We start from the raw sequence: 55,464 nt of genomic DNA on the forward strand, positions 1-55,464 counted from the left end.
AGCTTGCTCCCGCTCGGCCGGTCCGACGCCTCGGGCGCAGCAGTCGCAAAACCAGGCAATGCGGTTTACCTGAAACAGTGCAAGGGCCTGCTTGGCAGGCCAGCGGGAGCAAGCTCCCTCGCCACAGGGGCTTGCTCTAGGACGTCAGCCCGCCACCAATACCCGAATCGCCTCCAGGCGCAACGCCGCTTTTTCAAGCATCGCCAGGCCTTGCTCGCGCTGTTGGCGCAGGGCTGCCAGTTCGCTGTCGCGGACGGTCGGGTTGACGGCTTGCAGGGCGGTCAGGCGTGCCAGTTCTTCGTCGATGTCGGCGGCCAGGCGGCGTTGGGCGTCGGCGACGCGTTCGGCATGACGCGGGGCGACTTTGTCTTCCCCGGCGTTGATCCGTGGCGTGAGCTGGTCACGTTGCGCCTGGATGAACTTGTTGGCACTGGTGCGTGGCACGCTTTCGAGCTGGTCGTTCAGCGTTTCAAACGATACCCGGGCGGCCAGGTCGTTGCCGTTGGTGTCGAGCAGGCAGCGCAGGGCGGCCGGTGGCAGGTAGCGGCCCAGTTGCAGCGCGCGCGGGGCGACCACTTCGCTGACATAGAGCAGCTCCAGCAACACGGTGCCGGGCTTGAGCGCCTTGTTCTTGATCAGCGCCACGGCGGTGTTGCCCATCGAGCCAGACAACACCAGGTCCATGCCGCCTTGCACCATCGGGTGCTCCCAGGTGATGAACTGCATGTCTTCGCGAGACAGCGCCTGGTTGCGGTCGTACGTGATGGTCACGCCTTCGTCGTCGCCCAGCGGGAAGCTGGCGTCGAGCATTTTTTCGCTCGGCTTGAGGATCAGCGCGTTGTCCGAATGGTCTTCGCTGTCGATGCCAAAGGCGTCGAACAGGGTCTCCATGTAGATCGGCAGGGCGAACTGGTCGTCCTGCTCAAGGATCGCTTCCACCAACGCGTCGCCTTCACCGGCGCCTCCGGAGTTGAGCTCCAGCAGCCGGTCGCGACCGGTGTGCAGTTCGGCTTCCAGGCGTTCACGCTCGGCGCGGGCTTCGTCGATCAGCGCTTGCCACTGGCCATCGTCGGCTTCTTCCAGCAAGGGCAGCAGGCGTGGGCCGAACTGATGCTGCAAGGCGTTGCCGGTCGGGCAGGTGTTGAGGAAGGCGTTCAGGGCCTCGTGGTACCACTGGAACAGCCGCGCTTGCGGGCTGGTTTCCAGGTACGGCGCGTGCAATTCGATGGTGTGCTTCTGGCCGATCCGGTCCAGGCGACCGATCCGCTGTTCCAGCAGGTCCGGGTGGGACGGCAGGTCGAACAGCACCAGGTGATGGGCGAATTGGAAGTTGCGACCTTCACTGCCGATTTCCGAGCAGATCAGCACCTGGGCGCCGAACTCTTCGTCGGCGAAATAGGCCGCGGCGCGGTCACGCTCCAGAATGCTCATGCCTTCATGGAAGGTCGTGGCCGGGATGCCGGAGCGCACGCGCAAGGCGTCTTCCAGGTCCATGGCGGTTTCGGCGTGGGCGCAGATCACCAGCACTTTGGTGCGCTTGAGCATCTTGAGGGTGTCGATCAGCCATTCCACGCGCGGGTCGAAACGCCACCAGCGTTCTTCTTCGCTGGTATCGGCCTGGGCCTGGAAGCTGACTTCCGGGTACAGCTCGGCGTGATCGCCCAAGGGCAGTTCGAGGTATTCGTCCGGGCACGGCAGCGGGTAGGCGTGCAGCTTGCGCTCCGGGAAGCCCTGCACCGCAGCGCGGGTGTTGCGGAACAGCACGCGGCCGGTGCCGTGGCGGTCCAGCAGTTCGCGCACCAGACGGGCGCTGGCCTCGACGTCGCCATCATTGACGGCGGTCAGCAGCGCTTCGCCTTCGTTACCCAGGAAGCCACGGATGGTGTCGTGGGCCTTGGGCGAGAGACGTCCCTTGTCCAGCAGTTCCTGCACGGCTTCGGCCACCGGGCGATAGTTTTCGCTCTCGGCGCGGAAGGCCTTGAGGTCATGGAAGCGGTTCGGGTCCAGCAGGCGCAGGCGTGCGAAGTGGCTGTCCTGGCCCAGTTGTTCCGGGGTCGCGGTAAGCAGCAGCACGCCGGGGATCGTCTCGGCCAGTTGCTCGACCAGCGCGTATTGCGGGCTGACCTGGTCTTCGTGCCAGACCAGGTGGTGGGCTTCGTCGACGACCATCAGGTCCCAACCGGCGGCGAACAGCGCGTCCTGGGCCTTCTCGTCGTCCACCAGCCACTCCAATGCCACCAGTGCCAGTTGGGTGTCTTCGAACGGGTTGCTGGCATCGCTTTCGATGAAGCGCTCTTCATCGAACAGCGCGACCTGCAGGTTGAACCGTCGGCGCATTTCCACCAGCCACTGGTGCTGAAGGTTTTCCGGCACCAGGATCAGGATGCGGCTGGCGCGCCCGGAAAGCAGCTGCCGATGGATGATCAGGCCGGCCTCGATGGTTTTGCCCAGGCCCACTTCGTCCGCCAGCAATACTCGCGGGGCAATGCGGTCGGCCACTTCACGGGCAATGTGCAACTGGTGGGCGATCGGCTGGGCGCGTACGCCGCCCAGGCCCCAGAGCGGGGACTGCAACTGGCGGCTGGTGTGTTCCAGGGTGTGATAACGCAGGGAGAACCAGGCCAGCGGATCGATCTGGCCGGCGAACAGACGGTCGCTGGCCAGGCGGAACTGGATGAAGTTCGACAGTTGGGTTTCCGGCAGGGTGACGGCTTCGTTCTGCCCGTTGAGGCCGTGGTAGACCAGCAACCCGTCGATGTCATCGACTTCGCGCACGGTCATTTTCCAGCCTTCGAAATGAGTGATCACATCGCCCGGCGAAAACCGCACGCGGGTGAGGGGTGCATTCCGTAGCGCGTACTGGCGTGTGTCGCCAGTGGCCGGGTAGAGCACGGTCAACAAGCGACCGTCCTGTGCCAGAACGGTGCCTAAACCCAGCTCGGCTTCGCTGTCACTGATCCAGCGTTGCCCCGGTTGATACTGCTGCGCCATGCTGCCTGACTCCCGCCTTGAAAAAGCCGGTTATCTTAACGGAATGCGTCTTCAGACCAAAGGACTTACGTATGCTCGCGGTGCTCACCGCAGGGAACTTAAACGCGTCCGACGATCAAACAGGCTCCGCACTGCTTAAGTGTAGTAGTGCCAACCGGATCACAAGTTTCGGACCAGCGGTTCAAGCCTTCAAGGGTGCCGCCGACAACCTGAGGACAGGAGACCTTTATGTTGCCAACCATGCTCCCTTTGAGCGCCGTACCCATCACCGCTCAACAGGATCCAGTCCGCCAGCGACCGGATATACCGCCCGTGGTCCCGGTGCAACAAACCTCCAACGAGAGCACCATCGACCTGCAAAAACGCGATCCGCAAGAGTCCGCGCTGCTGTTGCGCGAGGAACAGCAACGCCAGCAGGAGCGCGACAGGCGCCGCCGCGAAGCCGACGAAGACCCTGAGGAGCATCTGGCGGTGCCTGGGACTGAGCTCAATGCCGACAACACCGTGCCCGTGGTGCCGCTGATTGAAGATGAAGCGCGCCGGGGATTGTGGGTCGATATCAAGATCTGATCCGCAGGCTGGCCGACGTACGCAGGCTGGTCAACGCTTGCAACAGCCCGCATCATGGACGCATTCGCATTCCACATCGGTGCCGACACGCCATGAGCCAAGACGACAAGCTGATCGACCTCAGCGCCGAACGCGCCAAGCGCGTTCATGACCTCAATGAAAAACGCCTCAACGAAGTCCGCCAGGCTTTCGAGCAAGCCATGCCATTGGGCAAGCCTGGGAAAAAGCCGAAAAACAAACCGAAGAAGAAGCGTTGATGGCGTCCCTGGTTTGACGTCCCTCGTGATTCGTTGACGGCTCTTAATTTTGTTGTCGGCACTATAATTCGACGGCGACACCCCCTCTATTTGTTGATGCAGATCAGTTTATTCCCCACCTTTACGCCCCGTTGCGGGCGTTATTGACCCCGGTCAATTTCCATCCAGGCCTGATTGGTTAACTTGAACCCATCGCAGCAAGGGCAAGACCAGGAGGCCAGTCATGTTTTTCGATAATGTGGTGTTTGCCGGGGTGTTGACCGTAGGCCTCATGTTTGTATTTTTCGCCGGCTTTGGATTATTCATCTGGAAAGACGCACACAAGCGCAGAAAACCGTAGGTCTTTCCAGCTACAACGAGCACGCAAGGCATTTTGGGCGACTTCGGTCGCCCTTTTTTTTTGCGCATTTTCTGAGGGTACGAAGAACCACTGTGGGAGCGGGCTTGCTCGCGAATGCGCTGGATCAGAAAAAGTAAGGTGACCGACCCTCCGCATTCGCGAGCAAGCCCGCTCCCACAAGTTGTTCAGTGTCTTGGCATAAAAAAAGGTGCGACCCGCAAGGGTCGCACCTTTTTTGTCAGCGGCTGGAATCAGCTGCCAATGGCCTTGGACGCCAGCCAGAACAGGCCGGCCGACAGGGCCACGGTCGCTGGCAGGGTCAGTACCCAGGCCAGCAGGATGTTGCGCACGGTGCCGCCTTGCAGGCCGCTCTTGTTCGCGACCATGGTGCCGGCTACGCCCGAGGACAGCACATGGGTGGTGGATACCGGCAGGCTGAAGATGTTGGCCAGGCCAATCATGCACGCGGTGGTGATCTGGGCCGACATGCCTTGGGCATAGGTCATGCCTTGCTTGCCGATTTTTTCACCGATGGTCAGCACCACACGTTTCCAGCCGATCATGGTGCCCAGGCCCAGCGCCAGGGCGACCGCCAGGATCACCCAGAACGGCGCGTACTCGGTGGTGCCGGTCAGGTCCTTGCGCAGCTTGTTCAGGTCGTCTTTTTCACGCGCAGCCAGCTCCGGCAACTTGCCGACCTTCTTCGCCGTATCGTCCAGGCAGAGCAGGTAGCGGCGCACTTCGATGCGGCTTTCCGACGGCAGCGAGTGATAGTCCGCCACGCCCTTGAGGGTATCGAGCAGGGCATTGATGGTGGGTTCGGTCTGCTGCGGGTTGCAGCGGAATTTCTCCGGCAGATCGCCTTCCACGCTTTTGCCCAGCGCCAGGAATTCACCCAGGGAATCGCTGTTGCGCTTGTAGAACTGGCTCAGGTGCAGGGTCGCGTCGCGGGTCCGCTCGATCTGGTAGGTGGTGCTGCCCAGGTCGAGTACGAACTGCGAAGGCACGATACCGATCAGCACCAGCATGATCAGGCCGATACCTTTCTGGCCGTCGTTGGAACCGTGGACGAAGCTCACGCCCATGGCCGAAATCACCAGCACCAGGCGGTTCCAGAACGGTGGGTGTTTCTTGTCGTCGACCTTGCGACGCTGTTCCGGCGTCTTGTGCATCTTGGAGATCGGACGCCACCACTTCAGGCCGATCAATACCAGGGCGGCGACAAGGAAACCGGCCATCGGCGAGAATACCAGGGAGGCGCCGATGTCGATCGCCTTCTGCCAGTTCACCCCGTCGGCCAACGGAATATCGTTGATCAGCGCGTTGGCCAGGCCCACGCCGAGGATCGAACCGATCAGGGTATGGGAGCTGGACGCCGGGATACCGAAGTACCAGGTGCCCAGGTTCCAGGTGATGGCCGCTGCGAGCAGCGAAAACACCATGGCCAGCCCGTGTCCGGTGTTCACGTTGATCAGCAGTTCCACGGGCAACAGATGGACGATGGCGTACGCCACGCCCACGCCGCCCAGCAGCACGCCGAGGAAGTTGAACACGCCGGAAAAGAACACCGCCAGGTGGGGCGGCATGGCTTTGGTGTAGATAACAGTGGCAACCGCGTTAGCGGTGTCATGAAAGCCGTTGATGAACTCGAAGGCGAGGACAAAAGCCAGGGCGAGGAAGAGGCTCACAAGCACCCAAGCATCCAGTCCGCTGAATAAATCGATCATGAAGGTTTTCTGACCCGGTCATAAGGGGGCGCGATTATGCCAGAAAACCGTGGGAATCGATGCATCGCCTGCTCGTCGGTAACATTCTTCAACGAAAAAAATTGTGGAAAGCCCGTCTGGCCGGGCTTGCCGACAGCTGGCGCAAGCCATTGATTTCGGGCTGGAAAGCCCGACGGACAAGGGGTGTCAGGAAAAATGAAAAGGGTCAGAGCGCTGTGTGAAATATCTGAAAAGAAAGTCAGCAGGAGCATTTCTCGACCGATTGGCGGGCGAGGGGGGCGGCCCGCTCATGGCGGGCATCCGGTACCGGCGTCCGGCCTGGGTGTCGGCCGGATACCGCAGTCACAAGAACTTCGGGGCTTGGGCGTCATTGCTCATCGGCACGGAGTTCTTTTTCCATCTTCTGAAGTTCCTGGGTGAAAGCCTGGTCCTGGACAGTGGCACGTTTGCGCCAAGGTTTGCGTTCAGGTTCAGGTTGGGCGGCATAAGTGGTGACTTCACCGCCGTAAACTTCCTTGTAACGTTGTTCCTGGCGCTCAAGTTCCGCGCGCAGTTCTTCTTTCGTCACAGTGTTACCTAATGAATTGAAATTGAATCTGGTGATACGCACTGCATGCGTGCATGCAGACGGCCACGGCACCAGAGCTGACAGCTGACGTAGCATCAGGGCTTCGTGTTGTTGCCAATACAGGGAAAGCAGCCATGAACGGCGCTTCGGGCACCTGTTGCCGGCACCGAGGTGTAAACCACCGTGCCTGCCGGACGGTGCGGTCGAATGGCCGCAGCGTCACTGGGTTGCATTATAGCGGTCCGGCCGGATAACACTATCGGGAAGTTAAAAGTCTCAGTTGTTGTGTGCATCAATATTTGTATGTGCAACTTGTGACCCTTGGGTCAGGTCGATTTTTCAAGTGTGTCGGTATCCTGACGTCATTCATTGTGACAAGTTCAATATGATGTACAGCGTGCTTGAAATGGTCGCCGGAGTTGCTCCTCGAACTTTATCGAGCGCTTGTCAGGGCTCAGCGGTGGCAAAGGGGGCTGTGGAATTGCGATTATCGCGCGGCGGTTCGATAATCGAACGCTCTTGGCAGGCCAACCCTTGTCTCTCGAAAGGACTGGCGCTTGTAATAGCCCTCACTTCCCGGAGAAGGACCCGACAATGAACGACCAGCTGCGCAACGCCTTCACTTCAGTGGCGCCACCGATTGTCGCGTCTCCGGCCAAGCGGATCCAGGCGCTGACCGGCGACCCGGACTTCATGACTTCCCTGGCGCGAGGCCTGGCTGTGGTCCAGGCGTTCCAGGAGCGCAAGCGGCACCTGACCATTGCCCAGATCAGTCATCGCACGGAAATCCCGCGCGCCGCCGTCAGGCGCTGCCTGCATACCTTGATCAAGCTGGGCTACGCCACCACGGACGGGCGCACCTATTCGCTGCTGCCCAAAGTGCTGACCCTCGGCCACGCCTATTTGTCGTCCACGCCCCTGGCCGTTTCTGCCCAGCCCTATCTGGACCGCATGAGCGAGCAACTGCACGAAGCCTGCAACATGGCAACGCTCGAAGGCGACGACATTCTTTATATCGCCCGCTCGGCCACGACCCAGCGCCTGATTTCCGTGGACTTGTCCGTCGGCGGGCGCTTGCCAGCCTATTGCACGTCCATGGGCCGGATTCTCCTGGCGGCCCTGGACGATGCATCGCTGCGCGACTACCTGGACCACGCCGACCTGCAGGCCAAGACCAGTCGGACCCTGCATACCCCCGAAGCGTTGCTGGAGTGCCTGCAAGAGGTGCGCAAGCAAGGTTGGTGCATCGTCGACCAGGAACTGGAGCAGGGCCTGCGCTCGATTGCCGTGCCGGTGTACGACGCGTCCGGCCAGGTGGTCGCGGCCCTGAACGTCAGCACCCACGCCGGACGGGTCAGTCGCAATGAGCTGGAGCAGCGCTTCCTGCCCGGTTTGCTAGGGGCCAGTCGGGACCTGAGTGCGCAGCTGTTCGCCTAAGCTGTTCGATCACCGCACAGAGTCGTCCCCAGCGAATTGACGGTATTTACCTCGCCTCATTAATGTCGCGGCAGCGTCATCCGGCGTGATCGAGCCTGGCTCGTGCGCTGGAGGGCGACTCGACACAATAATAATGAGAGACGCGATGAACCAGCCCCAGACCTCTGTAGGCCATTGCCTTGATGTGCAGTCCTTCATCAACGCCCAACCCATTTCGCGCTACCAATGGCGGGTGGTGATCCTGTGTTTTTTGATTGTGTTCCTCGATGGTCTCGACACGGCCGCCATGGGCTTCATTGCCCCGGCGCTGTCCCAGGATTGGGGGATCGATCGCGCCAGCCTTGGCCCGGTCATGAGTGCCGCGCTGATTGGCATGGTGTTCGGCGCACTGGGCTCAGGGCCGTTGGCTGACCGTTTCGGGCGAAAAGTCGTACTCGTGGGGGCGGTGGTGCTGTTTGGCGCTTTCAGTCTGGCGTCCGCCTACAGCACCAACGTCGATCAATTATTGATGTTGCGTTTCCTCACCGGGCTGGGCCTGGGTGCGGGGATGCCGAACGCTACCACTTTGCTGTCGGAGTACACCCCGGAACGCAAGAAATCCTTGCTGGTGACCAGCATGTTCTGCGGCTTCAACCTGGGCATGGCCGGCGGTGGGTTTATCTCCGCCAAGCTGATACCGACGTTCGGCTGGCACAGCCTGTTGTTGATCGGCGGGATCCTGCCGCTGATCCTGGCCGTCGTGTTGCTGTTCTGGTTGCCGGAGTCGGCCCGTTACCTGGTGGTGCGTAATCGCGACACCGACAAGGTGCGCAAGGCCCTGGCACCGATCGATCCGCAGCGCGTTGCCCAGGCGGCGAGCTTCAGTGTCCCGGAACAGCAGACCGTCAAGGCCCGCAATGTATTGGCGGTGATCTTCTCCGGTCGCTTCAGCGCCGGCACGCTGCTGTTGTGGCTGACCTATTTCATGGGGCTGGTGATCGTTTACCTGCTGACCAGCTGGTTGCCGACCTTGATGCGCGACAGTGGCGCGAGCATGGAGCAGGCGGCGTTTATTGGCGCGCTGTTCCAGTTCGGTGGCGTGTTGAGCGCGGTCGGCGTGGGATGGGCGATGGACCGGTTCAATCCCCACAAGGTCATTGGCCTTTTCTACTTGATGGCCGGGATCTTTGCCTACGCGGTCGGGCAAAGCCTGGGCAACATCGCTGTGCTCGCCACCCTGGTGCTGTTGGCCGGCATGTGTGTCAACGGTGCGCAATCGGCGATGCCGTCCCTGGCGGCGCGTTTCTACCCGACCCAAGGCCGGGCCACCGGTGTCTCGTGGATGCTGGGCATCGGTCGATTCGGCGCGATCCTCGGGGCCTGGATGGGCGCGACCCTGCTGGGCCTGGGGTGGAGCTTCGAGCAAGTCCTGACCGCGCTGGTGATCCCGGCTGCCCTGGCGACCACGGCGGTGGTGATCAAGGGCATGGTCAGTCATGCGGATGCGACTTAAATCACGATGACTCCTGTGGGAGCGGGCTTGGATAAATCGATAGCCAAACAACAATCCGTTCGATAACCGAACACTCAGTCGATTATCGGATTGTTTGGCCTTTTTCCTCGGCTTAACCTTCAGTCACTCCGGCGCCAATCTCACGCCATCTCTTCATGTCGGTCTACTGGAAAACGGGAGCCTGCCCCATGGCTGAAATCCTTTCGCTGCATGACGCGGTGAAGCAGTTCGTCAACGACGGCGATACCGTCGCGCTCGAAGGCTTCACTCACCTGATTCCTACGGCGGCGGGTCATGAAATCATTCGCCAGGGCAAGAAAGAGCTGACCCTGGTGCGGATGACACCTGACCTGATCTACGACCAACTGATCGGCGCCGGTTGTGCCCGCAAGTTGATCTTCTCCTGGGGTGGCAACCCTGGCGTGGGGTCGTTGCACCGGTTGCGCGATGCCGTGGAAAAGCAATGGCCGCACGCGATGGAAATCGAAGAGCACAGCCATGCCGACCTGGCCAACGCCTACGTCGCCGGGGCCTCCGGCCTACCGTTCGCGGTGCTGCGGGCCTACGCCGGTTCTGACCTGCCGAAGGTCAACCCGCTGATCAAGAGCGTGACCTGTCCCTTCACCGGCGAAGTGCTGGCCGCCGTGCCTTCGGTGCGCCCGGATGTCACGGTGATTCACGCACAGAAAGCCGACCGCAAGGGCAACGTGTTGCTGTGGGGCATTCTCGGTGTGCAGAAAGAAGCCGCCTTGGCCGCCCAGCGTTGCATCGTCACCGTGGAGGAAATCGTCGACGACCTCAACGCACCGATGAACGCCTGCGTACTGCCGACCTGGGCCTTGAGCGCCGTGTGCCGGGTACCGGGCGGTGCCCATCCGTCCTACGCCCATGGCTACACCGAGCGTGACAACCGTTTCTACCAGGCGTGGGACCCGATCGCCCGAGACCGTGGGACCTTTACCGCGTGGATCGACGAATACATCCACGGCACCCGGGACTTCAGTGAATTCCAGGCCAGACTGGCAGCCGCTTCGCAGGTGAAACCATGACCTACACCACCAACGAGATGATGACCGTCGCCGCGGCGCGGCGGTTGAAAAACAATGCGGTGTGCTTCGTTGGCATCGGCCTGCCGTCGAAAGCCGCCAACCTGGCGCGGCTGACGTCCTCGCCGGATGTCGTGCTGATCTACGAGTCCGGTCCGATCGGCGCCAAGCCCAGCGTGCTGCCGCTGTCCATCGGCGACGGTGAGCTGGCGGAAACCGCGGATACTGTCGTGCCAACCGGTGAGATTTTTCGCTACTGGCTGCAGGGCGGGCGCATCGACGTCGGTTTTCTCGGCGCCGCCCAGGTCGACCGTTTCGGCAACATCAACACCACGGTGGTGGGCGATTACCATCAGCCGAAAGTCCGCCTGCCGGGCGCCGGTGGCGCGCCGGAAATCGCCGGCTCGGCCAAGAGCGTGCTGATCATCCTCAAGCAGTCGGCGCGCTCATTTGTCGACAAACTGGATTTCATCACCTCGGTCGGTCACGGCGAGGGCGGTGATTCGCGCAAACGCCTGGGCCTGCCGGGCGCAGGGCCCGTCGGCATCATCACCGACCTGTGCATCATGGAGCCGGAAGTCGACACCCATGAATTCGTAGTCACCTCGCTACACTCCGGGGTGACCCGCGAGCAAGTCATTACGGCCACCGGTTGGGCGATCCGTTTCGCCGACCAAGTGCACACCACCGCCGAGCCGACCGAGGTGGAGCTGCGCGCACTGCGCGACCTGGAAGCGCGTACCGCAGCGGCCCACGGCCAGGCACCGGGAGAAGCGTGATGCGCGACGTGTATATCTGTGATGCGATTCGCACCCCCATCGGCCGTTTCGGCGGCGGTTTGTCGGGCGTGCGCGCCGATGACCTGGCGGCCGTGCCGATCAAGGCGTTGATGGAGCGCAACCCGTCGGTGGACTGGCGTGCGGTGGACGAAGTGTTCCTCGGCTGCGCGAACCAGGCCGGTGAAGACAACCGCAACGTGGCGCGCATGGCGCTGCTGTTGGCGGGCTTGCCGGAGAGCATTCCCGGCGTGACCCTCAACCGCCTCTGTGCCTCGGGCATGGATGCCATCGGCACAGCGTTCCGCGCCATCGCCAGCGGCGAAATGGAGTTGGCGATCGCTGGCGGCGTGGAGTCCATGTCCCGCGCGCCGTTCGTGATGGGCAAGGCCGACGCGGCGTTCTCGCGCAACATGAAGCTGGAGGACACCACCATTGGCTGGCGCTTCATCAACCCATTGATGAAGGCCCAATACGGCGTGGATGCCATGCCGCAGACGGGTGATAACGTCGCCGACGACTACGAAATTTCCCGCGAGGATCAGGACGCTTTCGCCCTGCGCAGTCAGCAACGGACGGCTGCTGCCCAAGTGGCAGGCTACTTCGCCGAGGAAATCGTGCCGGTGCGCATCGCCCACAAGAAAGGCGAAACCGTGGTCGAGCAGGACGAACATCCGCGCGCCGACACCACCCTGCAGGCCCTGGGCAAACTCAAGCCGGTCAACGGTCCGGACAAGACCGTCACGGCGGGTAACGCCTCGGGGGTGAACGATGGCGCGGCGGCATTGATCCTGGCGTCGGCCGAGGCGGTGAAAAAACATGGCTTGACCCCGCGCGGCAAAGTGCTGGGCATGGCCAGTGCCGGCGTCGCGCCCCGGGTGATGGGCATCGGCCCGGTGCCGGCGGTGCGCAAGCTCACCGAGCGCTTGGGGTTGGCGGTGGCGGATTTCGACGTGATCGAACTCAACGAGGCCTTTGCCAGCCAGGGTCTGGCGGTGCTGCGCGACCTCGGGCTGGCGGACGATGCGCCGCAGGTCAACCCGAACGGCGGGGCGATCGCCCTTGGCCATCCGCTGGGCATGAGCGGGGCGCGCTTGGTGCTGACCGCGCTGCATCATCTGGAAAAGACCGGCGGCAAGAAAGGCCTGGCGACCATGTGTGTCGGCGTCGGCCAGGGTCTGGCATTGGCCATCGAACGTGTCTGACGCGTCGTCCTACTAATAAGAAAACGAGGAATGCTTCATGACTGACAAGCCTGGTTATCGTCGCCCCCAAGCGGGCACCCAGCCGGAATATCTGCACCCGCCGTACCAGTCCACCAACCTGCGCTCGCCGTCCAAGCCGCTGGTGTTCCTGCCCCATTCGTTGTCGGAAATTACGGGCCCGACCGTAGGCGCCGAACGTATCCAGGAGCAGGACAACGACCTCACCGCGCAGCATGCCGGCGAGCCGCTGGGGGAGCGGATCATCATTCACGGGCGCGTGCTGGATGAGCACGGCCAGCCAGTGCCGGGCATTCTCGTGGAGATCTGGCAAGCCAATGCCGCCGGCCGCTACAACCATGACCGCGACAACCATAATGCGCCGCTGGACCCGAACTTCACCGGCACCGGCCGCACCGTCACCGATGCCGACGGCTGGTACCAGTTCCAGACCATCAAGCCTGGCGCCTATCCGTGGGGCAACCACCACAACGCCTGGCGCCCGGCGCATATCCATTTCTCACTGTTCGGGCCGAGCATTCTGACGCGGCTGGTGACGCAGATGTATTTCCCCGGCGACCCACTGCTGGCCTACGACCCGATCTACAACTGCGTGCCGGACACCCGCGCCAAGGAACGCTTGATCGCCAGCTTCGACCTGGAAAAAACCGTCCCTCACTACGCCCTCGGTTATCGCTGGGACATCGTCTTGCGCGGCCGCGATGCCACGCCGATGGAGAAATAAGATGACGCTTACCGCCACCACGTCCCACACCGTTGGCCCGTACTACCACATCGGCCTGACCTGGCTGAACCGCGAAGACCTGACCGTTGCGCAAACCCTCGGCCAGCGCGTGGCGATCACCGGACAGGTGATCGACGGCAACGGCCAGTTCGTCAACGACGCGATGCTGGAAGTCTGGCAGGCCAACGCCGCCGGTAAATACGCTCACCCGGAAGACGATCAGGACAAACCCCTGGACCCGCACTTCGAAGGCTTCGGCCGGGTGCCGGTGGATGCCGAAGGGCGTTTTCGTTTCACCACCATCAAGCCGGGCAGCGTGCCGGGCCTCAACGGCACGACCCAGGCACCGCACCTGGTGGTGCTGGTGTTTGCCCGTGGGCTGGTCAAGCACTTGCTGACGCGCATCTATTTTGACGGTGAGCAGGCCAACGAAACCGATCCGCTGCTGGCCTGCGTACCTGAGGAGCGTCGTGCCACGTTGATCACCCGTCCCGATGCATCGGGCATCTATCAGTGGAACGTGATCCTGCAGGGTACGGATGCCGAGACGGTGTTCTTCGATTACTGATCGAACCTGTGGTGATGCCATCGCGGGCAAGCCTTGCTCCCACAGAGACTGCAACCTGTTCCCACAAATGTGGTGCAACAGTTGTGGGAGCAAGGCTTGCCCGCGATGGCGCCAGTGCAGGCCGCCGCAACACTGTGGAACGGGACTGTTACGAAGTATGTCTAGACTTTGTCATGTCCCCCAATGAGTGAGAAACCCATGGCCACCCCAACCAGCCACTACACCGGTGAAGAACGCAGCAAGCGCATCTTCGCCATTGTCGGTGCCTCCTCCGGCAACCTGGTCGAATGGTTCGACTTCTACGTCTATGCGTTCTGTGCGATCTACTTCGCACCGGCGTTCTTCCCCTCCGACAACCCGACGGTGCAACTGGTCAACACGGCGGGCGTGTTCGCCGCCGGGTTCCTGATGCGGCCCATCGGCGGCTGGATTTTCGGCCGGGTGGCGGACCGTCACGGGCGCAAGAATTCGATGATGATCTCGGTGCTGATGATGTGCTTCGGCTCGTTGCTCATCGCCTGCTTGCCCACCTACAAGGACATCGGCGTCTGGGCACCGGTGCTGCTGTTGCTCGCGCGCTTGCTGCAAGGCCTGTCGGTGGGCGGCGAGTACGGCACCACTGCCACCTACATGAGCGAAGTCGCCCTCAAGGGCCAGCGCGGGTTTTTTGCCTCGTTCCAGTACGTCACGCTGATCGGCGGGCAACTGCTGGCGGTGTCGCTGGTGGTGATCCTCCAGCAGTTCCTCAACGAAGACGAACTGCGCGCCTACGGCTGGCGGATCCCATTCGTGGTCGGTGCCGTGGCGGCATTGATTTCCCTGTTCCTGCGCCGGTCCCTGAAGGAAACCAGCAGCAAAGAGATGCGAGAGAACAAGGATGCCGGCAGCGTCGCGGCGTTGTTCCGCGACCATAAGGCAGCGTTTATCACCGTGCTGGGCTACACCGCGGGCGGCTCGCTGATTTTCTACACGTTCACCACCTACATGCAGAAATACCTGGTGAACACCGCCGGGCTCAATGCCAAGACGGCCAGCTACATCATGACCGGCGCACTGTTCCTCTATATGTGCATGCAGCCGCTGTTCGGCATGCTGGCGGACAAGATCGGCCGGCGTAACGCCATGCTCTGGTTCGGTGGCCTGGGGGCGTTGTGCACCGTGCCGATCCTGCTGACCCTCAAGAGTGTCAGCAGCCCGTTCCTGGCGTTTGTCCTGATCACCTTGGCGCTGGCGATTGTCAGTTTCTACACCTCCATCAGCGGCCTGGTGAAGGCCGAGATGTTTCCGCCCGAAGTGCGGGCGCTGGGCGTCGGGTTGGCCTACGCGGTGGCGAATGCGATTTTCGGTGGTTCGGCCGAGTACGTCGCCTTGAGCCTGAAAGCCCAGGGCATGGAGAATGCTTTTTACTGGTATGTCACGGTGATGATGGTGGTAGCGTTTCTGTTCAGCCTGCGCCTGCCCAAGCAACCGGCGTATTTGCATCACGACCTTTGACCCAATCGCGCCGGCCGTAGGGCCGGCGCACCCAAGGACTGTTTATGAGCGAACGACCGGGCAATCAGCTGTTCGATGCCTATTTCACTGCCCGGGACATGCGCGAGGTGTTCTGCGATGCGGGGCGAGTCCAGGCCATGCTCGACGTCGAGGCGGCACTGGCCCGGGCCGAGGCGCGGGTAGGGCTGATCCCCCATGAGGCGGTGGCGCCGATCGAGCATGCATGCCGCGCCCAGTTGTACGATTTTTCGGCACTGAGCGAAGCGATTGCCAGTGCTGGCAATTCCGCGATCCCGTTGGTCAAGGCGTTGGGCAAGCGCATCGCCGCCGAAAATGCCGAGGCTGAGCGCTACGTGCACCTGGGCGCCACCAGCCAGGACGTGATGGACAGCGGCCTGGTGCTGCAACTGCGTCGGGCGCTGGAGCTGATCGAAAGTGAGCTGGCGCAGTTGGCGACCACGTTGGCGCGCCAAGCCGAACGCTACGTCGCCACGCCGTTGGCCGGTCGTACCTGGCTGCAACACGCGACGCCGGTGACCCTGGGCATGAAGATCGCCGGTTGGCTGGGGGCGATCACCCGCAGTCGCCAGCGTCTGAAAGAACTCAAACCGCGTCTGTTGGTGCTGCAATTCGGCGGTGCCTCGGGGACGCTCGCGGCGTTGGGCGAGCACGCCCTGCCCATCGCCGAGGCCCTGGCGGCCGAGTTGCAGTTGAACCTGCCGGAACAACCGTGGCACACCCAGCGTGATCGCCTGGTGGAATTCGGTTCGGTGTTGGGATTGATCGCCGGCAGCCTGGGCAAATTGGGCCGCGACATCAGCCTGTTGATGCAGACCGAGGCCGGCGAAGCGTTCGAACCGTCGGCCCCGGGCAAGGGCGGTTCGTCCACCATGCCGCACAAGCGCAACCCGGTGGGCGCGGCGGTATTGATCAGCGCCGCGACGCGGGTGCCGGGCCTGGTGTCGACGCTGTTCAGCGCCATGCCTCAAGAGCATGAGCGCAGCCTGGGCCTGTGGCACGCCGAATGGGAAACCCTGCCGGAGATCTGCTGCCTGGTGTCCGGCGCCCTGCAACAGGCGCGGCTGCTGGCCGAAGGCCTGGAAGTGGACGCCGCGCGCATGGCCCGCAATCTGGAATTGACTCAAGGGCTGGTGCTGGCCGAAGCGGTGAGCATCGTCCTGGCCCAACGTGTCGGGCGCGACACGGCGCACCATCTGCTGGAGCGATGTTGCAAGCGCGCCGTGGCCGAGCAACGGCATTTGCGCGAGGTGCTGGGGGACCAGCCCGAGGTCACCGCGCAGTTGTCCGGCGGCGAACTCGATCATCTGCTCAACCCTGCCCATTACCTCGGCCAGGCCCAGACCTGGGTGACCCGAGCGGTGGCTGAACACCTGGCCTTGAAGGCCTGAAAGGAGATTGTTGTGGGATTCGTCAAACTCGCCGACGGCGAATTGAGCTACCGATTCGATGGGCCGCAAGACGCCCCGGTGCTGGTGCTTTCCAACTCCCTGGGCACCAACCTGCACATGTGGGACGAGCAGGTCGCGGCGTTCAGCCAGCGCTTTCGCGTGCTGCGTTTCGACACGCGCGGCCATGGCCAGTCGCTGGTGACTGAAGGACCGTACAGCATCGAACAACTGGGCCGCGATGTGCTGGCAATGCTCGATCAGTTGGGCATCGCCAAGGTGCATTTCTGTGGATTGTCCATGGGCGGGTTGATCGGCCAGTGGCTGGGCATCAACGCCGATGAGCGCCTGCACAAACTGGTGGTGTGCAACACCGCCGCGAAGATCGGCGATCCGTCGGTGTGGAACCCGCGCATCGAAACCGTGCTGCGTGACGGCAAGGCGGCGATGGTGGCGCTGCGCGATGCCTCGATTGCCCGCTGGTTCACGCCGGACTTCGCCCAGGTCCATCCGACGAAGGTGAAACACATCACCGACATGCTCGCCGCCACCTCGCCCGAGGGGTACGCCGCCAACTGTGCGGCGGTGCGCGATGCCGATTTCCGCGAGCAACTGTCGTCGATCCGCGCGCCGCTGCTGGTGGTGGCCGGCACCGAAGATGCCGTGACGCCGCCGTCGGGTGGGCACTTCATCCAGGAGCGGGTCCGCGGCGCCGAATACGCCGAGTTCCACGCCGCGCACCTGTCCAACGTCCAGGCTGGCGCTGCGTTCAGCGCGCGGGTGCTGGGCTTCCTGCTCGATTCTGGCCGCGCCTGAGGAGTTTTTTTGTGGACGAGAAACAACGTTACGACGACGGCCTGCAAGTACGCCGCGCGGTGCTGGGCGATGCCCACGTCGACCGCAGCCTCAATGCCTTGACCGAGTTCAACAGCGAATTCCAGGAAATGATCACCCGCCACGCCTGGGGCGACATCTGGACCCGCCCAGGCCTGCCGCGCCACACCCGCAGCCTGATCACGATTGCCATGCTGATCGGCATGAACCGCAACGAAGAACTCAAACTGCACCTGCGCGCTGCCGCCAACAATGGCGTGAGCCGCAGCGAGATCAAGGAAGTGATCATGCAGAGCGCCATCTACTGCGGCATCCCGGCGGCCAACGCGACCTTCCATCTGGCCGAGTCCGTCTGGGATGAACTGGGCGTCGAATCCCGGGCTTGAGAAGCCCCCAATCCCTGTGGGAGTCAATACTGTGGGAGCAAAGCTTGCTCGCGACGCAATGCCACACGCACCAGAAATGCCACTGACCCACCGCTATCGCGAGCAAGCTTTGCTCCCACGCGGGATTTTCAGTGAGCACAGATTTTGTGCTCGGCACTGATCCCCTTGTGGGAGCGAGCCTGCTCGCGATGGCGGTGGTACAGCCTCCCTTCATGTTCGGTTTCTACAGAAGGCTGATCGGATAGCTGACGATCAACCGGTTCTCATCGAACTCATTGGTGCTGAAATCCCGACGCATCGTCGAGTTCCGCCATTTCACATTCAGGCTCTTGAGCGCGCCGCTCTGCACGGTATAGGCCAGCTCACTTTCACGGCCCCATTCCTTGCCGTCGTCGACGGTGGCGGTGTGCACGTTGTCGCCGCTGATGTAGCGGTTCATCAGGGTCAGGCCCGGCACGCCGACGGCGGCGAAGTTGAAGTCGTGGCGCAGTTGCCAGGATTTTTCCTTGGCGTTGTCGTAGCTGGAGTTGTAGCTGTCGTTGGCCAGGGTGCCGCCGCTGGTGCCGTTGACGCGCATCCAGGCGTCGTCGCCGCCAACTTTTTGCAGGCCGACGTAGAAGGTGTTGCCGCCGTACTTGGCCGAGAGCATGGCGAAGGCGGTCTTGTTGTCCAGGTCGCCGGCCAGGGCGCTGCCGTCTTCCTTGCCAGTGAAGTACCCGAGGTTAGCGCCCAGGGTCCAGTTGCCGATGGGCTGGCTGTGGGTCAGGTTGAAATATTCTTGCTGGTAGATGTCGGACAGTTCCGCGTACCACACGCCGACCTGGGTGCGTTTTTCGTTGAAGGTGTATTCACCGCCGCCGAAGTTGAAACGGTCGGAGGTGAAGGCGCCGCGACCGTTCATCGACATGTCTTCCGTGCTCGCGTCGTTGCGCGGGCTGTTGCCACGGAACTGGCCGCCGTAGAGGCTCAGGCCGTTGATCTCGGTGGACGTGATCTGGCCGCCGCGGAAGGTTTGCGGCAGGGAGCGACCGTCGTCGGAACGCAGGATCGGCAGCACCGGCATCCATTCGCCGACCTTCAATTCGGTCTTCGATACCTTGGCTTTGAGGGCCACGCCCAGGCGGCCGAAATCATCCGCCGGGCGACCGTCATCGTGCACCGGCAACAGCTGCGTCCCGGCGGTGCCCTTGCCGCCGTCGAGCTTGACCGAGTACAGGCCCAGCACGTCCACGCCGAAACCGACCACGCCCTGAGTGAAGCCGGACTTGGCGTCGAGGATGAAACTTTGCGTCCACTCCTCAGCCTTGCCTTGGGTCGCGTTGGTGTTGGTGAAGTTGCGGTTGAAGTAGAAGTTGCGCAGGTTCAGCGTGGCTTTTGCGTCCTCGACAAACCCTGATTCCGCGGCCAGGACGGGTAGGGCGATGCTGGTCAGGGCAACGGCGATAAGGCTGGGGAACAAGTGCTGGGTGGGCTTCATGGGCGTTGTCTCTATTTTTTGTGGGCGAAGCGGGTCGTTGCCGCACTTTTTGAGGTGCAAGCGGTAAGGGGACCAGGGTTGTTAGGGTGGTAGGAGATCAGCCGGGTGAGGCGGGGTGTAGGGGCATGGCGTCGAACCTGTTGTTATTGGTTTTGTGCCTGCGATGTTGAAGGGCGGCCTGGGATCGGTTCAATTGCGGTTTGTGGGTTCTGGGCGATTATCGAACGGCAAAAATAGTCGATGGATGCCGTTTCCCCTGTGGGAGCAAAGCTTGCTCGCGATGGGCTGGTCGGGGTTCTGTTGATTGGGGTGCATATCCATTGCTGCGGCAACGGCGGCTTATGGTTCCGCCCTTACGGCGGGTCACTTTTGGCAAACGCCCCAAAAGTAACCAAAAGGTCTGCGCCCCACCACTTGGCACCTCGCTTAGGCGAGGTGTTCCCGAACGAAGGCATTGCTCCGTGGGCCCGCCGCGAAGGGCCATCCATGGCCCAGCGCGGCTATCCCGGCCTCCATGCCGGGATGCCCACTGCGCAATGCCTGCGTTCGGCCAGCGTGGTTGATGGGGCGTTGAGATCAAGATCAAAAGCCAAAGCCAAAGCCAAAGCCAAAGCCAAAGCCCAGGCACCGCAATCTGTGGCGAGGGAGCTTGCTCCCGCTCGACTGCGTAGCAGTCGTAAAACCAGACAATGCGGTTTACCTGAAACAATGCAGGGGCCTGCTTCGCAGGCCAGCGGGAGCAAGCTCCCTCGCCACAGGGGGAAAGGTAAGGTTTGAGTTTGGGAGGACAGGTAGAACGCTATCGCGAGCAAGCTTTGCTCCCACACAGCCCTGCAGCAATCCAATAAAAAGCCCACCTTCCGGTGGGCTTCGTATTTCAGCGTTCAGGCATCAAATCAGAACAACTTCATCTCCGGCGCCTTCTCCGACACCGGCTCGTTCTTGCCAGTCTCGGCATTCCAGCCACCCCCCAACGCCTTGTACAGATTGACCTCACTGGTCAATTGCGCAAGGCGGTCAGTGATCAGCGATTGTTGCGCGCTGAACAGCTGGCGCTGGGCGTCGAGGAAGGTCAGGTTACTGTCGACACCGATGCGGTAGCGACGCTCGGCCAGGCGGTAGTAGTCCTGGTTGGCGGCGACGAAGTCGGTCTGGGCCTGCAACTGTTCGTTGTAGGTCTGGCGCGCGGCCAGGCCGTCGGAGACTTCCTGGAATGCGGTCTGGATCGACTTCTCGTACTGCGCGACGTTGATGTCTTTCTGGATCTTGGCGTAATCCAGGCTCGCCCGCAGGCTGCCGGCGTTGAAGATCGGCAGGTTGATTTGCGGGGCGAAGGTCCAGGTGCCCGAGCCGCCCTTGAACAGGCCGGACAGGTCCGGGCTCAGGGTGCCGGCATTGGCCGTCAGGCTGATGCTCGGGAAGAACGCGGCTCGTGCGGCGCCGATGTTGGCGTTGGCGGCCAGCAGGTTGCGTTCGGCCTGGAGGATGTCCGGACGCCGTTGCAGCAGGTCCGACGGCAGTCCGGCCGGCACTTCGCTGAGCAGGTCGTCGCTCAGCGGTTGGGTGTGCAGGTTGGCGGGCAGGCCGGTACCCAGCAGCAGGGTCAGGCTGTTTTCGTCCTGGGCCACCTGGCGGGTGTAGCGGGCCTGTTGCACCCGGGCGTTTTCCACGGCGGTACGCGCCTGGCTCAGGTCCAGGGCCGAGGCCACGCCCACTTCGGCGCTGCGCGAGGTCAGCCTGAGGCTTTCTTCGTAGGCCCCCAGGGTTTCCTGGGTCAGCTTGAGCAGTTCCTTGTCGGCCTGCCAGGTCAGGTAGGCATTGGCGACGTTGGCCACCAGGCTGATCTGGGTGCTGCGACGGGCTTCTTCGGTGGCAAAGTAGCTTTGCAAGGCCTGCTCGCTCAGGCTGCGAACACGACCGAACAGGTCCAGTTCATAGGCGCTGATGCCCAGGGTGGCGGAGTAGGAGCTGCTGATGGCCGCTTCGCCGGTCTGTGAAGCACGGGCCGGTACGCGCTGGCGGCTGGCGGCGCCGGTGGCCGAGACCGCCGGGAACAGGTCCGCCCGCTGGATGCGGTATTGCGCGGCGTAGGCATCGATGTTCAACGCCGCGACGCGCAGGTCGCGGTTGTTTTCCAGGGCGACCTGGATCAGCTGTTGCAACGCCGGGTCATGGAAAAACTGTTTCCAGCCTTGCTCGGCAGCAGCTTGGCCGGGCGCGTTGGCCGGCTCGTAGGCCGGGCCTTGCGGGTATTGCACCGCGACCGGTGTTGCGGGCCGCTGGTAGTCGGGAATCAGCGAGCACCCGCTGAGCACGACGGCGGCGATGGTCAGGGAGAGTAGCGACTTGCTCATTGGCCAGCCTCTTTAGAAGTTACAGGGGTGTCGTCCTGGTCGATGTGTTTACGACGGCCTATCGACGACACGCTCACGAAGAACAATGGCACCCAGAAGATTGCCAGGACGGTGGCGGTCAGCATGCCGCCGATCACGCCAGTACCGATGGCGTGCTGGCTGCCTGAGCCGGCGCCGGTGGAAATGGCCAGCGGCACGACGCCGAGCACGAACGCCAGGGACGTCATGATGATCGGTCTCAGACGCATCCTACAAGCTTCGATGGCGGCGTCCATCAGGCTGCGTCCCTGCTCGTGCAGTTCCTTGGCGAACTCCACGATCAGGATGGCGTTCTTCGCCGCCAGGCCGATGGTGGTCAACAGGCCCACCTGGAAGTACACGTCGTTGGACAGTCCGCGAAGGCTGGTTGCCATCAGGGCACCGATGATCCCCAGCGGTACCACGAGCATGACCGCAATCGGAATCGACCAGCTTTCATACAGCGCCGCCAGGCACAGGAACACCATCAGCAGCGACAACGCATACAGCGCCGGGGCCTGGGAACCCGACAGGCGCTCCTCATAGGACAGCCCCGTCCAGGAAATGCCGACACCGGCCGGCAGCTTCTTGGCGATGGCTTCGACTTCGGCCATGGCTTCACCGGTGGAATAGCCCGGTGCCGGAGACCCGAGGACTTCGATCGCTTCGACGCCGTTGTAGCGGGCCAGTTTGGGCGAACCGTAGGTCCACTCGCCCTTGGCGAACGCGGTGAACGGCACCATGGTCCCGGCGCTATTGCGTACATACCACTTCTTCAGGTCTTCGGGGCTCATGCGCGCGCCCGGCTGGCCTTGTATGTAGACCTTTTTCACCCGGCCACGGTCGATGAAGTCGTTCACGTAGCTACTGCCCAGGGCAATCGACAGGGTGTTGTTGATGTCGGAAATGGTCACGCCGAGGGCGCTGGCCTTTTCGTCATCGATTTCCAACTGGTATTGCGGCTCGTCGTTCAGGCCGTTCGGCCGTACCTGGGTCAGCACCTTGCTCTGGGCCGCCATGCCCAGGAACTGGTTGCGGGCCTCCATCAGCTTGTCGTGGCCGATGCCGGCGCGGTCTTGCAGGTACACGTCGAAACCGGTGGCGTTACCCAGCTCCATCACCGCTGGCGGGGCGAAGGCGAACACCATCGCGTCGCGGAAGGTGAAGAAGTGCCGTTGGGCGCGGGCGGAGATATTGAACACACTGTTGTCCGCGTTACGCTCTTCCCACGGCTTGAGCATGATGAACGCCATGCCGGAGCTCTGGCCACGACCGGCGAAGTTGAAGCCGGTCACCGTGAACACCGAGGCCACGCCATCGCCTTCACCGCCATCCTTGCCGGGACGCAGCAAGAACTCGCGCATCTTGTCCACCACCACCTGGGTGCGTTCGGCGCTGGAGCCGGCCGGGGTCTGCACCTGGGCAAACAGCACGCCCTGGTCTTCTTCGGGCAGGAATGCCGTGGGGATGCGGGTGAACAGCCAGACCATGCCGACCACGATGATCACGTAGACCAGCAGGTAAGGCGCCTTGTGCCGGAGTATGTTGCCGACGCCGCGCTCGTAGCTTCTGACGCCACGGTCGAAGCTGCGGTTGAACCAACCGAAGAAGCCGCGTTTCGGCACGCCGTGCTCACCCTTGGGAATCGCCTTGAGCATGGTGGCGCACAGGGCTGGGGTGAAGATCAGCGCCACCATCACCGACAGGGCCATGGCCGAGACGATGGTGATGGAGAACTGTTTGTAGATCACACCGGTGGAGCCGCCAAAGAACGCCATCGGCAACAGCACCGCCGACAGTACCAGGGCGATACCCACCAGGGCGCCCTGGATCTGGCCCATGGATTTCTTGGTGGCTTCCTTGGGTGACAGGCCTTCTTCGCTCATCACCCGTTCGACGTTTTCCACCACGACGATGGCGTCGTCCACCAGCAAGCCGATGGCCAGCACCATGCCGAACATGGTCAGGGTGTTGATGCTGAAGCCGAATGCCGCGAGGATCCCGAAGGTGCCGAGCAGCACCACCGGTACCGTCATCGTGGTGATGATGGTGGCGCGGAAGTTCTGCAGGAACAGGAACATCACCAGGAACACCAGCACGATGGCTTCGACCAGGGTTTCGACCACGCCCTTGATCGACTCGCTCACCACAGGCGTGGTGTCGTAGGGGAACACCACTTCCATGCCCTGCGGGAAGAACGGCTTGAGGTCGTCGACGGTCTTGCGCAATGCCTTGGCCGTGTCGAGGGCGTTGGCACCGGTGGCCAGCCTGATCGCCATGCCGGAGGCCGGGGCGCCGTTGAACTGGGCATTGATGCTGTAGCTCTCGCCGCCCAGGCCGACGTCGGCGACGTCACCGACGCGCACTTGCGAGCCGTCCGGGTTGACCTTGAGCAGAATGGCCTTGAACTGCTCGGCGGTCTGCAGGCGGGTCTTGCCGATGATGGTGGCGTTCAGTTGCTGGCCGGGCAGGGCGGGCAGGCCGCCGAGCTGGCCGGACGAAACCTGGACGTTCTGCGCGGTGATGGCGGTCCGGACGTCCACTGGGGTCAGGCTGTAGTTGTTCAGCTTGGCCGGGTCGAGCCAGATACGCATGGCGTACTGGGCACCGAAGACCTGGAAGTCACCGACACCGGCGGTCCGCGAGATCGGATCCTGCATGTTGGACACGATGTAGTTGGACAGGTCTTCACGGGTCATGCCGCCGTCGCGCGACACCACGCCGATCACCATCAGGAAGTTACGCACCGACTTGGTCACGCGAATGCCCTGTTGCTGCACTTCTTGGGGCAGCAGCGGGGTCGCCAGGTTCAGCTTGTTCTGGACCTGGACCTGCGCGGTATCGGAGTTGGTGCCTTGTTCGAAGGTCGCGGTGATGGTCATGCTGCCGTCGGAGTTACTTTCCGAGGAGACATAACGCAGGCGGTCGATACCGTTGAGCTGTTGCTCGATGACCTGGACCACGGTGTCCTGCACGGTCTGCGCGGACGCACCCGGGTAGCTCACCTGGATCGCAATGGCCGGCGGCGCGATGCTCGGGTACTGGTTGATCGGCAACTTGAGGATCGATAGAGCCCCGACCAGCATGATCACCAGGGCGATGACCCAGGCGAAGATCGGACGGTCGATAAAGAATTTCGACATGGTTTACTCCCCTTTGCCGCCGGCTGCTTTGTCAGCTGCCTTGGCGGGGGCCGGGTTGTTGGTGTTTACGTTGGTGGCTTCGGTGGCCTTGACCTCTACCCCTGGCCGCACGTACTGCAAGCCCTCGGTGATCAGGCGGTCGCCGGCCTTGAGCCCATCCTCGATCAGCCACTGGCTGCCGACGGTGCGGCTGGCTTTGAGCTGACGCAGCTCGACCTTGTTGTCCGGGCCCACCACCAGGGCGGTCGGCATGCCGCGCAGGTCGCGGGTCACGCCTTGTTGCGGGGCCAGGATCGCCGCGCTGTTCACACCGGCCTGCAACTGTGCGTGGACGAACATGCCCGGCAGCAGGGTGTGGTCAGGGTTGGGGAACACGGCGCGCAAGGTCACGGAACCGGTGGTCTGGTCGACCGACACTTCGGAGAATTCCAGCTTGCCTTCATGGGGGTACTGGCTGCCGTCTTCCAGGGTCAGCTTGACCATGGCCGCGTTGTCGCCGGCCTTCTGCAAGCGACCGCTTTCCAGTTCACGGCGCAGTTGCAGCAGCTCGACCGAGCTCTGCGTCACGTCGACATAGATCGGGTCCAGTTGCTGGATGGTTGCCAGGGCGTCGGCCTGGCCATTGCTCACCAGCGCGCCCTCGGTCACCGAGGAACGCCCGATGCGTCCGGAGATCGGCGCATAGACCTTGGTGTAGCGCACGTTGATCTGGGCGGTCTGCAGGTTGGCTTCGGACTCCAGGCGGTTGGCCACGGCGGTGTCGTATTCCTGGCGGCTGACGGCCTGTTCGTCCACCAACTGCTTGTAGCGATCGGCGATCGACTTGGTTGATCGCAGGTTGGCCTCGGCGCTCTTGAGCGTGGCTTCGTACACGGCCGGATCGATCTGGTACAGCTGTTGGCCGGCCTTGACGTCAGCGCCTTCCTTGAACAGGCGCTTGAGGATGATGCCGTTGACCTGTGGCCGCACTTGCGCCTCGCGGAACGCGCTGGTGCGCCCCGGTAGCTCAGACGTCAGGGTGAAGGGTTGGGTCTTGAGGGTCACGACGCCGACCTGAGGAGGTGGTGCGGCAGGGGCCGCTTCTTCCTTCTTGCATCCGCTGAGCAGCGATGCCAGGGCGATGGCGGAAACCAGAGCGGTAACAGCTGGCTTGAATTGCATGGAAATCCTCGGGTCCAGGCGCAACAGGCGCACTCGAAAAGTGAAAGGTTGAAAAGGCAGCATTATTTAATTAGTAGGTTGCTAAGGAATATACTTACGTACATGGTTGTTTGTAAACAGCCAAATTGCGTACTATCCGGATTTACAAAATCCTGACAAAAGGCCCGTCGAGGTCGGGGACGCGTTCCAAGAAACGGCGCCTCGTTTTGTCCTGCTGTTCCTTATGCACTGCCGATGCATCCTGATTGAGGTGTTTGACTGCCATGGTCCGTCGTACCAAAGAAGAAGCCCTGGAGACTCGTAACCAGATACTCGAAGCCGCCGAACAGGCCTTTTTCGAGCGAGGCGTGGCGCGCACGACGCTGGCGGATATCGCGACGCTGGCCGGTGTGACCCGCGGTGCCATCTATTGGCATTTCAGCAACAAGGCGGACTTGCTCCAGGCCATGCTCGATACGTTGCACGAGCCGCTCGATGAACTGGCCCGCGCCAGCGAGAGCGAAGAAGAGCTCGACCCACTGGGTTGCATTCGCAAGCTGCTGGTCCGGCTGTTCCAGCAGGTGGCCCTGGACCCAAAAACCCGGCGCATCAATGAGATCCTGTTCCATAAGTGCGAGTTCACCGATGAAATGTGCGATCTGCGCCAGCAGCGGCGCGAGGTCAGCCTTGACTGCAATGTGCGTATCGCCCTGTCGTTGCGCAATGCGATGAATCGCTGCCAGTTGCCCCAGGACCTGGACCCGGAAAGGGCGGCGGTCGCTCTTCATGCCTACATCGACGGCATCCTGTATCAGTGGTTGCTGGCTCCCGACAGCTTCGCCCTGGCAGGTGAGGCCGGGCGCTGGGTGGAAATCGGGCTGGACATGCTGCACCTGAGCCCTAGCCTTCGCAAATGAAACAAAATGCGCAATTGCGTCGGTTTGTGTCAATGAGCGGGCGAAAGCCTGCTTTTATAAACCGACGTTGTTGCGGTTGATAGGCAATGTGCCAGGAACTTTGTAGGAAATTTGTTTCGCCCACCTCAATGCCCGTCGACAAGGATCGCTGGATCGCCGGACCGTCAGCAGCAAGCCCCGACAGATTGATCTGGCGGGGCCGGATGCTCAACTCAGCGTAAGTTCCACGGTGAACCCGTAGGGTTCTTCATGCTGCGCGTGAGTGATGCGATTCAAACAGTGGATGGGCGGCGCACCCAGGGCCGTGACTTTATGTGTTCGCACGGGTGTCAGGTTCGAAGAAACAAAACCGAACGTGGTATTGACCCGCAAACCGAAGTCAAAACGAAACGCCAGGTGTTGATCGCCGAACCAGATAAAGTGCTTGTAGATATCCTTGCTGCGGCTGCCCAGCTTGCGGGTATAGAGAAAGTCGAATTTGAACGTCACGAAATCCCACGGGCGAATATCGATGAAACGTTGTTCGCTCTCCTTCAGGCTGAGATTGTTTTCACCGGTGGCAAAGCCGTGGCGGGTGTGATTGTTGATTTTCACAATCAAGCGCGTGTGGCTCGGGCGAACGTCCTCCCGCTCCCAGGCCAGCACCCTGTTGTCCACTTCATCTTTCTGTTTTGCCTGTTTCGTCAATGCCCTGAGTACATCCATTTCATTGTCCAGGTCGAGCGATCTTACATATTGACGCAAGACTTCCGCAGGTGCGTAGTTGAAATGGGAAGTTAATTCATCGAATCGGGAATTGTCGGTCCGAGTGGCGCTTTCATAGATCTTCATGTCGAGTTCCTTCTCAATATGATGGGGGGTTAACAAGATCAGGTGGTCTTGTTGGCGAAATTAATATGAGGCGCCGAATGCATTTTAGAAAGCTTGAATGCTTGACTGGATATTTAAACCATAAAAAAGCCCTGGCTCTTTCGAGACAGGGCTTTTTTATGTTTCGCTGATTATTTAGAGCACGGGGTAATCGATATAGCCCACCGGTCCCTTGCCATAGAACGTTTCCGGACGCGCCTCGTTCAACGGTGCATCGGCTTTCAAGCGTGCCGGCAGGTCCGGGTTGGCAATGAACGGAACGCCGAAGGCGACGGCATCGGCCTTGCCCTCGGCCAGCCAGGCATTGGCGCTGTCCTTGGTGAAGCGTTCATTGGCGATGTATGGGCCGCCGAACGCTTGCTTGAGTTGCGAACCGATGCTGTCGTTACCTTCTCTTTCGCGCGCGCAGATGAATGCGATGCCGCGCTTGCCCAATTCACGGGCCACGTAGCTGAAGGTCTCCAGGCGGTTCTCATCGCCCATGTCATGGGAGTCGGCACGTGGCGCCAAGTGCACGCCAACCCGGCCGGCGCCCCAGACTTCAATGGCGGCGTCGGTCACTTCCAGCAACAGGCGAGCGCGGTTTTCCAGGGAGCCGCCGTAACTGTCGGTGCGCTGGTTGGTGCTGCTTTGCAGGAACTGGTCGAGCAGGTAGCCGTTGGCGCCGTGGATTTCCACGCCGTCGAAACCGGCGGCCTTGGCGTTTTCGGCGCCAACGCGATAGGCCTCGACGATGTCGGCGATTTCAGCGGTTTCCAGTGCCCGCGGGGTCGGGTAGTCGGCCAGCGGACGCACCAGGCTTACGTGGCCCTTGGGCTGGATAGCGCTGGGCGCCACCGGGGTTTCGCCGTTCAGGTACGAAGGATGGGAGATCCGGCCCACGTGCCACAGTTGCAGGAAGATCTTGCCGCCAGCGCCGTGGATCGCCTTGGTCACGTTGGCCCAGCCGCGTACCTGGTCGTTCGACCAGATGCCAGGGGTGTCGGGGTAGCCCACGCCCATCGGCGAGACGGAGGTCGCCTCGCTGAGGATCAGGCCGGCGGAGGCCCGCTGCACGTAGTACTCGGCCATCAAGGCGTTTGGCACGCGGCCGGCGTCGGCGCGGCAACGGGTGAGCGGGGCCATGATGATGCGGTTCTTCAGCTCGATGTCGCCGAGTTTGATGGGGTCGAAAATAGTCGTCATGAACTGCAACCTCGAAAATGGAAGGGTTTGAAAGTCAACGTGTTGCCGGTGCCAGGTCGGCATCGCCGCCCTGACGGAAAGTGATCAGCGTGACCAGCAGCGCCAGCACGGCCAGCGCGCCGGCGGCCAGGGGCACGGAAGTCAGGCCCAGGCCTTGGTCGATGACGCTGCCGCCGACCCAGGCGCCCAGGGCGTTGCCGATGTTGAAAGCGCCGATGTTCAGGGTGGACACCAGGTTGGGGGCGTCCTTGCCGAAGGTCACCACGTTGACTTGCAAGGCCGGCACGGCGGCGAAGCAAGCGGTGGCCCAGAGGAACAAGGTGAGTTCGCTGGGGATCAGCGCCACGCTGGTCCAGCTCAGGGCGGTGGACACCACGGCCATGGTGATGAAGACGCCGATCAGCGTGTTCGCCAGGCTCTTGTCTGCCAGCTTGCCGCCGATGATGTTGCCCAGGGTCAGGCCGAGGCCGATCAACACCAGGCTCCACGTCACGCCACGGGGCGACACCCCAGTGATTTCACCCAGCAGTGGGGCGACGTAGGTGAACAGGGCGAAAACCGAGGCGGAGAACAGCGCGGTCATGCTCAGGGACAGCCACAGGCCGGCGTCTTTGAGCGCCACGAGTTCCGAGCGCATGTCGAGTTTTTCTTCATCGTGCCTGGCTGGCAGGAAGCGAACCAGGCCGATCAGCGCCACCACGCCAATCACCGTCACTGCCCAGAAGGTCGAGCGCCAGCCGGCTTCCTGGCCCAGTGCGGTGCCCAACGGCACGCCGAGCACGTTGGCCAGGGTCAGGCCGGTGAACATCAGGGCCACGGCCGAGGCGCGCTTGTTGGGCGCCACCAGGCCGGCCGCCACCACCGAACCGATGCCGAAGAAGGCGCCGTGGCACAGGGCGGTGACGACCCGGGCGAACATCAGCACGTTGTAGTCGCTGGCGATCGCGCAGAGCAGGTTGCCGATGATGAAGATCCCCATCAGCACCACCAACGCGGCCTTGCGCGGCAGTCGTGCGGTGGCCAGCGCCATGAACGGCGCACCGATGGCCACGCCCAGGGCGTAGCCGGTCACCAGCCAACCGGCACCGGGGATCGAGACACCCAGGTCGGCCGCCACGTCGGGCAACAGGCCCATGATGACGAACTCGGTGGTGCCGATGGCGAAGGCGCTCAGGGCCAGGATGAGAAGTGAAAGAGGCATGTCAGGTCCTTGTCGGATCAGAGCTCTTGGCTCATTTGCTTGAGGAACTGCTGGATCACTTCTTCGTTGCGTTTGAAGAAGTGCCATTGACCGACCTTCTGGCTGCTGATCAGCCCCGCCCGTTGCAACACCGCCAGGTGGGCGGAAACCGTGGACTGCGACAGACCGCAACGCTGGTCGATCTGCCCGGCGCAAATGCCGAATTCATGGTTGTGCAACTGTTCGGGGAATTGGACCTTGGGGTCTTTGAGCCAGTTGAGGATGTCTCGCCGTACCGGGTGTGCCAGGGCTTTTATTATTTCGTCGAGGTCGAGGGGCATGGTGGCAGTTCGTAATGGGCTGGGTGGATGAAACGCTATATCGCGATGGAGCGAACCTTAAATCGTTATTTCGCGATATACCAATATGGATTTGTTCTGAGGGCTAAACAAATCGCTATATCGGGTTATAACGATATGGGCGCGGCAGTGCTAAGCTGCGGTCCATGAACTATCTCGCGCACCTGCACCTCGGCGGCCCTGGCCGGGAACAACTGCTCGGCAGCCTCTATGGCGACTTCGTCAAGGGACCGCTGCAAGGGTTCTACGATCCGCAGATCGAAGCGGCGATTGCCCTGCATCGACGCATCGACCTGTACACCGATCGCCACCCGTTGGTGGACATCGCCCTGTCGCGTTTTTCCACGGTTCGCAGGCGCTACGCCGGCATCGTGCTCGACGTGTTTTTCGACCACTGCCTGGCCCGGGACTGGGCGCAGTACGGCGAAGGACCGCTGGTGGATTTCACCTCCCGGGTGTACCAGGTGCTCAGCACCGAACCGCAGCTGCCGGGGCGACTGGCACGGATCGCGCCTTACATGGCGGCGGATGACTGGTTGGGGTCATACCGGGAGTTCGAGGTGCTCGCGCAAGTATTGCGCGGCATTTCCCGGCGTTTGTCGCGGCCAGAGGAACTGGCGGGGGCGATGCCGGAATTGATCGAGCTCTATGAACCGTTGAGCGAGGATTTCAGGTTGTTCTATCCGCAGCTTCAGGATTTTGCGATAAGCCAGACAACACCACACAACCCGTTGTAGGAGCGGGCTGCGTCTGACTGCGGATTTGTGGGCAACATAAAGCCTGTGGGAGCGGGCTTGCTCGCGAAAGCGGCGGGTCAGGCAACATCCTTGTTGAATGTTAAGCCGCCTTCGCGAGCAAGCCTCCACAAGGGATATTCACGCTAACCCGGTCAAGCGGCGATGGCGGGGCGCATCGGGATTGGCGACTTCTCGGGGATCTCACCAAACAACGCCTTATGCACAGCCTGCTGCGCCAGGAACGCCAGGGCCGCGCGTTCCTGGCCGTGGCAGGCGATGGGTTGCAGCAGGTGGATGTGCACCTCGCCCCGGTCGTGGGTAAACAGGCGCATCAGGTGCGAGAGCAAGTCATCCTCGCCAATGAACGGCGCCAGTGAATCCGGCTCGCCGTTGCGCAGGTAACGGATCGCCACCGGTTGCAACGCCACGTCGGCGTCGATGGCCGCCGACAGCAAGCGGCCATGGAAGGTGCGCAACGAACGGCCATCGGTGGTGGTGCCTTCGGGGAACATCAACAGCGGATGAGCCTGTTCCAGATGGCGGCTCATCTGCTTGCGGATCAACTGGCTGTCACCCGAACCGCGCCGGATGAACAGGCTGCCGGCCTTGGCCGCCAACCATCCGGCCACCGGCCAGGTGCGCACTTCGGCCTTGGACAGGAACGACAACGGCGCGAGCATGCCCAGCAGCGGGATGTCGGTCCAGGACACATGATTGCTGACCCACAGCATCGGTCGTTGCGGCAGTTGACCATGGACGGTCACGCAAAAGGGCAGGGCATGGCTCAGCCGTGCCATGAAAAACCGCGACCAGCGTTGACGGCGCACCATCGAATGGGCAATTCCCAGCCGTTCGAACAGACCGAACACACAGGCCATGCCCAGGCCCAGCGCCACCACCAGCAGCACTCGCGCGATACGCGCGTACACCCGTAGCCGGCCCATCACACGGCTGCCTTGAAGTGCCGGGCGTAGCGCGGGCAGAGTTCATCGCGCTTGAGCAGGATGAACACGTCGGCCACCTGGAAATCCTCGTCCCAGCACGGTTCGCCGCAGATCTTCGCGCCCAGGCGCATGTAGGCCTTGAGCAACGGTGGCATTTCGGCGATGACGTTGGACGGCACGTCCAGGGTCGGCAGCGGTTTTTTCGGCACGGCTTGCAAGTGTTCGGTGCACAGGTAGCGTTCGCGCAGGCGTTGCATGATCGCTTGGGCCTGGATGCCGCCGTCCTGCATCGAAATGCTCGCGCAGCCCATCAGGTAGCTATAGCCGCCCTCGTTGAGGACTTCGGCCAACTCGCCCCACAACACCGCGATGGTGCCGCCGTTGCGATACGCCGGGTCGACGCAGGTGCGGCCGATTTCCAGGATCGGGCCTTGAAGGTGCACCAGGCCGAGGAGGCTGAATTCTTCTTCGCTGTAGAACCGGCCCAGGCTGCTGGCGGCCTGGTGGTCGAGCAGGCGGGTGGTCGCCACGAGACGGCCGGTGTTCAGGTCGCGTACGCCGATGTGGGCGCAGTGGACATCATAGTCATCCATGTCCAGACCCATTTCAGCGCCCTTGAGCTTGGCGTTGAACTCGCCGCTGAAGACGTTGAAACGCAGGGCCTGGGCTTCTTGCAAGGCTTGGGCGCCAACCAGGCGTTCGGCTTGCAGGCGGCGTTCATTGCCGGTGTCGCTGATGCGGGCGATCTGAGTCATAGCGAATCTCCGTGCGGGCTGTCTTGGGTTGCAGCCAATCGACTTTTTATGCAGCCATGTTGTGCAAAGTCAGGCTATGTAGCCCCGGTGTCATCGCCATGAAGCTTTGGTGATGCTTATATGACAGGCCTCCCGCAGAGCCCTGTGCGCAAGGCGCACCCGCTGAACAGCCAAACTGTCATCCAGGCGGATTACGCTCGGCAGGTTCAATTGCGCGAGCTTCAAGCATGTTCAAAGGCGGTTTGCTGATCCCTCTGTTGTTGCTCACCCTGGTGTTGCCCAACCCGGGCGCCCGAGCCGAAGACTGGCCCGGCGAGCGCTGGCCAAGCCCTGCGACCCCGCACGGGCCGGCCATCGATGCCTTGGAGCAGTACGCTTTTGCGCCCCGCGACGACACCACCCGCCAAGGCATCCGCACCGACGCGCTGCTGGTGATCCAGGACGGTCGGCTGGTCTACGAACGCTATGCGGGGCCGACTACCGTCCAGACTCCCCACCTGACCTGGTCCATCAGCAAGAGTTTGCTGGCGACAGTGTTCGGCGTGGCCTACGGTGAACAGCGGTTTGCCTTGCAGGACCGGGTCGCCCGGTACTACCCGGCGTTGAGCAGCCACCCGGACATGACCCTGGCCGATCTTTTCCACTGGGCGTCCGGCCTGGACTGGCAGGAAGACTACGAATACGCGCCGCTCAACTCCTCGGTGGTGGCGATGCTGTACACCCGCGGGCGCCGCGACATGGCGGCGTTCACTGCCCGGCACCCCAGCTACGGCCCGGCGGGACAAGCGTTCCGTTATTCCAGCGGCGACAGCAACCTGTTGGCGGCCGCCCTGAAGAACATCGTCGGCCCGGCACGCTATCGCGATTATCCCTGGACCGCCCTGTTCGAACCCTTGGGCATCCGTCACGCCACCTGGGAAACCGACGCCAGCGGCACGCTGGTCGCTTCCTCCTACGCCTACCTCACGGCGCGAGACCTGGCGCGTGTCGGGCTGTTGATGCAACGGGACGGCCGCTGGGGCGAGCGGCAACTGATCCCCAAGGATTGGGTGGCGTTCAACCGCGAGCCGTTCGCCCACTTTCAGGCCGGTCAGGATGAAGCCGTGCCCGGCGGGCACTGGTGGCTCAACCGCGCCGCCGATCCGGCGATCCATCCCTGGCCCGATGCACCGCCCGATACCTTCGCCGCGCTGGGGCATTGGGGGCAGGCGTTGTACATCATCCCCAGTGCCAAACTGGTGATCGTGCGTTACGGCGATGACCGTGACGGCAGCTATCGCCACAACGAACTGCTCAAGCGAGCCATGGCGGCGTTCGCCGGGACGGTGCAGCCATGACGCGCCGACTTTTGTTGGCGCTGTTGCTGGGGTTGCTCATCGCTTTGATGGGCTGGGTCTGGCTAGAGCGCGTTGAACTGCGGGCTTTCCCCGACATCATCAGCGCCTACACCGCCAAGGAATATTGCTCGTGCCGCTACGTGATGCAGCAACCTGCCGAGTATTGCCGTGGCTATGTGAAGCAGTCGGTGCCGGTCAGCGATTTTCTCGAGAGCGTCGAAGCCAGGCGCATCACGGTCACCGGGTTGGGGCGTAGCCACAGTGCGCGGTGGATGGGAGAACGGCAGGGTTGCCAGTTGGAGCCCTGAACCTTCCTTGGACAAGACCTATTGTGGGAGCAAGGCTTGCCCGCGATGACGATTGTGAGAACGCCATCGCGGGCAAGCCTTGCTCCCACAGATGAGCGTTCCTTCACCCCAGGGCTCCATGCATGGCTGGGTGATTGGCTAAACAGACAGTTTGCAATCACCCTCGGCCCGGTTAAGGTTCGCCACAGGTTTATCTGTCCTCCGAGTGTGTATGTTCAAGCGGTCTTTTTTTCATGCTGGCGCAGCGGCGCTGATGGCCTGCGCCGCGTTACCTGTCCAGGCCGATTGGTACCTGGACGGTGAGTCGTCGCGGCTGTCGTTTGTCAGCAGCAAGAACGGCAATGTGTCCGAGGTCCAGCGCTTTCTGGTCCTTCACGGCCAGGTCCAGCCCAAGGGCATGGCGCGGCTGGAGGTGGAGCTGGAATCGATCAACAGCGGCATCCCCCTGCGGGACGAGCGCATGCGGGCCGAGCTGTTTGAGATCAAGCAGTTCGCCGAGGCCAGCATTACCGCGCAGATCGACCTGCTGCCTATCCAGGACCTGGCCAACGGCGCGCAACTGGAAATGCGCCTGCCCGTGACCGTGGACTTGCACGGCAAACAGCATCAATACAACGTCGAGCTCTTGGCGACGCGCCTGGACGAACGCCGGTTCCAGGTCGTGACACTGGAGCCGGTGGTGCTCAACGCAGCGGATTTCGACCTGGCGCCGGGCCTGGAGAAACTGCGCAACCTGGCCGGGTTGTCGGCCATCAGCCTGTCGGTGCCGGTGAATGCGGTGCTGATCTTCACGGCGCGCTGACATGAGCGGCCCGGTATTTCCCTGGCGTGAAGGCAATCGCTTCGAGTTGTTGGTCGACGGCCCGCAGTTCTTTCCGCGCATGCTGGTGGAGATCGCCCGCGCTGAACAACAGGTTGAACTGGAGTTGTACCTGGTGGAGGCGGGCGTGTGTGCCGAGGCGATGGTCCAGGCCCTCGTCCAGGCTGCCGAGCGCGGGGTTCGCGTGCGGTGTCTGTTCGATGACTACGGCAGCCTGGCGTTTACCTTGGGCCTGCGCAATCGCCTGGTCGAGGCCGGGGTGGAGTTGCGTTTCTACAATCGCCTGAGCTGGCGCCGCTGGGTGCGCAATCTCTACCGCGACCACCGCAAGTTGCTGCTGGTGGACCAACGCCTGGCGGTGGTGGGCGGCACCGGGGTCACCGACGAGTTCTGGAACCCCCTTGACGATCGCAGCGAGTGGCACGAGGTGATGGTGGAAATCGTCGGCCCGCTGGTGCTCGACTGGCAGTTGTTGTTCGATCGCCAGTGGCTCGCCAACCGTCATCGCCGGGCCTGGAAGCCGGCCTCCAACTTCGGCTTGCCGCGCTTGCCCCGGGTGCCACCGATGGGCGAAGGCATGGGCCGGGTGGCGTATGCGGACGCCCGTCAGCACCGCGACATCCTGCAGTCGTTGTCCCGGGCGTTGAACAGCGGTCAGAAACGGATCTGGATGGCGACGCCGTATTTCCTGCCGACCTGGAACGTGCGCCGCTCGCTGCGCAAGGCCGCTGCCCGGGGGATCGACGTGCGCCTGCTGCTCACCGGCCCGCGCACCGATCATCCGTCCGTGCGCTACGCCGGGCACCGTTATTACCCAAGGCTGCTCAAGGCCGGGGTGAAAATCTTCGAGTACCAGCCGTGTTTCCTGCACCTGAAAATGGTGCTGGTGGACGATTGGGTCAGCATCGGTTCCTGCAATTTCGACCACTGGAACCTGCGCTTCAACCTGGAAGCCAACCTCGAAGCCCTGGACTCCAGGCTCAGTCGCGCGGTGGCGGCGAGTTTCGAACAGGACTTCGCCCAGAGCCAGCAAGTGAGCCTCGACACCTGGCGGCGCCGGCCGCTGTGGAAGCGGTTCAAGCAGCGGTTGTGGGGGTTGGTGGATCGGGTGGTGGTGAATCTGTTGGATCGGCGGGGGTAAGCGTTCACCGAAAACCATTGTGGGAGCGAGCCTGCTCCGGGCGGCGATCCGACGATGGCGGCCTGACAGTCAAAGATGCGGTGACTGACAGGTCCTCATCGTCGGATCGCCGCCCGGAGCAGGCTCGCTCCCACAGGGTTTTGCAGTGTTGTTGGGTCAGAGCAATTCAAAACTCTGCTGCTTCACGTCCTGGGAATCCAGGCCGATCTGCACGTTGAACTTGCCTGGCTCGGCAGCGTACTTGAGCTGGGCGTTGTAGAACTTCAGGTCGTCTTCGCTGATGGTGAAGTGAATGACCTTCTTCTCGCCAGCCTTGAGCATCACCTTGCGGAAGTTCTTCAGCTCCTTGAGTGGACGGATGATCGAGCCGGTCACGTCCTGGATGTACAACTGCACCACGGTTTCGCCGTCACGCTTGCCGGTATTTTCCACGGCCACGCTGGCGTCGAGCGTACCGGTCTTGTTCAGCGTGGTGGCGGACAGGGCCATGTCGGACAGGCTGAACTCGGTATAGCTCAGGCCATAACCGAACGGGTAGAGCGGGCCGGTGGTGTCGTCGAAGTATTGCGAGGTGTAGTTGCCCGGTTTGCCCGGCGTGAAGGGCCGGCCAATGCTCAGGTGGTTGTAGTAGGTAGGAATCTGCCCCACCGAGCGTGGGAAAGTGATCGGTAGCTTGCCCGACGGGTTGTAGTCACCAAACAGCACGTCGGCGATGGCGTTGCCGCCTTCGGTGCCGGTGAACCAGGTTTCCAGGATCGCATCGGCCTGCTGCTTTTCATCGAGCAACGACAGCGGACGGCCATTCATCAGCACCAGCACCAACGGCTTGCCGGTGGCTTTCAGGGCCTTGATCAGCTCACGCTGGCTGGCCGGAATGTTCAGGTCGGTGCGGCTCGACGATTCGTGGGACATGCCACGGGACTCACCCACGGCGGCGACCACCACATCGGCCTCCTTGGCGGCCTTCACCGCTTCGTCGATCAGCACTTGGGCCGGGCGTGGGTCATCCACCACTTCCGGAGCGTCGAAGTTGAGGAAGTTCAGGTAGTCGAGCACCTTCTTGTCGCTGGTGATGTTGGCGCCACGGGCATAGATGAACTTGGCGTCACCGCCGAGGGCGCGGCTCATGCCGTCGAACAGCGTGACCGACTGCGCCGGGCGACCGGCGGCGGCCCAGCTGCCCATCATGTCGATCGGGGCCTTGGCCAGCGGGCCGACCAGGGCGATCTTCGCGCTCTTGTTCAGCGGCAGGGTCTGGTTATGGTTTTCCAGCAGGACCATGCTGCGACGTGCTACGTCGCGGGCGTCGGCGCGGTGCAGGCGGCTTTCGGCGTAGGTGTCGGTCGGGTCCTCCTCGGCCTTGCCGATGCGCAGGTACGGATCCTTGAACAGGCCCATGTCGTACTTGGCGACGAGCACTTCTCGTACGGCATTGTCGATGTCGCTCTGCTTGATCTCGCCGGCCTTGAGCAGCCCTGGCAATTCCTTGGCATAGAGCGAGTCGTTCATGCTCATGGCGATGCCGGCCTTGATCGCCAGTTTCGCCGCTTCGCGACCGTCCCGGGCGACGCCGTGCTTGATCAGTTCGAAGATGGCGCCGTGGTCACTGACCGCCAGGCCCTTGAAGCCCCATTCCTTGCGCAGCAGGTCGTGCATCAACCAGGTGTTGGCCGTGGCGGGCACGCCGTTGATGGAGTTCAGCGCGACCATCACCCCGCCGGCACCGGCGTCGATGGCGGCGCGGTAAGGGGGCAGGTAGTCCTGGTACATTTTCACCGGGCTCATGTCCACGGTGTTGTAGTCCCGGCCGCCTTCCACCGCGCCGTACAGGGCGAAGTGCTTGACGCTGGCCATGATGCTGTCGGCGGCGTTGGCCCCCGAGCCCTGGAACGCCTTGACCATCACCCCGGCGATGCGCGACACCAGGTAGGTGTCCTCGCCGAAACCTTCGGATGTCCGGCCCCAGCGTGGGTCGCGGGAAATGTCGACCATCGGCGCAAAGGTGATGTCCAGGCTGTCGGCCGCGGCTTCCTGGGCGGCGATGCGGCCGGAGTGGTAGATGGCGTCCATGTCCCAGCTCGACGCCAGGGCCAGGGGGATCGGGAAAATCGTCCGGTGGCCGTGGATCACGTCGTAGGCGAAGAACATTGGGATCTTCAGCCGGCTGCGCATGGCCGCGTCCTGCATCGGACGGTTTTCAGCGCGAGTGATGGAGTTGAACGTGCCGCCGATGTTGCCGGCGGCGATTTCCTTGCGAATCATCTCCCGGGGCATTTCCGGGCCGATGCTGATCAGGCGCAACTGGCCGATCTTTTCTTCGAGGGTCATCTGCTTCATCAGGTTGCTGATGAAGGCGTCCTTGTTCTCTATGGGGGCTGGCAGGTTGTCGGCTACTACGGATTGACTGGCCAGGGTGACAAACAGGCCCAGCAAACACAGCTTCTTCATGAATAGTTTTCTCGCAAGCCTAAAGGGCGGTGATCACGCCGGTCAGCCAAAATGTGAGGAGCGGCTATTGTTGTTCGATCAGATACAGCACACTTTCGAACCCAGGGGGCTGAACTTAGTTTCCCACCGCGCATCTTTTAGCCCATCGACCCGATTCGATCCAGTGCGGCGGCAGATTATGCCCCAGACGCCGGTGAGATAGGTGGTCGTGTTTTCTACTGTCACGCAAGGGAGAGCTTCACCCGATGAATCCACGACTGAACCACCTTCGCAGCCTGCCCATGCTGGCGCTGATGCTGTTCACCACGTTGCTGGCCGGATGCGGCATCAACAACATCCCGACCCTGGACGAGCAGGCCAAGGCCGCCTGGGGCCAGGTGCAGAACCAGTACCAGCGCCGCGCCGACCTGATCCCCAACCTGGTGGAAACCGTCAAGGGATACGCCCAGCACGAGCAGGAAACCCTCACCGCGGTGATTGAGGCCCGGGCCAAGGCCACGTCGATCCAGGTGGATGCCAACACGTTGGACAACCCGGAAAAACTCAAGCAGTTCCAACGGGCCCAGGACCAGTTGACCGGGGCGCTGAGCCGCTTGATGGTGGTGTCCGAGCGTTATCCGGACCTCAAGGCCAACCAGAACTTCCTGGCGTTGCAATCGCAGCTTGAAGGCACCGAGAACCGGATTGCCGTGGCGCGTCGCGACTTCATCCTGGCAGTGCAGAAGTACAACACAGAGATCCGCACGTTCCCGGGGCGCCTGTGGCACAGCGTGATGTACAGCGACCTGCCGATCCGCGAAACCTTCGAGGCGACCAGTCCCGGTGCCGAAAAAGCGCCTGAAGTGAAGTTCTGATGAAGCCGCTCCACGCTCTGGGCGCCAAGCTTCAAGCTGGGGAAACGCGGAACGCTTCTGCTTGCAGCTTGAAGCTTGTCGCTCGCAGCTGCGTCTTCATGCTGCTCTGGGTATTTGCATTCACGGCCCAGGCCGAACTGAAATTTCCGGCGCTGACCGGGCGAGTGGTGGACACCGCCCAGATGCTCCAGCCTGCGGTGGCGGCGCAACTGGAGGCGCAGCTCAAGGCCCATGAGCAGGCCACTGGCGAGCAGGTGGTGGTCGTGACGCTCCCGAACCTGCAAGGTACCAGCATCGAAGACTTCGGCTATCAGTTGGGTCGGCATTGGGGCATCGGGCAGAAGGACAAGAACAACGGCGCGCTGCTGATCGTGGCCCGGGATGACCGTAAACTGCGGATCGAAGTGGGCTACGGCCTGGAAGATCGCCTGACCGACGCCCAGAGTTCGGTGATCATCAACCAGGTGATCACCCCGGCGTTCAAGACCGGCAATTTCACCAAGGGCATCAGCGACGGCGTGGCCGCGATGTTGCTGGTATTGGGCGGCAGTCCCCTGGATGAGCCGGCGCCGGTCTACAGCGAAGGTGGCCAGGAGCAGCCTGATTTCGTCGAGCGTCATCCGGGGCTGTTCATCTTTCTGGTGCTGCTGTTTATCGTGACGATATTCGTCTGTCAGATGCTCGGTATCCTGCCGGCAGGACGCGGCGGTTCCGGCGGTTCGAGCGGTTCCGGAGGGGGAGGCTTCGGCGGCGGTGGCGGTGGTGGTTTCAGCGGTGGCGGTGGCAGTTTTGGGGGCGGCGGTTCGTCGGGCGGCTGGTGACAATAATAATGAGCAGGCACTTTTAACATGGCACTACTGACTGAACACGAACAACGCAAGGTCGCCGAGGCCATTGCCCGGGTCGAGCGACATACCGACGCTGAACTGGTCACGGTGCTGGCCGCTCGCGCCGACGACTACGCCTATATTCCGCTGCTGTGGGCCAGTCTGCTGGCCCTGGTGGTCCCCGGCGTGATCCATTACCTCACGGGTTGGCTGGCCATGCACAGCCTGTTGCTGGTGCAATGGGCCAGTTTCATCGTGCTGTGCCTGGTGTTCCGGATTCCCCGCGTCACCACGCACTTGATCCCCCGTTCCGTGCGTCACTGGCGGGCCTCCAACCTGGCGCGCCGGCAGTTTCTTGAGCAGAACCTGCACCACACGGCAGGCAGCACCGGCATGTTGATCTTTGTTTGCGAGGCGGAGCGGTACGTGGAAATCCTCGTGGACGAAGGCATTTCCAAACGACTCGACGATAAATGCTGGGAGGCCATTGTCGCGGCATTCACCCAACAGGTTCGCCAGGGGCAGACGTTGCAGGGCTTCGTGACCTGCATCGAGGCCTGCGGCGAACTGCTCAAGGTGCACGTGCCGGTGACCCATGAACGCAATGAACTGCCGAATCGTTTGGTGGTGTTGGGCTGAGGAAATTGGATTCACGGCTGTGACAGGGACGCTCTTGTGGCGAGGGAGCTTGCTCCCGCTCGGCTGCGAAGCAGTCGTGATTGGGTAAGACTGCAACCTAGCCTTGGAACCGATGGGGACCGCTTCGCGCTCCAGCGGGAGCAAGCTCCCTCGCCACAAGAGCTCGGCAGGTCGCAAAGGCCCGGTTGATTCCAACAGAGCGATCGTCACGGAGAGCGTATCGCCAAGATTTCGCACCATTGGGGAAATTCCCCGTGCCCTTCACTCCTATCCTCCCTAAAATACCTACCACTCCCGCTTTTGCCCGCCCCGAGGCCGCTTTTCCATGTCTGTCACCGCAACGCCTGCCCGTCCCGCACCGGATCACCACGCCCAGTTCATCGAACTGCTGCAAACCAGCCTCGAACAGAACGCTTTCATCAAATTGGTGCTGGCCAAGTATGTGGGCGACGAAGCGGACCTCCAGCGGCTGATCATCAAGCAACTGACGGTCAAGGAGCAGCCGTGTCTGTCCTTCGTCTATCGCTACAAGACCCGCGACATCACCCGCAACTTCCCGCTGGTCGAAGGGGTTCAGACCATCGCCGCGCTGTTGCCGGCCTCGTTCAAGAACGCCCATTTGCTGGCGGTCACCGACGAAGCGCAGCTGGAGTACAGCAAGAAGGGCAAGTCCTCGCTGTTCAAGAGCAAGCCCCAGCAATTGCGCGAAGTGCCATCGGCCGAGCACAACCGCGAGAAAAACCGCTTCCTCGACCTGAGCCGGCCATTTCTTGCCGACCTGGGCGTGACCAACCACAAGCACGAGCTGATCCCGGCGATGTCGCGCAAGTGGAAGCAGATCAACAAGTTCATCGAAGTCTTCAGCCATGCGCTGACGTCCTCGCCACTGGCCCTGGACAAGCCGGTGCGGGTCTCGGATTTCGGCTCGGGCAAGGGCTACCTGACCTTCGCCATCCACGATTACCTGCGCAACACCTTGCAGGCCGAAGGCGTGGTGACGGGCGTGGAGTTGCGCGAAGACATGGTCAAGCTGTGCAACGAGGCGGCGGCGCGCTTGGAGCACCCGGGCTTGAGCTTCCAGCACGGTGACGTGCGCAGCGTGGCGCCGAGCGCGGTGGACGTGATGATCGCCTTGCATGCCTGCGACATCGCCACCGACTACGCGATCCACATGGGGATTCGCTCGGGCGCCTCGATCATCATGTGCTCGCCGTGCTGCCACAAGCAGATCCGCCTGCAGATCCAGAGCCCGGCGCTGCTCAAGCCGATGCTGCAATACGGTCTGCACCTGGGCCAGCAAGCAGAAATGGTCACCGACAGCTTGCGGGCGCTGTTCCTGGAAGCCTGTGGCTACGAGACCAAGGTGTTTGAGTTCATCTCCCTGGAACACACCAACAAGAACAAGATGATCCTGGCGGTCAAACGCGCCCAACCCGTGGACGCCACCGAGCTGTTGGCCAAGATCCAGGAACTCAAGGCGTTCTACCACATCACCGAGCATTGCCTGGAAACCTTGCTTCGGGCGGATGGATTTCTGGCCTGAAACCTGCGGCTGGCACCATCCCCTGTGGGAGTACTCCTTTGGGGGATGCACTCCGTCAGCCCATGCCCAGTTATCGCTCGCCAACCGACACTCCGAGCTACCTTTAATGCGTTTACCCCTCACGCATTCCCAAAGGAGCTCAACCCATGGCCGCAAAGAAAATCCTGATGCTGGTCGGCGACTACGTCGAAGATTATGAAGTGATGGTGCCGTTCCAGGCCTTGCAGATGGTGGGGCACACCGTGCACGCCGTTTGCCCGGACAAGAGCGCCGGGCAAACCGTGCGCACGGCGATCCATGACTTCGAGGGCGACCAGACCTACAGCGAAAAACCGGGGCATCTGTTCGCCCTCAATCATGATTTTGCCGGTGTCGAAGCCACCGCCTATGACGCCCTGCTGATCCCGGGCGGACGTGCGCCGGAATACCTGCGCCTGAACGAAAAAGTCCTGCAACTGGTACGCGATTTCGATCTGGCAGGTAAGCCGATTGCCGCGGTGTGCCACGGCGCGCAGCTGCTGGCGGCGGCGGGCGTCCTGGAGGGACGCGAATGCAGTGCCTACCCGGCGTGCGCTCCGGAGGTGCGGCTGGCGGGTGGTACCTACATCGATATTGCCGTGACCGAGGGTCATGTCCAGGGCAATCTGGCGACCGCCCCGGCTTGGCCGGCCCACCCCCATTGGCTGGCCGGGTTCCTGGGGTTGCTGGGCACCACCATCACCCTGTAGGCCGTTGGCAGAACAGCCGCAACGGGTCTTTACTGTCTGGGCATCAACCCCGCGCCAGAGGAGAACGACGATGTCCGGATGGTACGAAATCAGCAAGAGCAGTAGCGGCCAGTTTCGGTTTGTGCTCAAGGCGGCCAACGCCGAGACGATCTTGACCAGCGAGCTGTACACCACCCGCAGCGGTGTCGACGGCGGCATTGTGGCGGTGCAGAAAAACAGCCCGCTGGCCGAGCGCTATGAACTCAAGAACACCAAGGACGGCCACCCGTATTTCAACCTCAAGGCGGCCAACCATGAAGTGATTGGCAGCAGTGAAGCCTATTCATCGGACGCCGCCCGAGACAAAGGCATCGCCAGCGTCAAGGCCAACGGCCCGACGACGGTGATCAAGGACAAGACCTTGGCGGCGTTTTGAACTCGTCCCGGTGAGAGGGTGCTTGCTCGCGCTGGCACGGCCCATGGCGGGAGGCCTTTGTGGCGAGGGTGTCTTGCTCGCGCTGGATCGCGCAGCGGTCCCATCGCGTCAATGACGACTGCTTCGCAGCCGAGCGGGAGCAAGCTCCCTCGCCACGGTCCTCACGCTGACCTGAGGGGTGGCACCAGGTCAGCCTTGCGAGGCTAAACCTCCACCGGCACCGACAATTTCGGATCCCCCAGCGGATGGCTCTTGGCATCGAAAAACCGAAGTTGCACCTCCAGCCCCTGGAACAGCTTGGCGTAATGGCGCTTCTGGTGCTGGATGAACGCCGGGCTGCGGGGGTAGATCGAGATCGCCATGACTTTCGGAGCGGCCTGACACAGCGCATCGACAATGTGCCGGTCCTGCTCGCCCAGGGCCTGGCCGAACAGGCACAGGTTGTCGCCGTGGTCCAGCAACTGCCCGTAGCAGAACGATAGGTAATCGCTGCTGCGAATGGTCTTGAGTTTGTCCTGGTGGGGGCCTTCGTTGACGAACAGCGGCACGTCGTCGAGGGTCTTCAGGGTGTTGTTGATGGCAAAGTTGCCCAGCAAGGTGCCTTCGGTGGACGCGAGCCGGCGGGCTGTGCCGTCCTGGTTACGCACCAGGTGCAGGCCTCCGTGCAGGTACAACAGGCGCGTTTTGTCCGTGGTCACCTGGCTCAGGTCAAAACGGCGGTCTTGGTCGACGAACAGGTCGGTGACGGCGTCGTTCCCCTGCTCGATGGCCCAGTGGTGGAGCAGGTCGTAATTGGTGGTGAACACCGTACGGTAGCGGCTCAGCTCCTGGTTGAGCGCGGCCAGGGTCGACGGCTGCACCAACCGCCAAGGGATGTGCATGGCATGCACGGTGTTGATCAGCGCTTCCTTGATCGCGTAATAGCGATTGCGCGGGGCGGCGGAGCTGACGGCCAGGGCCTTGTTGACCCGGCTGGTGGTTTTCAGCGCACCGAGCACCTGCTCGAAACTGCGGGTCTGCAGGGCGTCGAATACGCTCAGTTCCGAAGGTCCCAAGGGCTTTTCCTCGACCGTGCGGGCGTTTTCGAACAGTGAGTCATAGCCGAAATCGTCCCACACGGCGCGGCTGGCGCCGTTGCCCACCAACAGGCCGCTGAAGGGCACGTTGGCGCGCAGGGCCTCCCAGTCTTCGAGCCGGGCGTCATATTCCTGGAAATCGGTCATCGCGAAGTCATCTCAAAGAAGTCATCTCAAAACAGGGCAAAGGCAGGGCGCGACTTTATCACGAGCCAGTCTTGAGCCAGATCAAGATACTTTGTGACTACTCGGTCAATCCTGTAGCCCCGCCGATCCCGGCCTCTTCCAGGAATGTGTCCCATGAGTAGCACTTTTTTCATTCCCGCTGTGAACATTATGGGGCTGGGTTGCCTCGACGAAGCCATGACCGCCATTCGCAACTACGGGTTTCGCAAGGCCCTGATCGTTACCGATGCGGGGCTGGCCAAGGCCGGCGTGGCGGGCAAAGTGGCCGAGCTGCTGGCGCAGCAGGACGTCGACTCGGTCATTTTTGACGGGGCCAAGCCGAACCCGAGCATCACCAACGTCGAGCTCGGGCTCGGGCTGTTGAAGGAAAGCCAATGCGATTTCGTGGTGTCGCTGGGCGGCGGTTCGCCTCACGACTGCGCCAAGGGTATCGCTCTGTGCGCCACCAACGGCGGGCAGATCCGTGACTATGAAGGTGTCGACCGTTCCAGCAAGCCGCAACTGCCGCTCATCGCGATCAACACCACGGCCGGTACGGCCAGCGAGATGACCCGTTTTTGCATCATCACCGACGAAACCCGCCATGTGAAGATGGCCATCGTCGACCGCAACGTGACGCCGCTGATGTCGGTGAACGACCCGGCGCTGATGGTGGCGATGCCCAAGGGCCTGACGGCTGCCACCGGCATGGACGCGTTGACCCACGCGATCGAGGCTTATGTTTCCACCGCAGCCACGCCGATTACCGATGCCTGCGCCCTGAAAGCCATCACCTTGATCAGCAACAACCTGCGTCTGGCCGTACGCGACGGCAGCGATCTGGCCGCGCGGGAAAACATGGCCTACGCGCAGTTTCTTGCCGGCATGGCCTTCAACAATGCTTCGTTGGGTTTCGTGCATGCCATGGCTCACCAACTGGGCGGTTTCTACGACTTGCCTCACGGCGTGTGCAACGCGGTGCTGCTGCCCCATGTGCAGAGTTTCAACGCCTCGGTCTGCGCTGACCGCTTGACCGACGTGGCCCTTGCTATGGGCGCCGATACACGTGGGTTCAGTCCGGAGGAGGGGGCTCAGTCCGCCATTGCGGCAATCCGTAGCCTGGCTCTGGACGTGGAAATCCCGGCCGGTCTGCGTGAGTTGGGCGTACGCCTCAACGATGTGCCGGTCCTGGCAACCAACGCACTGAAAGACGCTTGCGGCCTGACCAACCCGCGTGCAGCTGACCAACGGCAGATCGAGGAGATTTTCCGCAGCGCGTTTTAGGAAGCTTAAGGGGGGCGGGGCGGCATGAGTTTCATGCACATCATCGCCGCCGCACCCAGCAAGGCACACAACGCCGTCAGCGGCCAGGCCTGTTGGCTCGACAACAGGCTGGCCATGGCGCCGACGAGCGATGCCATCAGTTGGTGCAGGAACCCGCTCAACGCCATGGCATAAGCGCCAGGCACCGGCGAGCCTTCGTTGGCCAGGGACAGGCTGATAGGGTAGATCAACGACTGGCCAAACACTGCGAAGCAATACGGCAGCCAGAAAAGCAGCGCGATGCTGCCCAGGCCAAGGCTGCCTGCCAGCATGGTCATGCAACCGCCCAGCACCAGTGCGATCCCCCACCCCATCATTCGTCGCTGGCCGGTACGCAGTACAAAAGCGTTCACCGCCAAGGCGCCGAGCAGGTACGCCGCACTGATCGGCCAACCCAACAGGCCGTATTCAATCGGCGACCAGTGGAAGCGCCCCTGCAGAATCAGCGGCGCGACGGTATTGAAGGCGACGATCACGCCGTAACCCAGCCCACCGACCAGTGCCGGCAGCAGGAACGCCCGTTGCCGCACGATCTGACCGTAGACGCGCCACGCCGCTTGCCCGTTGCTGCCTTGTGCCAGCACGGGAAAACCGGCCCGGGACACGATCGCTGCCATGGCCAGGCTGACGGCGCCCAGGCCCTGGAAAATCGCCTCCCAACCGAATGCCGCCTGGATCAGCGAACCCAGGTACTGGCCGATGCCGAGGGCAATCACAAAGGCAATCGATATCCAGGACAGGGCCTTGGCCAACAGGTCGCCGCTAAAACTGTCCCGAATCAACACCCGCGCCATGACCGAGATACCGCTGGCGCCGAGGCCCTGGACCAGCCTCAGCGCCAGGAATGCCTCCACGGTGCTGCCCATCGGCAAGGCCAGGTTGCCCAAGCCGTACACTCCCAGTGCCGCCAGCAAGACCGGCTTGCGTCCCAGGCGCTGGCTCAGGCTGCCCCACAGCAACATGGGCAGCGCCATGCCGATCAGGTACACCGACAAGCCCCAGGAAACCTGGGACGCGTCGGCACCCAGGTCCCGGGCGATATCAGGCAAGGCCGGTAGATTGATGCTCATGCCCAACTGCGCCAGGAAGACGGTGGTGCACGTGACGACCAGGGTTGTACGGTTTTTCATCAAAGACTCGTTTCAGGACGGATGTCACGCCCGTGGGGCAGCAGCAGCTCGGTGAGCTTTGCGCAAAACGAGCGAATCACGTCAGCCTCCATGTCGGCGCGCAAGGTCATGCGAATGGCCGCCTTGTGTTGCGGCACCACGGGGAAAAACACCGCCGAAGTGAAATAGCCCAGTTCCGCCAGTTCCACCGCCAGGCGGTTGGCCAAGGCCGCGTCACCGCAAGACACCAGACGGATTGCCATGCAATTGCCACGCTGTTCGGTACGCACGAGGCTGTCGAAGAGGCGGATATTAGCCTGCAAACGCTCCTGCAAGGCACTGAATTCCCGGCTGTGGTGCAAGCGGATCGAAGCCATGCCGGCGCCGATGGCCGCTGCGTTCAGGCTCTGGGACCAGTTGCTCGGCCCGCCATAGCGTTGTACCAGGGCCTTGTGCCGTTCACTGCCAAACATGGCCAGCCCGCCGCTGGCGCCGAATGACTTGGCCAGCGAGGCCACGATCAGCGTGCGCTCATCCACTGCCGGGACGCGTGGACGAACCAGGCCGGCGCCGGATTCGCCGACTGCCGACAAGGCATGGGAGTCGTCCAGATAGAGGAACAAACCGTAGCGCTGCTTGAGGTACAGCAGGCTGTCCAGGTCCGCCAACCCACCCATGCTGTAGGCGCTGTCGGCGACATACGCCACGCTGCGCTGCCGTTTGCACACGTCTTCGAGGAAATCCATGTCGTTGTGCGGGCAGGTGATGACCTGGGTTTCATCGGCACAGGCCGCCTTGCTGTGGTTCATCGAATAGTGGGCAAACTTATCGAACACCATGACGGGCGGACGATCACGGGTGAACACGCCGCTGGCCAGCAGCGGCAGGATACCGGCACTGGCCGCGCTGCACGACAAGGCGCTGAGGCAACTGGCGCCGAACAGTTCCGACAATTGGGTTTCGTACTGCTCCAGGATGGCCAGCTTGCAGCGGTTCCTGGAATTGGCGACCCGCAGCGTCCCTGTTTCCCACAGGGCGGTCATGGCGCCGTCCAGCAGGGCAGGGTGATAATCCAAGCCCAGGTAGGACGTGGTACAGAAATGATGAAAAGTGCGACCGTATTGGTCAGTCAACACATTGGGCGTCTTGACCTCGACGTTCAGCCCGGAGACTTTCCCTGTCTCGGTGCTCTGCCAGTCCGGGTCGGCGAGGGCGATGACCTTGCGGTAGTTGGTGAAGTGATGGGGCGATTGCGCAGTCTGGTCCATGGTCCGGTGACATTCCTTGGTTGATGGTGCTGTCCGTGGGGTATTGCGATAAGGCGGTAGTTCCAGACTTTACAGAACGTCAGGCAGGGCTTTGAATCGGCTGTTTCCGGTGGGTTTGAGTGTCACTGGAGATTTCCGCGTAGGACTTTGCCCAAGACCCTGGGCGGGGATTCCATCGGCGGTGTCGGAGGAGGGGATTGGCAGGTATTGGCCCCTGTCGCTGCACCAGTTTATCGATATTTCTATAGGTAGCTTGTGATGCTCTCTGGACTCAATCACCTGACCCTTGCCGTCGCCGACCTGGACCGCAGCGTGACCTTCTATGTCGAGCTGTTGCAGCTGCGTCTCGAAGCCAAGTGGAACAGTGGAGCGTATTTGTCGTTGCCAGGATTATGGTTGTGCCTGTCTTTCGACCCATTGCGCAGGGCCGAGCCAGCGGCGGACTACACTCATTACGCCTTCAGCATCGCTGTCGAGGATTTCCCGGTGCTGGTAGCGCGGCTGAATACGGTTGGGGTGTCGTCGTGGCGAGACAACCGCAGCGAGGGTGATTCGTTTTATTTTCTCGATCCGGACGGGCACAAGCTCGAAATCCACGTGGGCGACCTCGCGTCCCGGTTGAAAGCCTGCCGGCAGGCACCGTATGCCGGCATGGCGTTTTTTAGCGAGCCGGGATGAGGCAGCGTCGTGCAGTTCCGAGACGTTGGAGGGCAATCGTCGTGCGGGTAACAGTCGCACAATTGCGTGCAATCGGGGCGCCTGCGCTATCCTCATCGGTACTGGGGGGGCGCATCGGTCTGGTAGGTTGTATCGGCACCACGAACCGACGATCACCCGCTTCGCTCACCGCTGCATTATCCGGATGACCTCCAGGCCCATGGACACTCGAAGTTCCGCGCCGCTGGCCAGCTACATCGATCTTCTGCTGGACGCCGTGTGTGCCGTCGACAGCCAAGGGCGTTTCGTGTTCGTCAGCGCCGCCTGCGAGCGAATTCTCGGTTATACCCCGCAAGAACTGATCGGCCTGCCGATGATTGACCTGGTGCACCCTGCCGACCGCCAGCGCACGCTCGAAGCGGCGCGGGAGATCATGGGCGGCGAGCCCAAGCTCAATTTCGAGAACCGCTACCTGCGCAAAGACGGGCGGGTGGTGCACATTCTCTGGTCGGCGCGCTGGTCGGAGGTGGACCAGTTGCGGATCGCCGTGGCCCGGGACATCACTGAGCGCAAGCTGGCCGAGTCCCGTCAAGCGGCGTTGTACGCGATTTCCGAAGCGGCCCACGCGGCAGCGGACCTGCTGGCGTTGTTCAAGCGCATCCATTTGATCATCGGCGAGTGGTTGCCGGCGCTCAATTTCTCGATTGCCCTGTACGACGAGCAATGCGCGCAGTTGAATTTTGCCTATCACGTTGACGACCGGGAGCGGCAGCCGGAGTTGCCCGGCACCGTTACCCGGCGGTTGTGCACCGAGGTCATCCGCAGCGGTCAGCCGATCCTGCTCACGCCCGACGGCGGCGAGCTTCTGCCTGGCCTTGGCGATCTTGTGGCCCAACCGGATGCGCCGTGCTGGCTGGGCGTGCCGTTGAACTCGCAGAACGGCACGATTGGCGCGCTGATCGTCAAGAGCGCAGCCGACCGCGAGCGCTACACCGAGCAGGACAAGGAGCTGCTGCAATACGTCTGCTCGCAAGTGACCCTCGCCATCGAGCGACAGCAAATGCACGCCCGGTTGCAGCACATGGCGCAGTACGACCAGTTGACCCAGGTGCCCAACCGCGAATTGCTGCGTGAGCGATTCAAGGCCGCGCTGGCGAATGCCCGCGCCGCTTCAGGAAAAATGGCCTTGTTGTACATCGACCTGGATCGCTTCAAGCAGGTCAACGACACCTACGGCCACAGTGTCGGCGACATGCTGTTGCAGGCGGTGGCCAGTCGGCTCAAGGGGTGTATCCGCGACACCGACACCGTGGCGCGCATTGGCGGCGATGAGTTTGTCGTCCTGCTCCATAGCATCCAGACCTTGGAAGATGCCCAACGCGTGCAGGAGAAAATCCGCCGGGCGCTGGCCCAGCCCCTGCGCCTGGACGGGCACTACCTGAGCATCGAGCCGAGCATCGGCGTAGCCTGTTTCCCTGACGATGGCACCGAAGACGCGGCGTTGTTTCGTCACGCAGACGAGGCGATGTACGCCGCCAAGCGCCAGAATCACCGAGCGTTCGATACCTGATCAGGCGCCACCGTTCGTCGTGGCGCCGCGTGTTGCTTCAAACCTTTTCGCCTTTATCCCTTTCGAATAATGGGCGGGTCTTTTCCCGACACCTTTATCCCGCACCTTTATCAGAGGAGGGCGCAACCATGAGCCGCATGGCCACCGTTTTTCGCAGCACCAGCCTCGTCGTGTTGATGGGCCTGTGTGCCAACAGTGCCTGGGCCCAATCGCCGGCCGAATTCATCAACGAAGCTTCCGCCAAGGGCATGGCCGACATCGAAGCCAGTCGCATGGCCCACGGCAAGGCTGAATCCAGGGAGGTCAAGGATTACACCATCATGGTGATCAACGACCGCACCACCGCCAACCAACACCTGGCGAAGATCGCGAAGAAGCTCGACCTGCCTGTCGCGCCGCGCGAAGAAATTTCCGACAAGGCCAAGACGCTCATGCCGCAAGTGGCCGAAGGCGAGTCCTTCGAAGCGGCTTACGCGGCCAGCCAGGTCAAGGCCACCGAGGAAGCGATCGAGCAGATCGAGCAGCAGGCCCAGAGCACCGAAGTGCCGGAGATCAAGGCCTTCGCCGATGAAACCCTGCCCAAGTTGCAGACCCATCTCGAGATGGCCAGGGCGCTGCAGGCCAGCCGCTGATGCGCCGCATTTTTTGTAATCAGGGCCGGAACGGCTGTGTTCCGGCTTATTTTGCCCGCCGAAAAGGAGACCCTCGATGTCCACACGCCGAGAACCCAACCAATACGCGGTGCAGAACCCGCTGACGCAATACCCCCGCCCGCCGTTTCCCGACCAACCGCAATTGCCGCCGGGCATCGACCAGGACATGGTGCCGAAGCCGGACCATGGCGAAAAAAGCTATCAAGGTTTTGGTCGCCTGGCAGGCCGCAAGGCGCTGGCCGGGCAGGTCATCGGCAAGGGCATTCGCGTCAACGCCGTGACGCCTGGGCCGATCTGGACCGTGCTGCAGCCCAGCGGCGGACAGCCGCAAGAGAAAATTCCCACCTTCGGTTCCCAGGTGCCGATGAAACGTCCTGGGCAACCGGCCGAATGCTCGCCGCTCTACGTGCTGCTAGCCTCCCAGGAATCAAGCTACATCACCGGGGAAGTGTTTGGTGTGACGGGAGGCAACCCGTTGCCTTGAGGCCAGAAGGGGCATGCGAGTGGATATCCCTACTCGCCTGCCCGCTGCTTAGCACTGGTTCAGATCGATCTTGTTCTTCGACTCCAAGCCGTGCTCGGCTCCCAGGCTCCCAGCCTCGTTCTGGCCCATGGTTTGGTAGTGCTTTCTCATCGCTTCCAACTGCTTGAGGTCCAGCGATTCGAGCCCGAGCATTGCGTTATGGGCGTCTTTTGTCGCCCGCAATAACTCATCGACCTTCAGGTGCAGGATGTCGGTGTCACGGTTTTGCGTGTTCTGGATCAGGAACACCATCAAAAAGGTAATGATGGTGGTCGAGGTGTTGATGATCAGTTGCCAGGTGTCATTGAAATCGAAGAGCGGTCCGCTGGCCGCCCAGAGCACCAACAACACAATAGCGCCCAGGAATGTGCGTGGACTCCCCGCCCAGAGGGCCAGTTTTTGAGCGATTTTGGCGAAGGTCATTGCTGTGTTCCTTATTGGGATGCACCTGAGTGGTGTGACAGCAACGCAGCGGTGAAAATTCTGCTGACCTTCAGGCCCTGCGCCCGGACAGCGTTTCATCGTAGAACCTGAAGATCGTCGCAACCATTTGCAGGGTTCTCCGGTCACTGCTTAAAGCCCCTCGACCGGAGTACACCATGAACCTCACGCGCACCTTTTGCCTGGCCTGCTGCCTTTTCGCCCTGCAGGGCTGCTTCGACAAGTCGGACAACGAGACCAAGGACAACACCGATGGCGCCAAGTCCTCGGTGCAGATGCAGGAGTCCGGTTCGGAGAAAAAATGAACCCACATAACGACGCTGCCCCCTGTGGAGCGAGCCTGCTCGCGATGACGTCAGCCCAGTAACAGGGTTGTTGGCTGATACGACGCTATCGCGAGCAGGCTCGCTCCCACAGTGGGGACGGCGTTTCTCACCGCCCCTGCTGCAACACCTTCAGCGCCGCCGAAGCGAGAAACCCGGAGCGGCTCTTTTCTTCCGGATGGTGCAACACATATTCATCGATCCGGGTGAGCAGGTAGCCAGGCAAGGTAATGTTGAGTTTCTGCGCCTTGCCCAGGTATTTGGTCACATCGATGTCCACCAACGCCCAAGTGCAGCCGGCATATTTCGGGTTGGCGGCATGCAGGGTGACGGTATTGGCCGAGGGAATCGCCGAGCCGTCCTCAGCCAGGATCTCGAAGTGCCCCTCGATGGCCTCGCGAGCCATCGCCATGGCCTCGTCCAGATCGTCGCCAGCGGAAAAACAGCCGGGAATATCCGGCACCTCAACACCCCAGGCGTGCTTGTCATCGCCCATGGAAATCGCAATCGGGTAAAGCATCTCAATCGTCCTCCGCAGACGTCGCGCAATGGGCGGTCTGAAGCAGCGCCTGTTGCAAAATACTGATGGCCGTTTTCTTGAGCAGGTCCTTCTTGGGGTGAGGCACCGTGACCAGCCCCGGTTTGGTCGGGTGCTTGAAGTGATGGTGACTGCCCCGAACCCGTACCAGGTACCAACCGTCCGCAATAATCTGGCTTATCAAAAATCGGCTATTCACAACACCTCCGTGTGGTGTGCTTGGTGGTTACTATACCTATGGAAAATGAATGATCAACACTATAACCACCGGAGATCGCATCGGCAGGCAGGCGCAGTCATCGCAACGCAGTCTAGAAGCCGTGTTACCTAAGGGTGGCAGAGGGGCGGGGTGGGTGTATTTCGAGATGTGATGAGTTCGTAGAAACGGCTAAAGCGAGGAGGTGTCGAGGACACCTGCCGAACAACAAATGTGTGGTGAGGGAGCTTGCTCCCGCTGGGCCGGTCCGCGTTTGGGCGAAGCGGCCCTATTTTTTCGACTCAATCTGGCCAGGCTCAGCCTATCCAGCGATCCTATGCCTGTTGCACAAACGTCAGCCGCACCGCAAAACCAATCAGCAGACTGCCAAACAACCACTGCTGGACGCGTTGGGCCGAAGGCGATCGTTGAAGCCAACGTCCCAGGGCTACGCCCGCCAATGCGTAGGCACTGTCGAACAGCAGGCCGACGCCGACCAGCAGGACACCCAGGGTCGCGAACTGCCCCAGCACCGGCCCGTCCTGTGGATCGACGAACTGCGGCAGCAGCACCGAGCAAAACAGCAGGGCCTTGGGATTGAGCAGATTCGTCAGCAGGCCACGCCGAATCGCCTGATACCAACGCCGTTTTCCGGCTTCGACGGCAGAGCCTTCAAAACTCGGCAACAACGTGCTTCGCAGGCATTGAAAACCAATCCATAACAGATACGCCGCCCCGGCCAGGCGCACGACGTCGAACGTCCATGGCGCGGTCTTGAACAAGGCCGAAAGCCCCAGCGCCGCCAATGCCACGTGACATCCACGAGCCACCCCCAGGCCCACCGCCGTCGCCAGCGCCGCGCCCTTGCCCTGACGGGCACCGGTTTGCAGCAGCAGAATCATGTCCGGTCCGGGCAACACGTAAACTACCGCCAACGCCATCAGGAACAACCAGAGTTCTGCCATCTCACATCCCCTTTATTGACGATCCGCCGGTGCTCAGTCTATGGCGAAGGGGCAGGGCAGGTGGTTGCGAAGTCAGCTTCTAAGGCTTAACAAATTGGCATAACCTGCTAGCTATTCGTAAAACTCAATCGGAAACTGCCAATCCATGAAGCTGGATGCCTTCGACCGCAAAATCCTCGCCGCGCTGCAACGCGATGGCCGCCTGAGCAATGTGCAACTGGCTGAAGAAATAGGCTTGTCCCCATCACCCTGCCTGCGCCGTGTGCGGATGCTTGAAGAGGCCGGTGTCATTCGCGGTTACCAAGCCGTCCTGGACCGCGACGAAGTGGGGCTGGGATTGACGATTTTTGTCGGTGTGAAGGTGGAACGGCACAACGACGAACAAGCCGAAGCGTTTCGCCGGGCCGTCACGGCGTTGCCGGAGGTGATCTCGGCGTTTTTGGTGTCAGGCGAATCGGATTTTCTGTTGCAAGTGGTGGTGCCGGACCTGCGCGCCTACGACCGATTCCTCACCGGCCGGCTGCTGAAACTGCCGGGGGTCAGTGATATTCGCAGCAACTTTGCGATTCACACGGTGAAGACACCGGGGGCATTGCCGTTGGGGCATTTGCCGGGGGGTTAAAAATGCCCCGAAATGTCGGCAACGCTATTCACTTCAGGCAGCCGACAATCTTGTGGC

54 protein-coding genes are annotated in these 55,464 nt (G+C 62.0%); 33 read left to right on the forward strand and 21 right to left on the reverse strand.

Going from position 1 to position 55,464, the window contains the following annotated elements; all coding sequences use genetic code 11:
• Positions 1-144: 144 nt before the first annotated feature.
• Positions 145-2,991, reverse strand: coding sequence for an RNA polymerase-associated protein RapA (gene rapA, locus ACODSJ_RS08475; RefSeq protein ID WP_489101291.1), 2,847 nt, complete (start codon positions 2,989-2,991; stop codon positions 145-147).
• Positions 2,992-3,219: 228 nt separating this feature from the next.
• Between rapA and ACODSJ_RS08480 the strand changes: the two genes are divergently transcribed.
• The 3 genes from ACODSJ_RS08480 to ccoM all read left to right on the forward strand — a co-directional run bounded on the left by ACODSJ_RS08480 (position 3,220) and on the right by ccoM (position 4,158).
• On the forward strand, positions 3,220-3,561 hold the full coding sequence (locus ACODSJ_RS08480; RefSeq protein WP_489101292.1) for an aspartate-semialdehyde dehydrogenase: 342 nt from the start codon (positions 3,220-3,222) through the stop codon (positions 3,559-3,561).
• Positions 3,562-3,653: 92 nt separating this feature from the next.
• A complete protein-coding gene (locus ACODSJ_RS08485) occupies positions 3,654-3,818 on the forward strand; it encodes a hypothetical protein (protein ID WP_260956956.1) in 165 nt (54 codons plus the stop codon).
• Positions 3,819-4,041: 223 nt separating this feature from the next.
• Positions 4,042-4,158, forward strand: coding sequence for a cytochrome c oxidase subunit CcoM (gene ccoM, locus ACODSJ_RS08490; protein ID WP_285229303.1), 117 nt, complete (start codon positions 4,042-4,044; stop codon positions 4,156-4,158).
• Between the two features lie 251 nt (positions 4,159-4,409).
• Here the strand turns inward: ccoM and ACODSJ_RS08495 are convergent, their stop codons facing one another.
• Both ACODSJ_RS08495 and ACODSJ_RS08500 read right to left on the reverse strand, forming a co-directional pair.
• Entirely contained in the window at positions 4,410-5,885 is a 1,476-nt protein-coding gene (locus ACODSJ_RS08495) for an inorganic phosphate transporter (protein ID WP_489101293.1), read from the reverse strand.
• A 367-nt stretch (positions 5,886-6,252) separates the two neighbouring features.
• On the reverse strand, positions 6,253-6,453 hold the full coding sequence (locus ACODSJ_RS08500; RefSeq protein WP_489101423.1) for a hypothetical protein: 201 nt from the start codon (positions 6,451-6,453) through the stop codon (positions 6,253-6,255).
• 594 nt (positions 6,454-7,047) lie between these two features.
• On the opposite strand from ACODSJ_RS08500, the gene pcaR reads away from it, so the two are divergent.
• The 11 genes from pcaR (at position 7,048) to pcaC (ending at position 17,839) form a co-directional block, all read left to right on the forward strand.
• Positions 7,048-7,890, forward strand: a complete 843-nt coding sequence (gene pcaR / locus ACODSJ_RS08505; RefSeq protein ID WP_489101294.1) for a pca regulon transcriptional regulator PcaR — start codon at positions 7,048-7,050, stop codon at positions 7,888-7,890.
• 145 nt (positions 7,891-8,035) lie between these two features.
• Positions 8,036-9,382 carry a 4-hydroxybenzoate transporter PcaK gene (pcaK, locus tag ACODSJ_RS08510; RefSeq protein ID WP_489101295.1) on the forward strand — a complete coding sequence of 449 codons (1,347 nt, stop codon included), beginning with the start codon at positions 8,036-8,038 and terminating at the stop codon, positions 9,380-9,382.
• A gap of 188 nt (positions 9,383-9,570) precedes the next feature.
• Positions 9,571-10,431 carry a CoA transferase subunit A gene (locus ACODSJ_RS08515; protein ID WP_489101296.1) on the forward strand — a complete coding sequence of 287 codons (861 nt, stop codon included), beginning with the start codon at positions 9,571-9,573 and terminating at the stop codon, positions 10,429-10,431.
• A complete protein-coding gene (locus tag ACODSJ_RS08520; RefSeq protein WP_489101297.1) occupies positions 10,428-11,207 on the forward strand; it encodes a CoA-transferase subunit beta in 780 nt (259 codons plus the stop codon). The genes ACODSJ_RS08515 and ACODSJ_RS08520 overlap by 4 nt, the downstream gene beginning before the upstream one ends.
• Positions 11,204-12,409, forward strand: a complete 1,206-nt coding sequence (pcaF, locus tag ACODSJ_RS08525) for a 3-oxoadipyl-CoA thiolase (protein ID WP_489101298.1) — start codon at positions 11,204-11,206, stop codon at positions 12,407-12,409. The genes ACODSJ_RS08520 and pcaF overlap by 4 nt, the downstream gene beginning before the upstream one ends.
• A gap of 37 nt (positions 12,410-12,446) precedes the next feature.
• Positions 12,447-13,151, forward strand: a complete 705-nt coding sequence (gene pcaH / locus ACODSJ_RS08530; RefSeq protein ID WP_489101299.1) for a protocatechuate 3,4-dioxygenase subunit beta — start codon at positions 12,447-12,449, stop codon at positions 13,149-13,151.
• 1 nt (position 13,152) lies between these two features.
• Positions 13,153-13,719, forward strand: coding sequence for a protocatechuate 3,4-dioxygenase subunit alpha (gene pcaG, locus ACODSJ_RS08535; RefSeq protein WP_489101300.1), 567 nt, complete (start codon positions 13,153-13,155; stop codon positions 13,717-13,719).
• Between the two features lie 198 nt (positions 13,720-13,917).
• Positions 13,918-15,213, forward strand: a complete 1,296-nt coding sequence (locus ACODSJ_RS08540; protein ID WP_489101301.1) for an MFS family transporter — start codon at positions 13,918-13,920, stop codon at positions 15,211-15,213.
• A 44-nt stretch (positions 15,214-15,257) separates the two neighbouring features.
• Positions 15,258-16,622, forward strand: a complete 1,365-nt coding sequence (locus ACODSJ_RS08545) for a 3-carboxy-cis,cis-muconate cycloisomerase (protein ID WP_489101302.1) — start codon at positions 15,258-15,260, stop codon at positions 16,620-16,622.
• Between the two features lie 12 nt (positions 16,623-16,634).
• Complete coding sequence (gene pcaD, locus ACODSJ_RS08550; RefSeq protein WP_489101303.1) at positions 16,635-17,435, forward strand: 3-oxoadipate enol-lactonase; 801 nt, start codon at positions 16,635-16,637, stop codon at positions 17,433-17,435.
• Positions 17,436-17,446: 11 nt separating this feature from the next.
• Positions 17,447-17,839: a 4-carboxymuconolactone decarboxylase gene (gene pcaC / locus ACODSJ_RS08555; protein WP_489101304.1), complete on the forward strand. Its 393-nt coding sequence runs from the start codon at positions 17,447-17,449 to the stop codon at positions 17,837-17,839.
• Between the two features lie 223 nt (positions 17,840-18,062).
• On the opposite strand, the gene ACODSJ_RS08560 is transcribed toward pcaC, so the two are convergent.
• The 4 genes from ACODSJ_RS08560 to ACODSJ_RS08575 form a co-directional block, all read right to left on the reverse strand.
• A complete protein-coding gene (locus ACODSJ_RS08560; protein WP_489101305.1) occupies positions 18,063-19,316 on the reverse strand; it encodes an OprD family porin in 1,254 nt (417 codons plus the stop codon).
• A gap of 896 nt (positions 19,317-20,212) precedes the next feature.
• Positions 20,213-21,670, reverse strand: coding sequence for an AdeC/AdeK/OprM family multidrug efflux complex outer membrane factor (gene adeC / locus ACODSJ_RS08565; RefSeq protein ID WP_489101306.1), 1,458 nt, complete (start codon positions 21,668-21,670; stop codon positions 20,213-20,215).
• Positions 21,667-24,831, reverse strand: a complete 3,165-nt coding sequence (gene emhB, locus ACODSJ_RS08570) for an efflux RND transporter permease subunit EmhB (RefSeq protein ID WP_489101307.1) — start codon at positions 24,829-24,831, stop codon at positions 21,667-21,669. Before emhB ends, adeC begins: the two co-directional genes overlap by 4 nt.
• Before the next feature lie 3 nt (positions 24,832-24,834).
• On the reverse strand, positions 24,835-25,992 hold the full coding sequence (locus ACODSJ_RS08575) for an efflux RND transporter periplasmic adaptor subunit (RefSeq protein WP_489101308.1): 1,158 nt from the start codon (positions 25,990-25,992) through the stop codon (positions 24,835-24,837).
• A gap of 263 nt (positions 25,993-26,255) precedes the next feature.
• Between ACODSJ_RS08575 and ACODSJ_RS08580 the strand changes: the two genes are divergently transcribed.
• Entirely contained in the window at positions 26,256-26,888 is a 633-nt protein-coding gene (locus ACODSJ_RS08580; RefSeq protein ID WP_489101309.1) for a TetR family transcriptional regulator, read from the forward strand.
• A gap of 207 nt (positions 26,889-27,095) precedes the next feature.
• Here ACODSJ_RS08580 and ACODSJ_RS08585 read toward each other — a convergent pair whose 3' ends face one another.
• From ACODSJ_RS08585 to ACODSJ_RS08600, 4 genes are all read right to left on the reverse strand, one after another.
• A complete protein-coding gene (locus tag ACODSJ_RS08585; RefSeq protein WP_489101310.1) occupies positions 27,096-27,719 on the reverse strand; it encodes a hypothetical protein in 624 nt (207 codons plus the stop codon).
• Positions 27,720-27,893: 174 nt separating this feature from the next.
• A complete protein-coding gene (locus tag ACODSJ_RS08590; RefSeq protein ID WP_489101311.1) occupies positions 27,894-28,943 on the reverse strand; it encodes an alkene reductase in 1,050 nt (349 codons plus the stop codon).
• Positions 28,944-28,977: 34 nt separating this feature from the next.
• Positions 28,978-30,144, reverse strand: a complete 1,167-nt coding sequence (locus tag ACODSJ_RS08595) for an MFS transporter (protein WP_489101312.1) — start codon at positions 30,142-30,144, stop codon at positions 28,978-28,980.
• A gap of 17 nt (positions 30,145-30,161) precedes the next feature.
• Positions 30,162-30,464 (reverse strand): ArsR/SmtB family transcription factor, encoded by a 303-nt coding sequence (locus ACODSJ_RS08600; RefSeq protein WP_283556134.1) that lies wholly within the window; start codon positions 30,462-30,464, stop codon positions 30,162-30,164.
• Positions 30,465-30,628: 164 nt separating this feature from the next.
• Between ACODSJ_RS08600 and ACODSJ_RS08605 the strand changes: the two genes are divergently transcribed.
• A complete protein-coding gene (locus ACODSJ_RS08605; protein ID WP_489101313.1) occupies positions 30,629-31,219 on the forward strand; it encodes an acyl carrier protein phosphodiesterase in 591 nt (196 codons plus the stop codon).
• Positions 31,220-31,371: 152 nt separating this feature from the next.
• Here the strand turns inward: ACODSJ_RS08605 and ACODSJ_RS08610 are convergent, their stop codons facing one another.
• Positions 31,372-32,163 carry a lysophospholipid acyltransferase family protein gene (locus tag ACODSJ_RS08610; RefSeq protein ID WP_489101314.1) on the reverse strand — a complete coding sequence of 264 codons (792 nt, stop codon included), beginning with the start codon at positions 32,161-32,163 and terminating at the stop codon, positions 31,372-31,374.
• Positions 32,163-32,918, reverse strand: a complete 756-nt coding sequence (gene olsB, locus ACODSJ_RS08615) for an L-ornithine N(alpha)-acyltransferase (RefSeq protein ID WP_489101315.1) — start codon at positions 32,916-32,918, stop codon at positions 32,163-32,165. The genes ACODSJ_RS08610 and olsB overlap by 1 nt, the downstream gene beginning before the upstream one ends.
• A gap of 227 nt (positions 32,919-33,145) precedes the next feature.
• Here olsB and ACODSJ_RS08620 point away from each other — a divergent pair, with 227 nt between their 5' ends.
• The 4 genes from ACODSJ_RS08620 to ACODSJ_RS08635 all read left to right on the forward strand — a co-directional run bounded on the left by ACODSJ_RS08620 (position 33,146) and on the right by ACODSJ_RS08635 (position 36,524).
• On the forward strand, positions 33,146-34,255 hold the full coding sequence (locus ACODSJ_RS08620; protein WP_489101316.1) for a serine hydrolase domain-containing protein: 1,110 nt from the start codon (positions 33,146-33,148) through the stop codon (positions 34,253-34,255).
• Complete coding sequence (locus ACODSJ_RS08625; RefSeq protein ID WP_489101317.1) at positions 34,252-34,563, forward strand: amidase; 312 nt, start codon at positions 34,252-34,254, stop codon at positions 34,561-34,563. Before ACODSJ_RS08620 ends, ACODSJ_RS08625 begins: the two co-directional genes overlap by 4 nt.
• A gap of 211 nt (positions 34,564-34,774) precedes the next feature.
• A complete protein-coding gene (locus ACODSJ_RS08630) occupies positions 34,775-35,365 on the forward strand; it encodes a YceI family protein (RefSeq protein WP_489101318.1) in 591 nt (196 codons plus the stop codon).
• Between the two features lies 1 nt (position 35,366).
• Positions 35,367-36,524, forward strand: a complete 1,158-nt coding sequence (locus ACODSJ_RS08635) for a phospholipase D-like domain-containing protein (RefSeq protein ID WP_489101319.1) — start codon at positions 35,367-35,369, stop codon at positions 36,522-36,524.
• A gap of 156 nt (positions 36,525-36,680) precedes the next feature.
• Here the strand turns inward: ACODSJ_RS08635 and bglX are convergent, their stop codons facing one another.
• The gene (gene bglX, locus ACODSJ_RS08640; protein WP_489101320.1) at positions 36,681-38,972 is read right to left on the reverse strand and encodes a beta-glucosidase BglX; all 2,292 of its coding nucleotides are present in this window, start codon (positions 38,970-38,972) and stop codon (positions 36,681-36,683) included.
• A 245-nt stretch (positions 38,973-39,217) separates the two neighbouring features.
• Here bglX and ACODSJ_RS08645 point away from each other — a divergent pair, with 245 nt between their 5' ends.
• From ACODSJ_RS08645 to ACODSJ_RS08670, 6 genes are all read left to right on the forward strand, one after another.
• Positions 39,218-39,826, forward strand: a complete 609-nt coding sequence (locus ACODSJ_RS08645) for a LemA family protein (protein ID WP_489101321.1) — start codon at positions 39,218-39,220, stop codon at positions 39,824-39,826.
• A 98-nt stretch (positions 39,827-39,924) separates the two neighbouring features.
• The gene (locus ACODSJ_RS08650; protein ID WP_489101322.1) at positions 39,925-40,647 is read left to right on the forward strand and encodes a TPM domain-containing protein; all 723 of its coding nucleotides are present in this window, start codon (positions 39,925-39,927) and stop codon (positions 40,645-40,647) included.
• A gap of 27 nt (positions 40,648-40,674) precedes the next feature.
• The gene (locus ACODSJ_RS08655) at positions 40,675-41,292 is read left to right on the forward strand and encodes a TPM domain-containing protein (RefSeq protein ID WP_489101323.1); all 618 of its coding nucleotides are present in this window, start codon (positions 40,675-40,677) and stop codon (positions 41,290-41,292) included.
• 325 nt (positions 41,293-41,617) lie between these two features.
• On the forward strand, positions 41,618-42,835 hold the full coding sequence (locus ACODSJ_RS08660) for a class I SAM-dependent methyltransferase (RefSeq protein WP_489101324.1): 1,218 nt from the start codon (positions 41,618-41,620) through the stop codon (positions 42,833-42,835).
• Positions 42,836-42,981: 146 nt separating this feature from the next.
• Positions 42,982-43,563 (forward strand): DJ-1/PfpI family protein, encoded by a 582-nt coding sequence (locus ACODSJ_RS08665; protein ID WP_489101325.1) that lies wholly within the window; start codon positions 42,982-42,984, stop codon positions 43,561-43,563.
• A 70-nt stretch (positions 43,564-43,633) separates the two neighbouring features.
• Positions 43,634-43,978, forward strand: a complete 345-nt coding sequence (locus ACODSJ_RS08670) for a YegP family protein (RefSeq protein ID WP_489101326.1) — start codon at positions 43,634-43,636, stop codon at positions 43,976-43,978.
• A gap of 203 nt (positions 43,979-44,181) precedes the next feature.
• Here the strand turns inward: ACODSJ_RS08670 and ACODSJ_RS08675 are convergent, their stop codons facing one another.
• On the reverse strand, positions 44,182-45,201 hold the full coding sequence (locus tag ACODSJ_RS08675) for a DUF4917 family protein (RefSeq protein WP_489101327.1): 1,020 nt from the start codon (positions 45,199-45,201) through the stop codon (positions 44,182-44,184).
• A gap of 153 nt (positions 45,202-45,354) precedes the next feature.
• Here ACODSJ_RS08675 and yiaY point away from each other — a divergent pair, with 153 nt between their 5' ends.
• Entirely contained in the window at positions 45,355-46,503 is a 1,149-nt protein-coding gene (gene yiaY / locus ACODSJ_RS08680) for an L-threonine dehydrogenase (RefSeq protein ID WP_489101328.1), read from the forward strand.
• Positions 46,504-46,508: 5 nt separating this feature from the next.
• On the opposite strand, the gene ACODSJ_RS08685 is transcribed toward yiaY, so the two are convergent.
• Positions 46,509-47,672 (reverse strand): MFS transporter, encoded by a 1,164-nt coding sequence (locus tag ACODSJ_RS08685; protein WP_489101329.1) that lies wholly within the window; start codon positions 47,670-47,672, stop codon positions 46,509-46,511.
• Complete coding sequence (locus ACODSJ_RS08690; protein ID WP_489101330.1) at positions 47,672-48,919, reverse strand: aminotransferase class I/II-fold pyridoxal phosphate-dependent enzyme; 1,248 nt, start codon at positions 48,917-48,919, stop codon at positions 47,672-47,674. The genes ACODSJ_RS08685 and ACODSJ_RS08690 overlap by 1 nt, the downstream gene beginning before the upstream one ends.
• Positions 48,920-49,177: 258 nt before the next feature.
• Here ACODSJ_RS08690 and fos point away from each other — a divergent pair, with 258 nt between their 5' ends.
• The 4 genes from fos (at position 49,178) to ACODSJ_RS08710 (ending at position 52,283) form a co-directional block, all read left to right on the forward strand.
• A complete protein-coding gene (gene fos, locus ACODSJ_RS08695) occupies positions 49,178-49,597 on the forward strand; it encodes a fosfomycin resistance glutathione transferase (protein WP_489101331.1) in 420 nt (139 codons plus the stop codon).
• Positions 49,598-49,796: 199 nt separating this feature from the next.
• Positions 49,797-51,146 (forward strand): sensor domain-containing protein, encoded by a 1,350-nt coding sequence (locus tag ACODSJ_RS08700; RefSeq protein WP_489101332.1) that lies wholly within the window; start codon positions 49,797-49,799, stop codon positions 51,144-51,146.
• A gap of 128 nt (positions 51,147-51,274) precedes the next feature.
• A complete protein-coding gene (locus ACODSJ_RS08705) occupies positions 51,275-51,778 on the forward strand; it encodes a DUF4142 domain-containing protein (RefSeq protein WP_489101333.1) in 504 nt (167 codons plus the stop codon).
• Positions 51,779-51,854: 76 nt separating this feature from the next.
• Positions 51,855-52,283: an SDR family oxidoreductase gene (locus tag ACODSJ_RS08710; RefSeq protein ID WP_489101334.1), complete on the forward strand. Its 429-nt coding sequence runs from the start codon at positions 51,855-51,857 to the stop codon at positions 52,281-52,283.
• 48 nt (positions 52,284-52,331) lie between these two features.
• On the opposite strand, the gene ACODSJ_RS08715 is transcribed toward ACODSJ_RS08710, so the two are convergent.
• The gene (locus ACODSJ_RS08715; RefSeq protein WP_489101335.1) at positions 52,332-52,745 is read right to left on the reverse strand and encodes a low affinity iron permease family protein; all 414 of its coding nucleotides are present in this window, start codon (positions 52,743-52,745) and stop codon (positions 52,332-52,334) included.
• 176 nt (positions 52,746-52,921) lie between these two features.
• Here ACODSJ_RS08715 and ACODSJ_RS08720 point away from each other — a divergent pair, with 176 nt between their 5' ends.
• On the forward strand, positions 52,922-53,068 hold the full coding sequence (locus ACODSJ_RS08720) for a hypothetical protein (RefSeq protein ID WP_489101336.1): 147 nt from the start codon (positions 52,922-52,924) through the stop codon (positions 53,066-53,068).
• 127 nt (positions 53,069-53,195) lie between these two features.
• Here ACODSJ_RS08720 and ACODSJ_RS08725 read toward each other — a convergent pair whose 3' ends face one another.
• From ACODSJ_RS08725 to ACODSJ_RS08735, 3 genes are all read right to left on the reverse strand, one after another.
• Positions 53,196-53,606, reverse strand: a complete 411-nt coding sequence (locus tag ACODSJ_RS08725) for a type II toxin-antitoxin system HicB family antitoxin (RefSeq protein ID WP_489101337.1) — start codon at positions 53,604-53,606, stop codon at positions 53,196-53,198.
• Position 53,607: 1 nt separating this feature from the next.
• Complete coding sequence (locus tag ACODSJ_RS08730) at positions 53,608-53,823, reverse strand: type II toxin-antitoxin system HicA family toxin (protein ID WP_489101338.1); 216 nt, start codon at positions 53,821-53,823, stop codon at positions 53,608-53,610.
• A gap of 332 nt (positions 53,824-54,155) precedes the next feature.
• Positions 54,156-54,785, reverse strand: a complete 630-nt coding sequence (locus ACODSJ_RS08735) for a LysE family translocator (RefSeq protein WP_489101339.1) — start codon at positions 54,783-54,785, stop codon at positions 54,156-54,158.
• Positions 54,786-54,930: 145 nt separating this feature from the next.
• Between ACODSJ_RS08735 and ACODSJ_RS08740 the strand changes: the two genes are divergently transcribed.
• Positions 54,931-55,407: an Lrp/AsnC family transcriptional regulator gene (locus tag ACODSJ_RS08740; protein ID WP_489101340.1), complete on the forward strand. Its 477-nt coding sequence runs from the start codon at positions 54,931-54,933 to the stop codon at positions 55,405-55,407.
• Positions 55,408-55,464 lie beyond the last annotated feature (57 nt).

The organism is Pseudomonas sp. FG6, from assembly GCF_057809015.1.

Bases quoted from the DNA above. Each gene is read 5' to 3' on its own strand.
- rapA (WP_489101291.1), bottom strand. From the start codon at position 2,991: ATGGCGCAGCAGTATCAACCGGGGCAACGCTGGATCAGTGACAGCGAA.
- ACODSJ_RS08480 (WP_489101292.1), top strand. From the start codon at position 3,220: ATGTTGCCAACCATGCTCCCTTTGAGCGCCGTACCCATCACCGCTCAA.
- ACODSJ_RS08485 (WP_260956956.1), top strand. From the start codon at position 3,654: ATGAGCCAAGACGACAAGCTGATCGACCTCAGCGCCGAACGCGCCAAG.
- ccoM (WP_285229303.1), top strand. From the start codon at position 4,042: ATGTTTTTCGATAATGTGGTGTTTGCCGGGGTGTTGACCGTAGGCCTC.
- ACODSJ_RS08495 (WP_489101293.1), bottom strand. From the start codon at position 5,885: ATGATCGATTTATTCAGCGGACTGGATGCTTGGGTGCTTGTGAGCCTC.
- pcaR (WP_489101294.1), top strand. From the start codon at position 7,048: ATGAACGACCAGCTGCGCAACGCCTTCACTTCAGTGGCGCCACCGATT.
- pcaK (WP_489101295.1), top strand. From the start codon at position 8,036: ATGAACCAGCCCCAGACCTCTGTAGGCCATTGCCTTGATGTGCAGTCC.
- ACODSJ_RS08515 (WP_489101296.1), top strand. From the start codon at position 9,571: ATGGCTGAAATCCTTTCGCTGCATGACGCGGTGAAGCAGTTCGTCAAC.
- ACODSJ_RS08520 (WP_489101297.1), top strand. From the start codon at position 10,428: ATGACCTACACCACCAACGAGATGATGACCGTCGCCGCGGCGCGGCGG.
- pcaH (WP_489101299.1), top strand. From the start codon at position 12,447: ATGACTGACAAGCCTGGTTATCGTCGCCCCCAAGCGGGCACCCAGCCG.
- pcaG (WP_489101300.1), top strand. From the start codon at position 13,153: ATGACGCTTACCGCCACCACGTCCCACACCGTTGGCCCGTACTACCAC.
- ACODSJ_RS08540 (WP_489101301.1), top strand. From the start codon at position 13,918: ATGGCCACCCCAACCAGCCACTACACCGGTGAAGAACGCAGCAAGCGC.
- ACODSJ_RS08545 (WP_489101302.1), top strand. From the start codon at position 15,258: ATGAGCGAACGACCGGGCAATCAGCTGTTCGATGCCTATTTCACTGCC.
- ACODSJ_RS08560 (WP_489101305.1), bottom strand. From the start codon at position 19,316: ATGAAGCCCACCCAGCACTTGTTCCCCAGCCTTATCGCCGTTGCCCTG.
- adeC (WP_489101306.1), bottom strand. From the start codon at position 21,670: ATGAGCAAGTCGCTACTCTCCCTGACCATCGCCGCCGTCGTGCTCAGC.
- emhB (WP_489101307.1), bottom strand. From the start codon at position 24,831: ATGTCGAAATTCTTTATCGACCGTCCGATCTTCGCCTGGGTCATCGCC.
- ACODSJ_RS08575 (WP_489101308.1), bottom strand. From the start codon at position 25,992: ATGCAATTCAAGCCAGCTGTTACCGCTCTGGTTTCCGCCATCGCCCTG.
- ACODSJ_RS08580 (WP_489101309.1), top strand. From the start codon at position 26,256: ATGGTCCGTCGTACCAAAGAAGAAGCCCTGGAGACTCGTAACCAGATA.
- ACODSJ_RS08585 (WP_489101310.1), bottom strand. From the start codon at position 27,719: ATGAAGATCTATGAAAGCGCCACTCGGACCGACAATTCCCGATTCGAT.
- ACODSJ_RS08590 (WP_489101311.1), bottom strand. From the start codon at position 28,943: ATGACGACTATTTTCGACCCCATCAAACTCGGCGACATCGAGCTGAAG.
- ACODSJ_RS08595 (WP_489101312.1), bottom strand. From the start codon at position 30,144: ATGCCTCTTTCACTTCTCATCCTGGCCCTGAGCGCCTTCGCCATCGGC.
- ACODSJ_RS08600 (WP_283556134.1), bottom strand. From the start codon at position 30,464: ATGCCCCTCGACCTCGACGAAATAATAAAAGCCCTGGCACACCCGGTA.
- ACODSJ_RS08605 (WP_489101313.1), top strand. From the start codon at position 30,629: ATGAACTATCTCGCGCACCTGCACCTCGGCGGCCCTGGCCGGGAACAA.
- ACODSJ_RS08610 (WP_489101314.1), bottom strand. From the start codon at position 32,163: ATGGGCCGGCTACGGGTGTACGCGCGTATCGCGCGAGTGCTGCTGGTG.
- olsB (WP_489101315.1), bottom strand. From the start codon at position 32,918: ATGACTCAGATCGCCCGCATCAGCGACACCGGCAATGAACGCCGCCTG.
- ACODSJ_RS08620 (WP_489101316.1), top strand. From the start codon at position 33,146: ATGTTCAAAGGCGGTTTGCTGATCCCTCTGTTGTTGCTCACCCTGGTG.
- ACODSJ_RS08625 (WP_489101317.1), top strand. From the start codon at position 34,252: ATGACGCGCCGACTTTTGTTGGCGCTGTTGCTGGGGTTGCTCATCGCT.
- ACODSJ_RS08630 (WP_489101318.1), top strand. From the start codon at position 34,775: ATGTTCAAGCGGTCTTTTTTTCATGCTGGCGCAGCGGCGCTGATGGCC.
- ACODSJ_RS08635 (WP_489101319.1), top strand. From the start codon at position 35,367: ATGAGCGGCCCGGTATTTCCCTGGCGTGAAGGCAATCGCTTCGAGTTG.
- bglX (WP_489101320.1), bottom strand. From the start codon at position 38,972: ATGAAGAAGCTGTGTTTGCTGGGCCTGTTTGTCACCCTGGCCAGTCAA.
- ACODSJ_RS08645 (WP_489101321.1), top strand. From the start codon at position 39,218: ATGAATCCACGACTGAACCACCTTCGCAGCCTGCCCATGCTGGCGCTG.
- ACODSJ_RS08650 (WP_489101322.1), top strand. From the start codon at position 39,925: ATGCTGCTCTGGGTATTTGCATTCACGGCCCAGGCCGAACTGAAATTT.
- ACODSJ_RS08655 (WP_489101323.1), top strand. From the start codon at position 40,675: ATGGCACTACTGACTGAACACGAACAACGCAAGGTCGCCGAGGCCATT.
- ACODSJ_RS08660 (WP_489101324.1), top strand. From the start codon at position 41,618: ATGTCTGTCACCGCAACGCCTGCCCGTCCCGCACCGGATCACCACGCC.
- ACODSJ_RS08665 (WP_489101325.1), top strand. From the start codon at position 42,982: ATGGCCGCAAAGAAAATCCTGATGCTGGTCGGCGACTACGTCGAAGAT.
- ACODSJ_RS08670 (WP_489101326.1), top strand. From the start codon at position 43,634: ATGTCCGGATGGTACGAAATCAGCAAGAGCAGTAGCGGCCAGTTTCGG.
- ACODSJ_RS08675 (WP_489101327.1), bottom strand. From the start codon at position 45,201: ATGACCGATTTCCAGGAATATGACGCCCGGCTCGAAGACTGGGAGGCC.
- yiaY (WP_489101328.1), top strand. From the start codon at position 45,355: ATGAGTAGCACTTTTTTCATTCCCGCTGTGAACATTATGGGGCTGGGT.
- ACODSJ_RS08685 (WP_489101329.1), bottom strand. From the start codon at position 47,672: ATGAAAAACCGTACAACCCTGGTCGTCACGTGCACCACCGTCTTCCTG.
- ACODSJ_RS08690 (WP_489101330.1), bottom strand. From the start codon at position 48,919: ATGGACCAGACTGCGCAATCGCCCCATCACTTCACCAACTACCGCAAG.
- fos (WP_489101331.1), top strand. From the start codon at position 49,178: ATGCTCTCTGGACTCAATCACCTGACCCTTGCCGTCGCCGACCTGGAC.
- ACODSJ_RS08700 (WP_489101332.1), top strand. From the start codon at position 49,797: ATGGACACTCGAAGTTCCGCGCCGCTGGCCAGCTACATCGATCTTCTG.
- ACODSJ_RS08705 (WP_489101333.1), top strand. From the start codon at position 51,275: ATGAGCCGCATGGCCACCGTTTTTCGCAGCACCAGCCTCGTCGTGTTG.
- ACODSJ_RS08710 (WP_489101334.1), top strand. From the start codon at position 51,855: ATGTCCACACGCCGAGAACCCAACCAATACGCGGTGCAGAACCCGCTG.
- ACODSJ_RS08715 (WP_489101335.1), bottom strand. From the start codon at position 52,745: ATGACCTTCGCCAAAATCGCTCAAAAACTGGCCCTCTGGGCGGGGAGT.
- ACODSJ_RS08720 (WP_489101336.1), top strand. From the start codon at position 52,922: ATGAACCTCACGCGCACCTTTTGCCTGGCCTGCTGCCTTTTCGCCCTG.
- ACODSJ_RS08725 (WP_489101337.1), bottom strand. From the start codon at position 53,606: ATGCTTTACCCGATTGCGATTTCCATGGGCGATGACAAGCACGCCTGG.
- ACODSJ_RS08735 (WP_489101339.1), bottom strand. From the start codon at position 54,785: ATGGCAGAACTCTGGTTGTTCCTGATGGCGTTGGCGGTAGTTTACGTG.
- ACODSJ_RS08740 (WP_489101340.1), top strand. From the start codon at position 54,931: ATGAAGCTGGATGCCTTCGACCGCAAAATCCTCGCCGCGCTGCAACGC.